The following is a 52139-nucleotide window of genomic DNA, read 5'->3' on the forward strand; positions in this document are numbered from 1 at the left end:
CGTGACCTTCCGGCTGCGGATCGCGCCGCTGTGAGTTTGTTTGCGTCTCCCGGCAAAGCGAACGGCGCGCCCCTGTGGCAGGAGCGCGCCGTTATGGCTTGCGGAGGGTCGTTTCGATGCCGGGGAGCTACTGGTCCGGCCCGATGCCCACGAACTGGGCTGCAAGCTGGACCATCTCCTGGTCCGAAACCTGTGTTACCCGGCCCGATGCGTATTGCTCATCGATGAGTTCCTTGATCTGCTGGACGCCGGGATGATCCTTGGATATACGGGCGTCACCCTCCAGCCGATACCAGACATTGATCCACTGGGCAATCCCGGCGAGGCCGGACTTGTCGGTGACCGCAACCCCCGGCGGACGGTTGAGGATTTTGGCGGTGTCGAAGATGTTGTAGATCTCCTCGTCCTTGTACAGCCCATCGGCGTGGATGCCGGCCTTGGTGACGTTGAAGTTTGCGCCCACGAAGGGTTGGTTATCCGGGATGCACATGCCGATTTCCCGCGCGAAATAGTCGGCGATCTCGGTGATAACCGACAAGTCCATCCCGTCGTTGGTTCCCCGCAGGGCGCAGTACTCGATGGCGAGCGCTTCCACCGGGGTGTTGCCGGTGCGCTCTCCGATGCCCAGACAGGTGCCGTTGGCCACGCCGCATCCGTAGAGCCAGGCAGTGGTAGCGTTGACCAGGCCATTGTAGAAGTCATTGTGCCCGTGCCATTCGAGGCAGTCCGCGGGGACGCCGCCCAGGAAGCGCAGGCCGTAGATGATCCCGCGGACGCTGCGGGGCAATGCGACGCCCGGATAAGTGACGCCAAAGCCCAAGGTGTCGCAGGCGCGCACCTTGATGGGCGTCTTCGCTTCCTCGGACAGCTTCATCAATTCGCGCACGAAGGGGATGACGAAGCCGTAGAAGTCGGCCCGGGTTATGTCCTCGAGATGGCAGCGGGGGATGATGCCCTCCTCCAGAGCCATCTTCACTACCGCCAGGTAGTTGTCCATGGCCTCGGAGCGCTTCATGTTGAGCTTGTGGAAGATGTGGTAGTCGGAGCAGGAGGTGAGCATCCCGGTTTCCTTGATGCCCAACTCGCGCACAAGCTGGAAGTCCTTGCGAGATGCCCGGATCCAGCTCGTGACTTGCGGGAACTCGTAGCCCCGCTCCTGGCAAAGCCGGAGAGCTTCGCGATCGCGCTCAGTGTAAACGAAAAATTCGCAGGCCCGGATGATGCCCTTCGGCCCACTCAGGCGGTTGAGCATGTCATAGATGGCCACGATCTGCGCAGGTGTGAAAGGCGGCCGGGACTGCTGACCGTCGCGGAAGGTGGTGTCGCTGATATAGATCTGCGCCGGCGGGTTCATCGGCACCTGGCGATGGTTGAACACGATGCGCGGCACGTCATGGTAGGGGAACACATCCCTGTATAGCTGTGGCTCGTCCACGTCCTGCAACTCGTAGTGGTAGTATTCCTCCTCCAGGAGATTCGTAGCGGGATTGTAGTGAGGCATGCGCCTTCCTCCAGCCGACGAGATTCGGCCCGGCCAACAGGCGGGCAAAGACGGCAGGTTGCACAAACGACACCGCGCGAGGGACCTGGTGTGCTTGGTGGGGTCGCTGCTGCAAATGGGCGCCAACCGGAAGCGTAAATGTGTTATAGTACTGGCCACGCGATATGTGCCGGATTATAGCACGTATACACAGGAGCCTGCAAAGCACATGTCTTTCCCGACAACGAATATCGGCGGCATCGAGATCTCTCGACTGATGATCGGCAGTAACACTTTCCACGGTTTCTCCCATTTTAGCAGTGCGCGCGATAACTGGCTCCGGCAGCATTTCACACCAGAGCGCATCTACGAGGTCATGCGTTACTGCGCCGAACAGGGCCTGAACGCGACCATCGCTATCCAGCGCAAAGACTACAAAGAGATCATGGAGCAGGTCGAGAAAGACACCGGGGTCCACATCAACTACATCGCCACACCGGCCGGGGCGACGCTGGATGACCTCAAGCGCGGCGTGGATGAGGCCGCCGATCTTGGTTGCGAGTTCTGCTGGCCCCACACAAGCTGGACCGACGTGCGCGTACTCGCCAGCGAGAACCGCATCCACGAGGGCCCTGAGGCGCTGGAGTACATCCGCAAAAAGGGCATGATCCCCGGTTGGAGCACCCACCGTCCGGAGACGGTCATCGTGTCGGATCGCGCCGGCTACGACTGCGCCGGTTATGTGCAGATTTTCAACTCCATCGGGTTCCTGTGCGCCATCGAGACCGACTGGGAGCGCAATATCATCCAGGGAACGCCCAAGCCCGTGGTGAGCATCAAGCCGCTTGGGGCCGGGAGGATCATGCCCCCCACAGGCCTGGCCTTCGTATACGGTAATATCAAACCCATTGATACGGTGGTCATCGGGATGATGAGCGTCCAGGAAGCCGAGGAGGATATCCGCATTGCGCGGCAGTGTATCGAGCAGAGCTGGAGGGGGCCGGAAGTCGAACTGCAGTACACGCGCAGCAAGGCGGCACTGAAGAAGGACTGACTACCGCGCACGGGTGCGAAATGACTGCAAGCGGGGTGTGGGATATGAACGATCGATGGATCTGCAGTGTCTGTGGTTATATCCACAAGGGGCCGGCTCCTCCGGATGCCTGCCCCAGCTGCGGCGCGCCTTTCACGGCCTTCGAGCGCCGTGAGGCGGACCCGAAGCGCCGCTACCGACGCATTCAGATAATCGAAGAGCGCCCCGAGGGCTTCAGGTACCTGATCATCGGCAACAGCGCAGCAGGACGCACCGCGGCCCAGGCGCTTTCGGCGATGGACCCCGATGCCACGATCACGATCCTGTCGGAAGAGCATGTGGGGCTCTACGCCAGGCCCATCCTGCCCGACTTCATCGGCGGTATGGACCGCGAGGATTGCCTGTCAACGGGCGCCCATTTCGACGACGAGGGGCTCGAGATCGTCAAGGGAGTCGTGGCGGAGAGCATCGACCGGGTGGCGAAGACAGTCTCCTGTTCGGACGGCTCGACGTACCCCTACGACGCGCTCCTTCTTGCCACGGGATCAAGCCCGATTCAGATCCCCTGGCCCGGTTCGGACGCGGATGGCATCGCGTACTTCCGCACCTTTGCGGATGCCGAACGCATCGCACAAGCAGCCGGGGATGCGACCCATGCGGTGGTTGTGGGCGGCGGTCTGTTGGGGCTGGAGTTCATTCGGGCCTTCCACATGCGCAAGATACCCACGACGCACCTGGTCAGGGAAGCGCGCATCGGCGCGCCGGCGCTGGATGAGAAAGCCGGGGAGGTCATCGAACGCGCCCTGGCCGGTTGGGGCGTTGAGGTGATCCTGGAGGACGAAGTCGAGAGGTTCGAGTCCAGGGACGGACGAGTTTCGGCGGTCAGAACAAAGGGTGGGAGAACCATTGAGTGCGACCTGGTGGGCGTCGCGGTCGGAGTTAGGCCACGCGTCGATCTTGCGCGCGAAGCCGGACTTGAGGTGGACCGCGGAATCGTCGTGAACCGGCGGTTCCAGACCAGTGACCCATCGATCTACGCCGCTGGCGATGTAGCCCAGGCTTACGACCAGGTCTGGAACGAGAACCGCGTCAACACCTCCTGGCGCAACTCTTCGGAACAGGGTGACTATGCGGGTATCTACATGGCCGGAGGCGAAGGGGAATACCCGGGCGCAGTGGCCGCGAACTTTCAGCTTGCCGCTGGGCTTCCATTCTGCGCCATCGGCATCTCCAATCCCGCCGACGAGAGCGCATTTGAGGTCGAGGTCAGCGTGGATATGGATAAGCGCACGTACCGCAAGCTTGTCCGCCGGGATGGCGTGCTGGTGGGCGCTTGTCTGGTTGGAGACCTGAGCGATTCGAGAAAGATCGAGGACGAGATTCGAGAGAGCACATCACCCATACAGCCCGGCGCGGAGCAGGCTACTCCCGCGCCGAAAGGCCCCAACGAGGGCGAAAACAAGCAAGGCGGCCCCGAACCGCCACAGGAGGAGGCCGGGACCATGCGCAAGATGACGGAAGAGAACGTGAAAGCGGCATTCGCCGGTGAGAGCCAGGCCCATATGAAGTACCTCAACTTCGCGGTGAAGGCCGCAGAGGAGGGCAAGTCCAACGTGGCCCGGCTGTTCCGGGCGGCATCCTTCGCGGAGCAGGTCCATGCGTCCTCGCATCTCGATGTCCTGGGCGGCATCGGCAGTACCGCCGAGAACCTGTCCGAGGCAGCCTATGGGGAAAACTTCGAGGTTGAGGAAATGTACCCGGCTTTCATGATCGTTGCGGAGGACCAGGAAGAGTTCGAGGCTCACCAGAGTTTCGGCAACGCCTATGAGGCAGAAAAGCAGCACCACGAGTTCTATCTGAAGGCCAAGGAAGCTGTGGATGCGGGCCGCGATGTGGACCTGGGCATCATCAACGTCTGCTCGGTATGCGGCTGCACCCTCGAAGGCGAGGCCCCACACAAGTGTCCCGTCTGCGGGGCGAAGAAGGAAAAGTTCGTGCAGTTCTGAGCCCCGTCCAGTACGGCGGTGATACAAGCCCGGCGCGACAGCTGTCGTCGCGCCCGGCTTGGTTTATCGATATTGGACGGATGCTACTCGAACTGGGTCCCCAGCTTGGCTTGGGAGATGACCCACATGTTCTGAACCGCCTCGTCGAGTGTGACCGGGAACTGGGTGCCCTCGCGGATTGCGCTGTAGAGCTCGTCCCATATCGCCCAGGCCTTCGGGTGGCTGGCCTGGATGGTCTCCTCAATCCAAGGGAGCTTCTCCGGGCTGCCGAAACCCTCACCCGGAGTGCCGGGGTCCGCAGTGCGTTCAGGCAGGGCGACGGACGGGTCCAGGTACTTCAGCTGGATTGTGTCGCCGGTGCAGGTGAGGGCGCCGCGGCTGCCCCAGATCAGGTACTCCGGCGCCCCAAGGGCCGCTCCGCCGCTGATTTCCAGGTCCACGATTCGGCCATTCTCGCCCTTGAGAATGATCTTGAGGTGGTCTTCGGCGTCGCCAACGGCCGCGACGCGTTTGAGGTCGCTCCACATGGAGGCGATGGGCGCGCCCAGCAGCTGGCAGGCGTGGTCCACGATGTGCGGACCCCAGTTGAGAAGCTGTCCGCCGCCGAACTCCATGATGGTCTGCCAGTCGTCGCGGCGCTGGTAGCTGACCCGGGCCAGCTTCACCTCATGCACATCGCCCAGTTTGCCCGAAGCGATAATCTCGCGGATCACGAGGAACGCCGGTTCGAAGCGCCGGTTGTGCCGCACGAAGAGCTTCGAGCCGGTGCGCTCGGAGGTGGCCCGCAGGCTCTTAGCCTCCTCGAAAGTCAGGCACATGGGCTTTTCCATGAAGACCATCTTACCGGCTTCGAGGGCCATGATGCCGTGAGCGTAGTGGTCATTTGAGCGGGTGGCGATGTCCACCAGTTCCACTTCGGGATCATTGATGAGGTCGCGCACGCTCTCGTAGCTGCGTCCGCCGTAAGTCTCCTCGAAGCGCTTGCAGCGCTCGGGGATGATGTCGCAGGCGGCCACAAGCGTGAACTTGTCGGTCTTGCCCTCAAGCTCCTTGCAGTGCATCCCCCAACCCGCGCGTCCCAGGCCGACGAGACCAATCCTGATGGGCTCTGACAATGTGCTCACCTTCCGAGCGGACCTTGAGAAGCCCGCGTGATTAGCTGCCCAGCTCTTCGTCTGTCCAATTCGCCGCTACTGCGCTCCGTCCTCCAGCCATTCCAGTGTGAATCGCGCGAAAGTCAGGCTCTCATAGGGGTGGTGCTCGCCGCGTTCATACAGGCAGGCGAAGGTTCCGTCGGCAAGTCGCGCCAGGCACGGGTAGGCGGAATGGCCGGGAAAGAGAACCTTCTCGATGGGCCAGGTCTGCCCTTCGTCACGGCTGGCGCGGATGGTTTCATTGGTGCGCTTGAGACTGGCGCAGTTGGCGAAGAGCCAGAGCGGGCCCTGGGGCGTATCCGTAGCTATCAAACTTGCGTCGCATACCGGCTCTAGCAGCCTTTCATCCAGGACCGGATCGGACCAGGACTGTCCGCCGTCGTCGCTCCAGGCAATAGCGCGCCGGTTTGTCCCGCTATTGGTCCGCATGTTCAGGCACAGTCGACCGCCGGTGGTTTCCACCACCTCGCACTCGTTGCAGTCCTTGAAGAGGGGACGGATGGTCGGGCCCGGGGTCCAGGTGATGCCGCCGTCATCGCTGAAGATCACGCCGGAACGGTATTCCTGGGTCTCTTTGCCCATCTCGCCGCCCATGTACCACATGGGGATGACCAGACGGCCGGAACGGGTCTGAATGCCGTTCCCCGGGCCGGTTGCTACGCGGGTCCAGTCGAAGTCCACCTGCCTGACCTGATTCGTGATCTCCTGCAGCGGCGAGAAGTTTGCGCCCTCATCAGCGCTTCGCATCAAGAATACACGCTGGTTGTTTCGGCACAGGAGCAGGATCACATCGCCCGACTTCCTGTCCTGCACCGGGCAGGGGTTGCCCATGGTGTTGCGCTCGTCGTCGGCGAGCACTTGCATGGGGCCCCAGGTCTCTCCATTGTCAAGGCTGCGTTTGAGCACCATGTCGATGTTGCCGAAGTCCGCAGAGCTCTCGCGCCGGGCCTCGCAGAAAGCCAGGATCGTGCCTTTCGCGGTGACCAGCAGAGACGGGATGCGGAAGGTGTGTGTGTCTTCCGTGCCCGATACGAATAGGGGACGCTCGCGCGGAAGCAAGGCGGTCTTGCGGTCCAGTTCGTCCAGCGTAAAGTGCCACGCGGCAACAGAGTGCTTCTCGCCCTCGGCCAGGACAATGTATGTGGTGGTCACCAGTGTGCCGTCCGACAGGAGTTCCAGGCCGGGGTAGCCGAGGTCGTACTTCACGGGGCTGTTGTAGAACCGCACTCGATACTGGCCTTCACGCAGGTTGACCAGGTCCTCATAGGTGCCCACCCACCCCACGAAGTCGCCCGCGGTAGGGCTGGTCTGGGCGACGTCGCGGAATGTCATCACCAGTCGGCCATCGGCAGCATAGCGGGGCATGTGGCGGTCCCCGGTGAGGCTCGCGGGAAGCTCCACGGGCCTGCTCCACGTCTCGCCCTCGTCATCGGTGACGCAGAGCATGGAATTGTAGCGGCGCGCGTTTTCGCGCATGACCATGGCGATCTGTCGGCCGTCGGGTGACACAACGAGCGCGGGCTCGCACAGGTCGGCGCCTTCGAACTCGGCGATCATTCGCTCGGGGCCCCAGGTGAGGCCGCCGTCCTCGGAGACGCTCTGCCAGATGGTGAGCGGGGAGCGGTCGCAATCATTGGGTCCGCGGTGATAGACGCACAGGTGCCGCCCCCCGGATATAGGGACGATGGTGATGGGCGCCACCACGCAATGCAGGCCGTTGGGCTCCAGCGGCGTCCACGTCTTCCCAAGATCGAGAGACACCGACTGCCTCATGGCCCCGTTGCCTTCCATCATCAGGAGACGCTCCACGCCGTCGGGACCGATGATGCGGTGCAGGCATGGGCAGTTAGTGGCTGTGGCCCAGTTGTCGGGCACCGGAAGTCGTTCGCTCCAGGTGCGGCCGCCGTCATCGCTGCGTTTCAAGACCGCCGAAGGGCCGCCATGACCCAGCGGGTAGGTGCAGTAGATGGTCTTGCCGTCGGCAAGGAGCACAGTGGTAGGGTGGCCCAGATACTGGCCTTCAATGCGCTCCACAACTGTCAGGCGGTGCTTCTCGGTGGACAGATCAATGGTGGGAATGGTGTAGTTGGTGGGCTGGGTGCGCGGCGGGGGGAGCGGCCGGATATCACCCGTCGCCGAGAAATGGGTAACGCGCATGAGGCTGCGCCAGGGCCTGAGCCCGAACTGGCCGAAGGGCCTGTTGCCGCTGAACTGCACCGCTCGCACCAGGGCGCCGTCGATGAGGAACCGCAACCGGTCACCCTCGCGAACGGCTTCGAAGACGAAGGGCACGCCGTTGCGGACAACATTCTGGATACCCTCGGCGAACTGGGTACCCGGGCCGAAAACCGGGCCGCTGAAGAACATCTGTCCGGTAGCGCCCTCAAAGCCAAAATGGCTCTTTCCGTCGATGACGAAGCTGGCAGCGCTCTTGTCAAGGTCGAAGATGGTCAACTCCGCGCGAATGCGGAAGTCGCCGCAGCCCAGGGCATTGCCTGCCCAGAGAACATTGTTCACGCCCTGCAGTTCGAGGTAATCGCCGCCGCGCACCCAGGGGCGGCCTTCCTCCCGCACACAGACTGGCTTGCCGGCATCCACGAACACGGCGCTGCTTGCGGCAGTTCCGCTCACGGTGGAGTTCCCCCTGAGAGGCTGAGGTTGGGCGGCGCAAGTCACTGTCACGGCAAAGAGCGCCGCAACCAGCGCGGCGCTCGGGAGACCGGGGAGATGGCTGTTCATGGCTCCAGTCTCGTTCCCATGGGCTGGCGCACGGAAGCTCCGGGCGCTACTGGCCTTCTCCGGTGAGAGCCTCGAACCCCGATACGATGTCGAGTATCTCCTCGGTGATCGTGGTCTGGCGGATGTGGTGGTACTCCGCTGAGAGTTCGGCCAGGCGTTCTTCGATATTCCGATCTGCCGCCTGCATTGAAGCGAGACGTGCGGCGTTCTCGCTGGCCTGTGATTCTGTGGCAGCACGGTAGAGTGAGACCACCAGATGCTGCTCCACGGTGGCCGCGAAGAGCATGTCCCAGTCCATCGTGAATATGGGCACACACCGCGAGGGCCACTCGTCGGCCTTCAGGAGCCCGAGCCATTCGCTGTCCAGAGGCAGCAGGTTCATGGTTCGCGCGCGGTAGGAGGCCGATGACAGCAGCATATTGTGGCAGAGCACGACCCGATCAATGCCCCGCTCAGTCCGCCAGTCCTGGATGATGTGCAGCAGCCTGCCTACCAGCGGCGCTGTGCCCTGGAGGGATGCGGGGGTCGGCAAGAGCGCCTCGGGCACCAGCCCTTCATCCTCAAGGCGCGATGCGGCCCGCGACCCGACACAGACCAGCGCGGGTTCGGCGTCCGGGCTGAGGCTCCGGGCCTCAAGAACACTGTGGTGGACGATCTCCTCGTTGAACTGTCCGCACATGCCCTGGTCGGAGCCGAAGACCACGATGCCCGGGATTCTACTTCGCGACCGATTCTCTACGTAGGCTCCCGGCGGTCGGTTGCGCAGCAGGGCATGCAGGGCCAGCTTCACCGTGCGGTTGTACTCCGCAAGGGCGCGGACGGACGCGTGCATCTCGTTCATCTTCACAGCCGCCAGGGCCTTCATCGTCTTGACCACGGAATGAAGGTCCTGGGCCGTGCGTATTTTGCGCTTCAGTTCCTGGGCGGTGGCCATCTGCGCTCCCGGCGTCAGTTCGCTTCGATGACGTGATCGTGCCCGCCCAATCCCTCGCGGTCCTGGGGCCGGCAGTCACTCTCCGTTTTCATTCATCGTCTCGTGGCTGTTTCTCGAGCACCTGTCGGGCTGCGCTCACTATGCTTGCCGTGTCTTGATCGGTCAGCCTGTCACCCCGCCGGATACGCTTGCACAGCTCGGGCAGTTGAGTTACCACTGCGCGGCGGATCGCCTGCTCGGCATCCGCGATACCGTCCAGGGGGATTCCGTCCAGCACGCCGCGGGTGACGCAGACCAGCACAGCGATCTGCTCCTCCACGGGGACGGGCGCGTACTGGGGCTGTTTGAGTGCCTCGCGCACCCGCCGGCCGCGTTCCAGTGTGCGGCGGGTGTCCTCATCGAGACGGGTTCCGAAGCGGGCGAAGGTCTCGAGTTCCTCGAACTGCGAGTAGGACAGGCGCAGTTCGCCGGAGATGTCCTTGAAGGCCGCCAGTTGAGCCTTGCCACCAACCCGGGATACGGATGTCCCCACATCCACGGCGGGGAGAAACCCCTTCTGGAACAGGTCGGGGGACAGATAGATCTGCCCGTCGGTGATGGAGATGAGGTTGGTCGGGATGTATGCGGCCACATTCTGCGCTTCCGTCTCGACGATGGGCAGAGCGGTGAGTGAGCCGCCGCCATACTCGGGACGCAAGCGAGTGGAGCGTTCCAGCAGTCGGGAGTGGATGTAGAAGATGTCCCCGGGGAAGGCCTCGCGTCCCGGCGGCCGGCGCAGGAGCAGGGACAGCTCGCGGTAAGCCCTGGAGTGGCGCGTCAGGTCGTCGTAGATCACCAGCACGTCGCGGCCTGTCTCCATGAAATACTCGCCCATGGTGGTCGCCGCATAGGGCGCGACGTACTGCAGGCCGGGGGGGTCTTCGCCGGAGGCCATGACCACCAGGCAGTAGCCCATACCCCCGCGAGCCTGCAGATCGGCCACGAACCGCGCCACCGCCGCGGTGCGTTGGCCGATGGCGCAATAGATGCACAGGACGCCGGTGTCTTTCTGGTTGATGATGGTGTCCAGCGCGATCGCGGACTTCCCGGTCTGGCGGTCGCCCAGGATCAGTTCGCGCTGGCCCCTTCCCACGGGGATCAGCGCGTCAATGGCCTTGATTCCGGTCTGCAGGGGTACGGAGACAGGGGCACGGTGCATGATCGGCGGGGCTTCGCGCTCCACCAGCCGGTGCTCCAGGGCCTGCAGCGGCCTTCCGCCGTCGCGGGGCCTGCCCAGGGGGTCGATGACTCGCCCCAGCAGGCTTTCTCCAACGGGAACATCCAGCAGGCGCCCGGTTCGGCGGACCTCATCGCCCGCGCGGATCTGCTCGCTGTCATCCAGCAGGATGACGCCGACCTCGTCAGGGTCAAGGTTGAACGCCATGCCCATGCGGCGGCCGGGGAAGCGCACCAATTCCTCGGACTCCACGCTTGGAAGTCCGTCCACCCGGGCAACTCCCTGGCCCACCTGGGTCACGATGCCGATCTCCAGCGATTCCAGTTCCGGGCGCGATCGCTCGACGACCTCCCCTATCACGTCGTCGGTGCTCTCGATGACCATGTCGAGGAATCGCTCAGGCCGCGTCTCGCCACCGGTCATTGCTCGCCTCCAGGCTTCTCGGGCGCGCCTTCAGCCGTGGTCTCGCTCGCGACAGGGGTTTCATCCATGAGCCGCAGGATCTCCTCCTCGAGGGTGGTCAGGTAGCTGTCCACGCTCCAGACGACCTTTCGCCCGTCGGTGCGCAGTTCCAGGCCGCAGATGAGGTCCGGGGACGTCTCGAAGGACAGGGTGACATCCTCCCCGAAACGCTCGGCAATGAGTCGCTCGAGCATTTTGCGGTCGCTGTCATTCAGCTCGAAAGCGCTGACAAGGCGTGCATGTCCGCTGCGGACCATACGCTCGGACAGTTCGGCGACGGTGTTCTGCTCAAGTTGGCTTATCCGTTGTGCGAACAGGGCGGTTACCCTGCTTTCCAGTTCAGCGTCGGCCATCTCCTTGAGTGCTCTACGGGCGATCTCCACCACCTGCAGACCAGCGCGGCGACGTATCTCCCGGACGAACGCTGAACGCTCGCGTTCCATGGCCTGCTGCCAGCGCAGAGCGGCGCGGTCGGCCTCCTCACGCGCACGGTCAAGCAGTTCGGCCCTGCGCCTTTCCGCCTGTTCCTCAGCCGCTTCGATTATTCCACGGGTCTGTTCGTCAAGCTCCCGGCGCTTCTGTTCGTACTCTTCCCGGGCGCTGTCAGCCTTCTCGGCTTTCGCGCGGGCCTCGTCCAGTCTGGCGCTGATGAGCGCCTGCCGCTCCTCCATCATCCGCACAATGGGGCCGTAGAGGAAACGCTTGAGGAGCGCCACCAGGATGAGGAAGTTGACGATCTGTGCGATGAAAGTGAACGTGTCTATCTGCATGGCTTAGCCGCCTGTGAAGTGTTTCCAGAACGGGTTGGCAAAGAGCAGGATCATGGCGATGACGAAGGCGTAGATGCCGGTGGACTCCACCATCGCCATGCCCACGAAGAGAGTGCGGGTGATGCGGTCGGCCTCGTCCGGCTGCTGCGCAATTGCCTGCAGGGCAGATGCCAGCGCGCGACCTTCCCCGATGCCGGGGCCAATCGCGCCCAGACCCATGACGATGCCTGCTGACAGGGCGGAAGCAAAGGCGACCATTTCGCTGCCTTCCAACTCAACCATCTCCTTTGGGTTCGTCGTCCCGGCGGCGTTCGTGGGCCCGGGTGGCCGAACCGATGTACACCATTGCGAGAATCGAGAATATATACGCCTGGACAGCGCCGGTCAGCAGTCCGAGGGCGTGTGCGAGGATGGGAACGAAAAGCGGCGCGATCAACAGGAGGATGCCTCCGATCATTGACCCGCTCATCGCGTTGCCGAACAACCTGACCGCCAACGCCAGGGTGCGCGAGAGTTCGCCGAAGATATTGAAGGGCAGCATCACCACGGTTGGCTCGAGGTACTGGCGCAGATAGCCTCGAAGGCCCTGCTTGCTGATCCCGTGGATGGGCACGGCCACAAAGACGCACGCGGCCAAGGCGGCCGTTGTCGTGAGCGACCCGGTCGGGGCCTGGTAGCCCGGGATGACCGAGAGCAAGTTGCAGGTCAGGATGAAGAGGAAAAGCGTTCCGATGAATGGCAGGTAAGGGGCGGGGTCCTGCCGGCTGACCTCGCGGATCTGCGCTTGCATGGCGCCGACAATGACTTCCAGCATGTTCTGGCCGGGGCTCATCTCTGCCTCGGGAGTGAGACGCCGCGTGATCAGCCACGAGCCGACGACCAGCAGGGCCATCACCGCCCAGGTGAAGACGAGAGTGGCGCTGATAGTGATGGCGCCGCTCTGCCAGAAGATGACGTCATCGGGAGTCACCTGCACGCTGCTCACCTCCGCACTAAATGCGATCTCGCGCTTGCGGCGAGAGTCTCTCCGCGAGTAGCCTCACCATCACGACGCGGGCCACCACAAAACCTGCCAGGCAGGCCGCAAGCCCCTGCCACGTTCCGCCGGATGCGAAAACGAACCCGGCCGCAACCGCGACGTTCCTCACCAGGAAGCTGAACAGCACCAGCATGCCCGGCGAATCCTGGGACGTGATCTTGCGCACCGTCCACCACAGGCCGACGAAGTAGGCGGCGCCCAGTGCCAGCCCGGCCACGGCGGCCAGCCCGATCCGCAGGAGATCAATCATCCAGATCATGCCCGTCATCGCCGCGGTCTTCATCTTCCCGCGAGCGTTCGATGATTTCCCGTTCGCGGCTGATCCAGTACCAGGCGTTCATGCAGCCGACCATGAGCCCTCCCGCCAGGAGCATGAGGGTCCAGGAGAACCGACTGGGAAAGCGGCTGTCCAGCCATAGCCCGATGGCGATGCCCATGAGCGTGGGTATGCTCACCGACCAGCCCACTAGTCCGAACATCCCCAGCCCGAACCAAAGGCTCTCCTGCCGGTGTCTGCGGGCCCAGAGCTTCCGCTCTTGCTTGCGGGCAACCACATCGGTGAATGACGCGTCCTCCTTGTGACGTCCGGGTTCATCGTTCATGCCCGGCATCTCCCAGTTCGCGCAGTCCCCGTACGAGACTTGTGGTGAGCTTCGACAGGGCGGCGCGCATGGATGCTTCGCGTTCCTGCATTTCGGCGGCTTCCTTCTGCACCAGGGCGCGAAGGCTTTCGAGATCATCGCCCGGGATCGCCTCCCGGCTGGAGATCGTGACCTCCTCGCCCGCCTTGACCAGCAGGCCTTCATTGACCGCCACGAAATGCTCCTCCCCGTCGCGCGTGTGGTATGACAGTATCCCGGGCGCCAGCGCCGAGACGAAATCGATATGGAGCGGCAGCAGGCAGAAGGATCCGTTGAGGGCCTCGGCGATCACCTTTGTGACCTCTTCCTCCACCAGCACCCGCGTTGGCACCAGGACCCTAAGCAACATCTTTCTCGGCCTCGTCAATATCGCCGATCATGTACAGCACCCTTTCGGGGCGGTCGCTGAACTCGTCGTTGAGTATCCGCTGGCAGCCTTCGAGAGCGTTCTCAAGCGCCACGAAGCGGCCCTCCATGCCGGTGAACTGGGTGGTCGTGAAAAAAGGCTGCGTCAGGAAGCGCTCCAGTCGCCGGGCGCGGTATACCGTGCGCCGGTCACGTTCTGACAGCTCCTCCAGCCCCAGCATGGCGATGATGTCCTTGAGCTCCTCGTACGTCGCCAGAGTTGCGCGGATCGCCTGAGCGGTCTCGTAGTGATGCTTGCCCACCCCGATGGGCGTCAGCATGTTGGAAGTCGAATCGAGCGGGTCGATGGCGGGGTAGAGGCCCTCGCGTGCCCGCTTGCGCGACAGCACGATCGATGCCGACAGGTGCCCGAAGGTGTGAACGGCGGCAGGGTCCGTAAAGTCGTCGGCGGGAACGTAGACTGCCTGGATCGAGGTGATCGCGCCGGCGCGGGTGTTGCAGATGCGCTCCTCAAGTTCTGCCAGATCGGTGGCGAGGGTGGGCTGGTATCCCACGCGCGAGGGCAACTGGCCCATGAGTCCGGAGACTTCCTGGCCCGCCTGGATGAACCGGAAGATATTGTCGATCAGCAGGAGCACATCCTGGCGCTCCCGGTCACGGAAGTGCTCAGCCATGGTGAGTGCGGCATGGCCGACTCGGAACCGGGCGCCCGGTGGCTCATTCATCTGGCCGAAAACCATCACCGTGTTGTCCAGCACTCCCGCGTCCTTCAGTTCGCGGTACAGTTCTTCCGCCTCGCGGCAGCGCTCGCCGATACCGCAGAAGATGCTGACGCCCCGGTGCTGCTCCACGATATTGTGGATGAGTTCGGTGATGAGCACCGTCTTGCCCACACCTGCTCCACCGAAAAGCCCGGCCTTCCCGCCACGTTCCAGTGGCGCGAGGATGTCGATAGCCTTGATCCCGGTCAGGAAAGGTTCGGAGCGCGTAGCCTGGTCCGCCAAGCTCACGGGGGACTGATGTATTGAACGCTGCTCGAAGCCCTCGAGATCGCCGCCACCGTCGATCACGTCTCCGAACACATTGAAGGCCCGGCCCAGCAGTTGCGCTCCTACCGGGACCGTGATCGGTTCGCCGGTATCCACCACTTTGGCCCCGCGCTGCAGCCCCTGGGTGAGCGTCAGAGCGATGCCCCGGATCGTGTCCGAAGAAACATGCGCAGCAACTTCAATCACGATGTGACCACGGTCTCCTGCTATCAGCCTGGTTCTAAGTGGGGGAATTCGGTGGGGAAACCGCACGTCTACAACGCTGCCACGGACGCGCAGGACGCTACCGATGTTTTCCGGGCCGTTTCTCTCATGCGATATCATGGAATCACAGCGCACAGGGCGCGCGCAAATACCTCCGGCTGTGAGTCTGCCCGACGACACAGTTCGCCGCCGTCCGCTCTATCCCCTTCACAGGGAGGAGGTTCGCCTGCGGCAAGGAAACCACAATGCACAAAGACGCACCAAGACGCGGTGCGCCCGGTGCGTTGTAGTGCACATATCCTGAACACCTCGCCGTCCGAAAGAGGTCCGTATTTCGATGCGACGCGTATTGTTGCTGTATTTCGTGGCACTTCTACCGTTGCTTTCGACACTGCCGGGGGCGGCTGATGTCAGGCTCCCGGCCATCCTTGGTGACAACATGGTCCTTCAGCGGGATCTGCCCATCCGCCTGTGGGGTTGGGCCGATCCGGGGGAGGTCATCTCTGTCTCTTTGAACGGCTGCGCTGCCCAGGTCACGACTGCCGCCGATGGCACCTGGAAGACCAGTCTTGCAGCGATGAAGGCCGGAGGTCCGTACACACTGACGTTCGCGGGCAAGAGCACCATCGCCCTGAAGAACATCATGATCGGCGAGGTCTGGGTCTGTTCGGGGCAGTCGAACATGGCTTGGGTCGTGCGCAACAGCACCAATAACGTGGCCGAAGAACTGGAGGCCGACCATCCCAACCTTCGGCTCTTTACCGTGAGCCGGGTCACCTCCGACAAGCCGCTGGATGACGTCAAGGGCCGCTGGGATGTGTGCACTCCCGAGACCGTGCCGGGGTTCTCGGCGGTGGCGTACTTCTTTGGCCGCGACCTGCACAAAGCCCTCGGCGTGCCCGTGGGACTGATCAACACTTCCTGGGGTGGCACTCCTGCGGAAGCGTGGACCAGCCTGCCCGCGCTCCAGGCCGTCCCGGAATTGAAGCCGATTCTCGACCGCTGGGATGCCATGCTCGCGAACTACCCGGCGGCATTGGAGAAGTACAACAAGGAGACCATCCCCGCCTGGGAAAAGGCCGCTGCCGATGCGAAAGCTCAAGGCAAGGCCGCACCTCGCAAGCCCACCCCTCCCATGGGGGCCGACAGCCCCCACCGTCCCGCGAATCTATACAATGCCATGATCGCGCCGCTGCTGAACTACGGTATCCGCGGGGCCATCTGGTACCAGGGCGAGTCCAACGCAGGGCGGGCCTACCAGTACCGCACGCTCTTCGCGGAGATGATCAAGAACTGGCGGGCTGACTGGGGGATCGGAGACTTCCCCTTCGGCTTCGTTCAGCTTGCCAATTACATGGCCGTGGAGCCCCAGCCGGCCAACAGCGCCTGGGCGGAGCTTCGCGAAGCCCAGACTATGGCCTTGAGCTTGCCGAACACCGGCATGGCGGTGACCATCGAGATCGGCGAAGCCAATGATATCCACCCCAAGAATAAGCAGGACGTGGGCAAGCGCCTGAGCATGTGGGCCCTGGGCGCCGTCTATGGGAAGGACGTGGCCTTCTCCAGCCCCCTGTACGACTCCATGAGCGTGGAGGGCGACAAGATCCGCATACGCTTCAAATACGCTTTCAATGGCCTGATGACCCCCGCCTGTGCGCCGGTCAACGGGTTCGCCATTGCCGGAGAGGACCGGAAGTTCTATTGGGCTGACGCAGTTATCGAGGGTGATACGGTGGTTGTCTCCTCGAAGACCGTACCGAAGCCGGTCGCCGTGCGCTACGGTTGGGGGAATAACCCTGTCTGCAACCTGTACAGTGGCGCGGGCCTGCCCGCATCGCCATTCAGGACAGACGACTGGCCCGGTGTGACCATCAACAACAAGTGACGGATAGCGGTGACAAGACGCATTCACGGCGCCCTGCGATCGGCCATTGTCGCCGCGCGTCTGTCATGTGCAATACACCAGGACGGGGCTGGTCGACAAACTCTGGTTTATGTGGATTTTGGCTCAACGAAAGCTCTGGCATGCCGGGCCGGCTAACCGGGATACAGCGAGACCGGCAGGCACACTGGCGCGGAATCGTCTTCCAGGGGCCTCTGGGGGGCAAATTGCGCGATCCTTCGGGCGTGCAACAAATGGCCACCGCGTCTACAATAGTCCGGCAAGACCTATTGCAAAGGACATGGTCAGCCTGTATGATGGTACAGAAATCAAGGCGTGGTTCGGAATACTCCATACTTGGGTGAGCCCGGTGCATTACAGGTTCGCAATTGCAGGCGTCATTCTCCTGGCAGTCTCACTGCCTGCCACCGCTGATATTTTGTGGGATCAGCCTGTCGGAGCGATGCCGGCAATCATCAGCACCCGAAACAACGTCTTTCCCACGCGCAGCGCCTACGGTTTTGACGACTTCGAGGTGAACTCGGGTGGCTGGTGGGAGGTCGACAAGGTCACGCTTTACGGGGCGGGTGGCCTCCTTCCGAACAGCGTGCACTTGGCATTCCCCTCAGCGCCGAATGCGAGCGCCATCACGACAACCTATCCCGGCACAGTTGTAGGGGGGAACCTGGAGTTCAACCTGGGCGGCATGAAGTTTTACAGCGGTCATTACTGGTTGAGCGGGTTCATCGTGCGCGGCGGCCAAGGCTCGTCCAATTGGACCTGGAAAACCAGGCAACAGGCGCTGTTGGACCCGGCATGGTGGCACAATCCCGGCAACTATTACGGCCTGGGCACCAATCCGCTCCCGATAAGCACGCTGCTGGATCTCGAGGAGGAAGAGGGTGACTTCGCCTTTCGCATCGAAGGCAAGGACGTTCCTGAGCCCGGTACTTTCGCACTGCTCGGACTGGGACTCGCCGGCTTGAGCGTCTACCGCCGCCGCAAGACCAGCTAAGCCGGCGCAACTCCTCTCCAAAGCAACGAAGGCCTCCCATAACCGTATGGGAGGCCTTCTCGCATTTGCCCTGACGGTTTCGTGGGAAGCAGGCCGCTTCCCGCACTGGATGAGCTTCAGTACAGGAGCTTGTGGTCCCGCAGGCCGGTGGCGCCGTCGATGAACAGCCAGACGCCTGCCGCCAGGATTGCCCCGACGACCATCCCCAGGAATAAGGGTCTGTAACGGCTGAAGGAGTTGAAGCCCCCGTAGCGCATGAGCAGCGTCTGACAGAGCCAACCGATGAACACTGACAGCCATTCCCGCGGAAGGTAGACAATGTAGCTCATGGCATAGCCTACCGGGTGCAGGGGCCACCACAGGTAGTTCATCCGCAGGAAGCTGAGTGCAATCAGCTTTGCCGCGCCATAGCCCACCAACCCCATGCTCAGCCAGTCGGTGTGTTTCACGAGCCCGGCGGTCAGTTGGTTCATGAACTGGTCGGGTGCCCGGGCCAGGCTGACGAACCGGTAGACGTTGATGGCGACGCCGCCGTGGGTATAGCCGGCCTCCAGAAGCGACCAGTATGACACCGGTATCGTCACCACCGCGGCAATGAGCAGCGCCCACGTGAGTTGCTGTGTTGCGGCGCCGGACTGGTCAGCGATCTTCATGGATTGCATGATCCGGGGCATGGGCGAGACCCGCATGTCATGGGTGAAAGCCATGAGCATGGTCACTGCGCTCCAGGTGGTCTGCGGGAGAGCATTGAAAGGCACCAGCGCCCGGATGATGTCGTGGGCACGCCAGTCCGGTTCGGCCATCCAGGGCATGCCCGCCTCCGAGACGAGTCGCGTCATCGCCAGCGTATAACCAAAGGCGATTACCAGCACAAGCACGGCGACCCAGGCCACCATCCCCGCATAGACACACCAGCCCACCATGAACGCGAAGGAGATCAGCCCGGCCCAGACGGCCCCTCGGTAGGACATCGGCTCACCGGCATCGTCGCCGGGCTGAAAGGTCAGGCCTTTGCGCACGATCTCCCACAGGGGGCGACGGGCCAGCCAGATGCTCACACCGGCCAGCGCGAGGTAAGCGCCGGCGGTCTGGTGGCCAGGGAAGGGGAAACGGTCGCCGCCGGCTGCGATGCTCATGCCGTCCAGACCCAGCGAGTAGCCGAGAACCGCTTCGGCCCGCGCGATCCAGTAGAAGGCCCAGAGGCTGAATGAGACCTCCCGGGTGAGCAGGAAACTCAGGCCGATAATGATCGGGTGGAAAGCGAAGTACACGGTACCGATGGCGTTCCACGGCCGGCCCCAACTGTAGGTGGGCTGGGGCTTGCCCATGAGTGTTGCCACCTCGATCTCGGGAAGCGTCGCGAAGTACGCATGGAGGCCATTGTAAAAGTGGAGCAGGAAAGCCCCGACCAGGCCGATCCACATGATGCGGTTACGGAAGAAGGTATTGAGAAAGCGCCCTGCCCGCGGTTCTTCGATGATCTCGAAGGGCACGGCTGCGAGCGGGAAGAGAAGGCGTTCGTTTTCCACCCACTGACGCCGGAAGATGGCGATGAGGCTTTGCATGAGCACGTAACTCGCCAGCGTGAAGGCGGTCCAGGCGCCAAGGGGAACCAGCCACTCGCGCCAGGGCACGCCGTAGCCCCAACCCTCGAACAGCCCCTTGACCACACGTGAATCCGTGGGAGCCATCCACTCCGGGATTGTGCTGAGGAAGGGTTCGGAGTAGGCCTTCTCGTTGGTGCAATAGTACTGGGGCCCGGCGATCATCGGGATGAGCTTCTGGGCGAGGTCGATCGAGGCGATCCCTGAAGCCAGCACGATCATGGTGAAGACGATGAGCCATTCGGGCTGGCTGAGCGCCCAGGAGCGACGCATCGCCTTGAGGATCACATTGAAGAAAGCATACAGGGCGAGAAAGACGATGAAACCGCCGATTGGGGGGTACGTAAGAGAGATCTGGGTGCCGTGGATGATGAGTTCGGAGTACTGGCTCCAGTCAGCGATGAAGACGCAGGCTGCGACGCCCACGACTACCGCCCGCCAGGTGAAACCGGTCTTCAGATGCATCGGTCCTCTCCGCCAGGCAGGTGAACACGACGGGGCGCATCAGTTGCGCTGCCCGCAGGGGTTTCTACAACTGGGCGGATGTGACCTGCAGCTCTGCGGCCCCGTAATGCCGCATTTTCTTGACACCGGATATGCCATTTGCTATCCTTCACGCGCTGACCCAAAGGGTCCACGGACCTTTGCAGCAGTACACCAAGGGGTGAAAGGACATAGATCCACGGGCTTATCGGGTGAATGAGAGGATACGCGCCAGGCAAGTGCGAGTGATTGATGAAAGTGGCGAGCAGTTGGGAATCATGAGCGTTGAAGACGCCCGGCGCAAGGCGGAGGAGCGCGAGCTCGATCTCATCGAAGTGGCACCCAATGCCAAACCCCCGGTCTGCCGTATCATGGACTACGGCAAGTTCCGGTACGATGCGCGCAAGAAGGCCAAGGAAGCTCAGCGCAAGCAGAAGCAGACTGAAGTCAAGATGGTTCGGGTCCGGCCCAATACCGGCGGCCACGACTTGACCTTTAAAATGCGAAACGCGCGCAAGTTCCTTATCAAGGGAAACAAGGTCAAGTTCAACGTGATCTTCCGGGGGCCCGAACTCCGACACAAGGAAATCGGCCAGCACCAGCTGGAAGTGTTTATAGAGGGCTGCAAGGACATCGCGCAGGTTGACCAGCCACCGAGGATGGAAGGCCGGCGCATGACGATGATCCTCGAGCCCAGACCGGACCTGGAAGCGATCCTGAAGAAGATGGAAGAGGCTGGGCAGCCGGAACCCGCGCTGGATGAGGAAGGCGTCGAGGACCTCGAGGACGATCTGGACGAGGACGACGATGGGGACGACCGGGATGGGAACGCTGACGATGATACCGGCGACGCCCACGAGCCTGACGAACAGCCCACGAACGAAGCCGGGGTTCCTGCCGAAGACGCATAAGCCGCTTGACGCCAAAGCCCTTTGGGCGTAACATTATATACTGCCCGACGTGAGCCCGGGCCAGTCGCCCGGGCTTTGTGCTTCTCCCGTCCCTGCCCAACCCGCGCCATGGGGCGCGTTTCACTGGCGGGAGGTCGACCTCGGGGCACAGCCCCGGGCCCGCGCCATACAAAATGTGCGGAATTGGATGTCCGCGCTGCCTGCCGGTCCCGGTTGTTCACGCTGATCGCGCAGGCCCAAGGAGAGGAAACCAGTGGCAAAGAACAAGATGAAGACCAAGAAAGCGGCGGCAAAGCGCTTCCAGTTCACCGCGACCGGCAAGGTCATGCACAAGCGGTGCAACCAGAGCACGAATGATGCGCTTTCCCGAAGCTCCAGGCGCCTCGCCCGCGCTCAGGCACTGGATGGCGAGCTGACCGAAGGAGATGCGAAGCAGGTCAAAGTCATGGTCCCGTACTGGAAGAAGCGGAAGTAATGGCAGTACCGGGCCACAAGTCGTCATATTTGACCTCGTATCCAACACGCATCTTCCACTGAAAGGAAGGCTTACCCATGCCCAGAGTGAAGAGGGGTTTCGTCGCCCGCCGTCGTCGCAAGAAGATCCTGAAAGCCGCCAAGGGTTTCGTGGGCGGCCGCCGGACGCTGTTCAAGACTGCGAAGGAAACGGTGATGCGTGGCCGCAATTACGCGTACCGTGACCGCCGCGTGCGCAAGCGCCAGATCCGGGGCCTGTGGATCGCCCGCATCAACGCCGCTGTCCGCGCCCACGGGATGAACTACAGCACCTTCGCCAATGGCCTGAAGAAGGCGAACATCGTCCTGAACCGCAAGATGCTGGCACAGCTTGCCTACGATGATCCGCAGGCGTTTGCGGCTGTCGTGGAGCAGGTAAAGGCCGCGCTCGCCTGAGCAATGATCGCCAACGCGCCTAACGCGGCCGCCTGTGAGATCGCAGGCGGCCGCGTCCGTAAGAGCCGATGGCGAACCTTCAAGGGGTGCGAGGGACAGTGAGTCCGACCGTGCGCATTGATAGCCCGCGCAACCCGAGAATCAAGTTGGCCCGGTCACTCCATTCCCCGAAGGGGCGCAGAGAGACCGATCTGTACCTCGTAGAAGGCCCGGGCGCCGTGGCCGAAGCGCTCCTTTATGCCCCAGGCATCGAGTGGGTCGCCTGGTGTCCGGACCTGTGCGATGCGGTCGGCGACGAGCTTGCCGACGCGGCGTTGCAGGCGAAACTGGAAGTGCTGGAATGCACCCGCGAGGCTTTCGAGGCGCTCAGTGACACCCGCAGCCCCCAGGGCATTGCGGCGGTTCTGCGGATCATGCCCCAAGGCCTGGAAGCGATTGACATTTCAGCCGGCGGCGCGGTGCTGGTAGTCCACGATCTGCGCGATCCGGGGAACCTGGGCACAATCATCCGTTCTGCAGATGCCTTCGGAGCCGTGGGCGTGATCCTGACAGGATCGTGTGCCGATCCCTTCGAGCCGAAAGTGGTCCGGGCAACTGCGGGGTCGTTCTTTCACCTGCCGGTGGTGGAGGCAGAGTGGGAACAGGTCGCGGGATGGGCGCGAGACCTGAAGGTGAGCATCTACGCCACGACGCTGGAGGCGTCGCACGCCATCGGCAAGGTGGGTATCCCGAAACGGGTCGCCCTGGTGATCGGCAATGAGGCCCATGGTTTGCCCCAGTCCATCTTGCAGGATGCGACCTACACGGTTACAATACCCATGTCCGGTCGCGCCGAGAGCCTCAATGCGGCGGTGGCGGCCGGCATCGTTTTGTTCGAAGCTCAGCGTCAGAGACTCGCGGGCTGAACGCCCGCGTCCATAGCCAAAGGTACCGACGGAGAAAAGTAGGCGGCAATGCGGGGCCCCAGAGAGGGGAAGCCATGGGCTGGGAGCTTCCCTGGTCAGCGCGCCGCTGAAGTTCACTCCCGAACCGCAAGCTGAAGCGAGTGCCACGGCGCTCGTGCGTAGGCTGAGCCGGCCCGTTCCACCGTTACCCGGAACCCCGCTTGATTGAGAGGGTGGTATCGCGAAGGCCTCCGGCTTTCGTCCCCTGGGACGAGACGGAGGCTTTGCTGGTTTTGCAGGTATTCTATCAGCCTGTTCGGACATTCGCGCAGGCGACCAGGGACCAAGGTGGGCCAACCATGGAAGAGACACTCCGACAGATGCAGGTTGAAGCCGAGGAGGCGATGCGCTCGGCAACAACCCAGCAGGCGCTGGACGAAGTGCGCGCCCTCTACCTGGGCCGCAAGGGCAAGTTGAGGCAGATCCGGCAGTCTATCGGCCAGCTCTCCGAAGAAGAGCGGCCGCGGGTGGGGCAACTGTGCAATGACGTGCAGAAGGCGCTGGAGCGCGTCTTGGCATCCCGGCAGCAGGAACTCGAAGGCGCTGCCTCCGAACTGGCGCAGGCCTCGGAGACGCTGGATGTCACCCTCCCGGGGAGGGCGCCTCGCATCGGTCGCCGCCACCCGTTGCTGGATGTCATCGAGACCACCGTGGATATTTTCCTCGGCCTCGGGTTCCAGGTGGCGGAAGGACCGGAGGTCGAGAATCACTACTACAGCTGGGATGCGCTCAATTATCCGCCGGATCATCCGGCGATGGATGAGCAGATGACCTTCTACATCGCGGACGATGTGATGATGCGCAGCCAGACCAGCACCGTGCAGATCCGCTATATGCAGTCTCATGAGCCTCCGGTTCGCGTAGTGGTTCCGGGCCGGTGCTTCAGGCGCGATACGGTGGACGCCACCCATTGCCATACCTTCCATCAAATCGAGGGGCTGCTGGTGGACGAGGGCGTGACCATGGCCGACCTGCGCGGCACCCTGGAGGCCTTCGCACGAGGGATGTACGGCGAAGGCACCCGGGTGCGATTCCGGCCCGACTTCTTCCCCTTCACTGAACCTAGCGCCGAGTTCGCCCTGAGTTGCGCCATGTGTGGCGGCGACGGTTGCCGAGTGTGTTCGAACACGGGCTGGCTGGAAGTGGGCGGTTGCGGCATGGTCGACCCCAACGTGCTGCGCAATGTGGGTTATGACCCCGAGCGCTACACCGGTTTCGCTTTCGGGTTCGGGCTGGAGCGCATCACTATGCTGCGCCATGCCATCGATGACATTCGCCTGCTTTACAGCGGCGACATGCGGTTCCTGGCCCAGTTCTGATCGGCAGGCGGCATCGCGAGGAAGACACCCGCCCACGCGGCGGTCCACAAAAGGAAGAGCACCCATGCGCGTCCCATATTCATGGCTTCTGAAGTATCTCAAGACTGACACCCCTGCCGAGGAATTGGCCCATGTGCTGACAATGGGTGGTCTGGAAGTCGAGGAAATCCACGACTGGACCTCCGAGGACGGTCAGGCAACGGACCAGGTGCTGGTCACCTCGGTTACATCGAACCGCGGCGATCTGCTGTCGATGGTGGGCGTCGCCAGGCATGCGGCGGCGCTGCTGCGGTGCGACTGGCAGGCGCCCGACCTGAGCCGGCCGGAGATCGCGAGCCCCGCCGTGGGGGCGCCCCTGGTTGAACTGGGCGATGTGAAGATCGAGGTGCTGGACTTCGACGCCTGCCCGCGGTACTCGGCGCTGGTGATCCGGGACCTGAAGATCGGACCGTCCCCGGACTGGATGCGCTACCACCTGGAGGCGGCAGGCGTCCGTCCCATCTGCAATGTGGTGGATGTGACCAACTACATCTGCTGGGAACTGGGCCAGCCGATGCACGCCTTCGACCTGCGGCTTGTGGCGCGCAACCATATCATCGTTCGCAGGGCCAACCCGGGCGAGCGCATCCTGCTCATCGACGATTCGACCCATGAACTGACCGCGAGCGATCTGGCAATCTGCGACGAGATGGGCCCGGCCGCCTTGGCGGGGATCATGGGCGGCCTGGATACCAGTGTGCGAGAGCGCACTGTGTCGATTCTGTTGGAATCGGCGCATTTCGACCCGACCACGATTCGCAGGTCCGCACAGCGGCACGGTCTGGGTAGCGAGTCCTCGTACCGTTTCGAGCGCCACGTGGACCCGAACCTCACACTGCCGGCCATTGCCAGGGCGACGGAGCTGATCCTGGAGACCGCCGGCGGGACGCCGGATGCGACGGCATTTGACGTGCGCGCAAGGGATTTTCAACCCAAGCGCATCTCGCTGCGGCCACAGCGCTGCAATGCCGTGCTGGGCACCGACATCGCCCCGGAGAGCATGGTCGATTACCTGTCGCGCCTTGGGATGAAGGTCGAAACCACGGACGGTGAGATCACCGCAGAAGTTCCCACCGTGCGTCCGGATATTGAGCGGGAGATTGACCTGATTGAGGAAGTTGCGATCATCCACGGGTACAACAACCTGCCGATCACGGTGCCCGGCAAGCTCAAGGAAAGCGGGCTGCTCACCCGACGACAGTCCATGCGGCGGAAGACTTCCCAGCTGCTGCGGCAGTGCGGGCTGAATGAGACCATCGGGTTCTCCTTCATGGACATGGCGGCGCTGGACCGCTGTGAGTTCCAGCCGGATGCGCCCGAACGGGTGGCGTTGCAGCTTCTCCTGCCGGTCTCGCCGGACATGGCGCATCTGCGGACTACCCTGATTCCTGGTCTGCTGGGGGCGTGCGAGGTGAATGTGCGCCAGCGCGTGCTGGATGTGGCCTTGTTTGAGCTGGACCGGGTCTTCATCCCGGCTGGGGAAAATGCCCTGCCGCATGAGCGAGAGATGGTTGGGGGGGTGCTGATGGGCATGCAGTTCACCTCGGCCTGGAATCTGCCCCAGGAAGCCGTGCGCGCCGATTTCTACTGGGCGAAGGGCGTCGTTGAGCAACTGTGCACTGGGCTCAATGTTGAGGGTGTGCGGTTCGAACGGGGGGCGCATCCGACAATGCACCCCGGACGGTGTGCGCAGGTGCTGGTGGGCGATGCCCTGGCCGGCTATGTGGGCGAGGTGAAAGCCTCGGTGCAGGCATCCTTCGACCTTCCGGCGAAAGCGTATGTGTTCGAACTGAACTGGGACCTGCTGATCGCCAACGCTGGCGGGCACCGGCAGTATGAGCCACTGTCGCGATTCCCGGCGGCATCGCGCGACATCGCCTTGCTTGTGGCCGACGATGACGCTCACAGCGCCGCAGCTATCCGCGAGGAGATCAGGGCATCGGGCGGGCCCAATCTGTGGCACGTAGAAGCTTTCGACCTGTTCACCGATGCCGAGCGGCTGGGTCCAGGGCGCAAGTCAATTGCGTTCCGGCTTACTTTCCGCGCAGCGGACCGGACGCTGACCGATGAAGAGCTGGATGCGGCAATGAGTGCGGTTGTGGACCGGCTGAGATCCTCGCTGGGGGCTGAGATAAGGGACCATTGATGACCAGAGACTGGAGATGCCTGCAGGGGCTGCTCGCCATCGTCGCGGTTGGCATGTCGGCGCTGGTTGCCGGGTGCGCCAATATCGCACGCACACCGGAGACCATCCGGAACGTGAAGCATGACCAGTTTGGCGAGCAGCACCCGCTGTGTTTTCAGGACCGCAATTGCAAGGCCCCGAAGGCATTCCTGGTCAAGTCCGAGGCCGCCTGGACCACGCTCTGGGGGCCAGGCGAGACCCCGCCGGTAGTGAATTTCGACAAGGATATGGTCTTCATCGCCTTCACGAGCCTGAGTTCCGAAGGGCCGGGGACCCTGGAAGTGTGGGTGCAGAAGTTCGTGGTGAAGGAAGACGTCATCGAGGTGCGGGTGCGTGAGGTCGTGTCCGGATCATGGCCGCTGAGCGCAGCGTATTCCCGGGCCTACCATATCGTGAAGCTTCCGCAGAGCGACCTGCCGGTGAAAGTGACCTGGCGGTACCTGTGGGGCAACCGTGACGAGACGAAGGAACTAAAGGCCGAGGAGTGGCTGCCTGGCGCACCTGCCACAAGCACGGGTGCCGCCGGCTTCCCCAATCAGGGCAGCCGGCAGCAGCAACTGCCCGGGGGTTACCAGACCTGGGGTCCACAACAGCGCTGAGACCGGGGCCGTTGCGATCAGGTGGCATATTCCGCCGCCAGTTCCTTCGCAAGGTCCGCCCATTCGCGCAGGCGATTGGGGTGCCCGGAGAGAGTTTCCAGTTCCCGCAGTACCACCTGGTAGTAACAGCCCTGCAGTTTCTTCAGGCCGTTTTCGAGATGCCGCCGGATCGGCAATAAGTCGTCATGTCGGACCACCTCTGTGGCCGGTTGGCGCCACATGATGGTGTACCGGTCGCCGCACGCCTCGATCACCCGGTCCAGATCCGTCCACGCCGAGCACACAAAGATGCGCAGGTTCGGGATGCCCAGGACGATATCAATCTTCCGGGTGAGATTCTCGCAGCAACCGTACTGTGTGCGGCCGAACTGCTGGAAGATCACCTTCTGATATGAGAGCAGGAACTCTTCCTGCATCGCCGGGCTGACATGGTCGTATTCCTGGCTGTTGGCGGATGTCCACAGATTATTCAGGCGGATATGCCCCTGCCCGGGATCGCCGTTGACCGGGTCGCTGCAATACATGGGCTCGTGGTGGTTGGTGGTGAGCAGCCCCGTCTCTTCGGCGGCGCGGCAGGCGGCGAGGGTGGCTTCGGTGAGCTTCGCCATGCACCGGTGGACGCGTTCCGGACAGAAGGCCATATCTTCGGTCATCCCCGCCATCCCGCGCAGGTGGTAGTGTATCGTGCCGAATGTTGGCGAAAGAGGCGGCGCACAGGTGATCCGCACCGGCATGGATTCGCCCAAGATGTCCTGCACCTGGCCTGCAGAACGCTGGGTGCGTTGCATGTCAGCCTCAAAGTGGGGTACCTGCACGCGGTCGTAGTCTTCGGGAGACTTGATTGGCGGGTCGTAGCGGAAGCCGCCCTTGTCGGTGGACGCGGACTGGGGCGGGATCGGGATGCCCCAGGTGTGTTCAAGGGAGCACTTCCAGGCGACGGGCACACCCCACCAGGGCTCGAAGATGTGGTCATCGCCCACGTCGTGTTTGTACAGGTGCTGGCGGAAGGCGTACTCCATGGCGCGGCAGGTCGGGTCTTCGCAGTCGAGTGAGGATTGGGGGATGATCTCCTGCCAGCAGCGTGCCGGGCGACACCAGACCGGTGCGCGATCGGGCCTGCGCAGTTCATTGACATCGCGCCACCGCTGGCGCCGGGCCTCATACTCGGGGCTTAGCGCCAACTCCCGGCAGCGCGATGCGAGGGCACGCACGGTCTGGATGTCTTTTCTACTGATTTCCGCCATGGGAACGCCTCCAAGGTGAGAGTGCGGATGAGTTCGCCGGATACTCACAGGATGCCTTCACAGAAGAGGATTGTCGAAAGCTCAAGGGGCGGGCCGAGGGCGTCGTCACGTGCCTTCAGCGGCGAACTCGGGTGAGGGCGAGTGGACGCTGACCTGGGGTCTCTGGACACGGAAGCCTGCTGTCTGCTACAGTTTCCATATGCGTGGAGACAAAATGAGTCCCAGGAAGCCTCTGAAGGTTCCACGCAACCCCGTCGCACGCCGTGCCTAGCTGCGCGGTGATGCCGGATCATCCGAACCGCGCCGCGTAAGAGATAAGCCGCTGACCGACTGTGGGCGTGGGAGGTTGCTCCCTGCCAAGCGGTGCGCCGTCTCCCGGAACACCGCAAGATCCTTCCTAACCGGGCGATGCCTCCATGGCCGCAACTGTCCTGCTCTGGGCGGTGGGGCTGGCGTTGTTGTACCAGTTCGGAGTCTTCGCGTGGAACGCTGTCTACTGGGTGCGCAGACGCCCGGAGTCCGACAGCGGCGAGCCGACCCTTTCGGTGCTTATCCCGGCGCGCAACGAGATCCGCAATTTGCCGGTCCTGTTGGCTGCACTTCAGGCGCAGACGCTGCGCCCGGCCGAGATCATCGTGTGCGACGACCACTCGGACGACGGCATGCGGGAATGGCTTCAGGAGCATGCGGCCGAGTTTGATGTGAGATGGTTTCAGGCCGACCCAAAGCCCGACGAGTGGGTGGGCAAGAATTGGGCCTGCCACCAGCTTGCGCAGCACGCAACCGGCGACTGGTTCCTGTTCCTGGATGCGGATATTCGGCCCAAGCCCGGCTTTCTGGAGTTCATCGTCAACGCTTGCCGCAGGACGTCCGCGGTGCTGGTGACCGCCTTCCCGAGTATTGACCGGGCAGGGGTGGGAGACGGGCTGATCATCGGGATGGTGCCATTCTCCGTCTGCACCATGCTGCCGCTGAACCACGTGGAGCGCACATGTAACCCCGCCTTCGCCTTCGCAAACGGGCAGATCATGGCCTTCCGGCGCGAGGATTACCTGCGCATCGAGCCCCACCGGCAGGTGCGGGGGCTGGTCCTTGAGGATGTGGGCATCGCCCGCCTGATAAAGCGTCTACGTGGGCGGGTACATATCGCAGACGCCCGGCACGTGGTGGCCGCGCGAATGTATGAGAACACGGGGCAGGCCATTGCAGGGTTCTCGAAGAATGCAGTCGCGATCACCGGCGGTCGCCTGGGAGCCGCTGTGTCTTTGGTGAGTCTAACGACCACATACCTGGTTCCCATCTGGTTGGCGGTGGCGGGGTACAAGGCGGCATGGGCGGTGGTGGGCGCCGGAGCGCTCCTGTACGGGATTCCGGCGTATCTGTCCGGGCTGCCTGCGTGGTTCGGACTGCTGTACCCGGCGGCCATTGCGCTGGCCGAACTGGTGATGATTCGCTCCCTGATCTGGAACACAAGGGGCTGCGTCCGGTGGAAAGGGCGCGTCTACCGGCGCTGCTGAAGTCCGCCAGGGCGAACCGCTTGAGCCTTCAGGATTGGCAGGTGCTTGAAATGGCTGAGACGACCGTCACCGAGAAGGACCGGGCCATGGCGCAGAAGTGTTTGGAGTGCCCCGTCTGCAGCCACGCCCGCAAGACTCAACGCGGGCTGGCGTTTCTGTTCGTCAAGTTCATCGAGGGCGGTTTCTGCCCGTACTGCAAGGCATACGAGAAGGTGTACGGCCGGAAGGCTCACGAGCCGCTGCCCGAGAGCGAAAAACAGGCTTGAGCGGTTCGGGCCGTCAGCGCTGAACAGCCACAAGGAACCGCTACCCGTCCAGGCGAACTTCCGAGAGTGTACTGAACGCGCACCTCGGAGGCTTCGTGATGAACCGCCTGCGGCGCATCCTCCCCCTCTGTCTCCTGCTGGTCTCCCTGAACGCGAACGCTGACCCCTTCTGCAGCATCGTCTGCCCGGATGGTTCCCTGCCGCTGGTCAAACAAGCCGCGACGGAGCTTTCTGGATACCTGGAGCGTCTGAGCCGGACACCCGTGCCGGTGGTCTCGCACGCCGCATCCGGGGACCGTGTGGTGCTGGAAATCACGCCGGATGAGGACGGGCTCGGGCCGGAAGGATACCGCATTCGGTCCGTTGACGCGCCTGCCGGTGCGGTCGTGACCATCACCGGTGCCACGGAGCAAGGCGTGCTCTTCGGCGCCTACCGGCTGCTGCAGGAGTACGGCATCGGGTTCTACTTCGACGGAGATGCGTTGCCCGCCTCGCCTCCCTCGGACTTCCTCCGACCGGAAGTTGACGGCTCGCCTGTCTTCGCGATCCGTGGGTCTCTTCCGTGGTACAACTTTCTCAACAGCCCGACCACCTGGGACGATCAGGACTTCCGGTTCTTCGCCGACCAGATCGTGCGCTCCGGGCAGAACTTCATCGGATTTCACAGCTACGACCACGAGCCTTTCGCGGCATACCAATATGACGGACAGGTCATCGGCGGCCAGCCGCTGATGACCACGGCGCGGCGGATCTGGGGCACATCGCCCCTTCGAGTGGACGACTTCGGGTTCGGAACAGGCCGGCTCTTCCCGGGGGAGTACTGGGGCAGCGATGTGGCGAGGCAGCCCGGTAGTCGCGAGGAGCGGATCACGGCGGCGAAGCAACTCCTCGCGAGGGGGTTGGAGTACGCCTCGGCGCGGGGTGTGCGCACGTGCCTGGGATTCGAGGTGGGTGGGGACCCGTCGAACCCGGCTGAGCAGCGGCGGTTCCGTGCCCGGCTGCTGCAACTGCTCAAGGACTACCCGATGCTGGACTACGTCTGGCTCTGGCAGCCCGAGGGGATGTCGATGCAGGGCAGCACGCCGCCTGCGCCGCGATCCCCCGCCGGCCGACTGTACCGGGAGTGGCAAGAGAGCTTCGGTGAAATCGAGGATCCCGCGCGGAAATGGGAGGGCATCCGGGTGGCGACGTACGCCCGGCTGGCCCGGGACCTGATGGATCACGCCGCGCCCCACGTCAAACTGGTCCTTTCGGGCTGGGGTGGGGACCACTGGCTCCATGTCTCCGATTACTTCCCGTGCTGGGACCGGGTCCTGGACAAGCGCATCATCTTCGCGGCCCTGGACGACATACGCGTTGGCCCCACGGTGAGCCGCAACTATGCACTGCCGCAAGATCGCGAGCGGTGGGCGATCCCCTGGTACGAGTACGATGGCGATCAATGGTTCCCGCAGGCCAATGTGCATATCTTCGCCGATACCGTGAGGGATGCGAGGGCGAAGGGTTGCCAGGGACTGCTGGGCATTCACTGGCGCACCAAGGAAGTGGGCGAATCTCAGGCATACGTAGCTCGTGCGGCCTGGCATCCGGAGCAGACGCTCGAGAGCTTCTATGCGGACTACGCTCGCCGACGGTTCGGGGAGGGACTGGCGGAGGAGATGGCGGCGATCCTGATCGAACTGGACGGCCTCGGGTACCGCTGGATCGGTGGGCCGGGACAGTCGGAATGCGGGGAGTTCGCCTGGTGCCATGCTCGGTCGCCCGAGAAGCAGGAGGCGCTGGCGGACCTGCGGGAGAGGCTGGTGGCAGCGCGGGGCCGATTGGATGAGACGGCGCCTTCCGGGGCTGTGGGAAGGCTTGATGACCTCCTGGCTACCCTTGATCGCGGACTGATGTTCAATCGGATCGCGGCACTCATGGTAGCCGACGGGCCGGTGGACCAAGCGCTGGATATGGACCCGCAGAACCCGGAGAGAGCGCAGCGCTGCGCCGCCATGCTTGTGGAACTGCGAGAGATGGACTTCGCGAAGATGCTGGGGATGTGGGCGAGCACGATCACGTCCCGGGGCGAAATGGGCGTGCTGGCCACCATCAACGGCAAGGCATTCGTGGACTACCGGGACAAGGTGGCCCGATTGCGGGAAGCATGCGGGCTGGATGCGGACACGAGCGACTTGTCGGCGGCTCCGGACGAAGGGAGCGGGATCATCAGCGACTATCAGCACAGCAGTATCGCCGCGGGATCGCCGCTGACGGTGCGCTGCGCGGCGTGGGACGGCGCAGGGGCGGCGAAGAGCGTGGCCCTGGAGTTCGCGACAGGTGGGGTCGATGGCTGGCAGTCGATCCCGATGGCGAACACGGAGCGCTGCGTGTTTGAAGCCACAATCCCGGGGGAGCGGGTGCAGGCCGGCTGGCTGCGCTACCGGATCGTTGCGCAGACCGGGTCGGGGGTGCTGCGCTGGCCCGAACTGCGCGGCGAACCCTTCCGGCAGGTGCATATCCATGGCCCCGGCGCGCTGGTGTCCCGACGCAATCAGGTGGATACGGCGATCCCGAGGATAGCCGTCTCGGTGGGGCTGGAGTGCCGGGTGCTGCCCTTCGGCGGAGTGGGCATCCGCTGGTTCGGAGCGCCAGGGATGGCCGAAGCAGTGATCGAACGCAGGACGGGAGCCGATGACTGGGTGCGTGTTTGCGAGAGTCTGGACCGTGCCTGCGATGACTTGGATGTGCCGGGCGATGCGGACCTGGAGTACCGCCTGCTGGACGACGAAGGCGAAGAAAGGGCGCGGTCAACCATCCGGACAGCCCGTGCGGTTGCCCCGGATGCGCCTGAGGACCTGGTGGCTCGGGCGGGAGTGAACAGCGTGCGGCTGCGGTGGGAAGGTGATGACCTGCGGGTCGTGCGGTACTCTGTGGAGCGGCGGGCCGGTCCTGACGGCGACTGGAGAGCGGTGACGGGGGCTGGTGGGGTTACCCCGCAAGGCTTTGGGCAGACGGGCTATACGGACCGGGTCACGGAGCCTGGAGACTACTCTTACCGGGTGCGTGCAGTGGGCGCAGGCGGCGTGGAATCCGGCCCGAGCGGCGTTGTAACGGTGCATCTGTCAGGGGAGATCCCCGCCCCGCTGCTGGACCTGGACTTCGGCGTCGGGAAGGGAATCGAGGACAGTGAAGATTTCGAGTTCACAGGACCCCACGACATTGGACGGGAGTTGGGCAGACAGTTCCTCCGCACCAATGGCGGGCTCACGGTCCCGTACTCCGATTCGATTGCAGTGAATGATGCCTTCACGGTCGCGGTGCGGTTTCGGCAGATTCGCAAGTCACCGATGCCGGTGCTCGTGTGCCAGGGCGCGTGGCAGGCGCCGGGGTACTTCGTGCAGTTGATCGGCCATGACCTGCGGTTCTACGTGAGCGGTGCGGGCTGCCTGGACGCGCGTTTCCAGCCCGAACTTGGGCGCTGGTACACCGTGGTCTGCGTGTATGACGGCGAGAGTCTCGCGTCCTTCGTGGACGGCCGGCTCATCGGGGAGCAGCCCGCTCGCCAGCCCTTCCAGCCCTCGGAGCGCCATTTCACGGTGGCACGGTATGACCAGATCGGTCCCGACTGGACTTTCACCGGTGATATTGACTTTGTGCGGCTGTATGGGGAGGCCATCGAGCCGTGGATGGTCTTGCGCGGTTCCGTGGGCCAGGGCGCGGGACTGGAGTTGGAGTGGTCCGGGGAGTCGGTGACCGTGGATGGCGAGCCCGTGGTATGGCATCAGCAACCGTGGATCGTGGAGACAGGTGAGGGGCGCGCTGTTGACCTGCGCGGGGGACTCACGGTGCCCTTCACCGCTTGGCCGGGGGACCGGTTCGAGATCGAGACGCGCTTTTCATTGCGAAGTCTGGAGGGCATGCCGGTCCTGCTGGTGCAGGGCCTGTGGCCTGATGAAGGCTACATGCTGCAGGTGCTCGATCGCCGGATACGCTGGCACGTGAGCGGCGTGGGGTCGCTGGACTGCGGGCCGGAACTGGACACTGGGCGCTGGTACCGGGTGAGATGCATCTTCGACCGGGGACTGCAACAGGTGTTCCTGGACGGCGAGAAGGTGGGCGAGAGTCGGGGCGCACCGTGGATGGCCCCCTCCCTGCGGCCTTTGCGCGTGGGGCGCTACGAGACCGACGAAGCCGTGTACCGCGTGGACGGCTTCATGGGCCCGGTGAGGATCGCGCCTCTCAGCGAGCATGCACCTGGTTGATGGCCACATCAGACAAGGAGACGCCCTGTACGTGTCGAATCAGATACTGTTCGACCCCGTTTTTTCGCATAGGGGACCACAAGCCGGGGGCATACCCGCCGAGGGAGGACGTAGCCGTGCGCCGGGAGACTCTATCCGCTTTGCTGGCTCTTCTCACTGCCGTCATCTGCCAGGTTCGCGCAGACGCATGGGCGATCAACGCCCACATCTACCAGGCATGCATCATCTATGAAGACATCGCTGACGACGGGAGTGTGTCGATCCAACGGGTTATTCACAATGATGATGGCACGATTGCGACCGAGCCGCTCTGCGACATTGCCGTGCCGGAGCATCTGCGCGAGGCTATCTTGCAGTGCCCGCAGGAGTTCCGGGCTGGAAGCTGCTGCGCCGATATCTACCCGGACATGTACATCGGTCAGAGCATCATCCACCCGTACATTCCAGGGCAGTACTGGCGAGCCATCGACTGGGCGAAGCACGTAGTCAGGGAGGCCCGGGACTACGACGACGATGACTGGGCGCACAAACGCGCCCTGGCTTTCGCGGCGGGCTGGCTGGTGCACGTGGGCGGTGATGCCATCGGCCACACCTGGGTCAACGGGTACTCGGGCGGCGCCTGGGACTGGGGCGACATGGGCATTGTCTCGAAGCACGTCGCCCTGGAGTCCTACGTGAACTCGCGCCTTCCGGGAGCGATGGACGGCAGTATCTCTCCCAATCTCGAGTTGAATGCTGACCCCTGCTTCGTCCGTGACACGCTCATGCTGCACGAGGACATCTATCCTGCGCTGGTCACTGCCGGGTACATGACTTTCCTCATTGACTACCGCAACGCTTTCCGGTCGGCGGAGAACAAGTGCGAAGACTACATGGATGACTGGTGGAACGCCCTCTCGTGGGGTGTGGAGCCGGTGGAAGAGTGGCTGGAATACCAGAGGGAAGGTTCCGAGGAATGCCTCAAGGAGTGGGCGGAGACCAGTACCAATATCGGGCGCGATGTATCCTCGGGCAACTTCCTCCCGGTGCCGGGGAGAGTAACGGACTGGGCCACCAAGTGGACGGCGCGGCTTGTCCTGGGCATCCCGCAGATCATCCTCGATGTTATCGACTGGCTGGGCGCGCCCATCGACTGGGTCATGCAGCCGCTGCAGGATGCGCTCATGGATATGGCCGAGAGCATCTACAACCAGCTCTTGAGGGACACTTTCGAGGAGATCGTGAACCCGGAGCAGTTCATCCTTGCCACGCATGGGGAGGAAGTCCGGCAGAAAGTTGACCTGGAGATGGGCGTCACGGCAGACCACCCCGAGATGAACTGGCCCGAGTTCGTGCCCTTCTACGACTCGGTGACACTGGGCAAGCTATCGCTGCTTGACAAGGCCGGCGTGGACCAGCTCAGCGCCGCGATCGGGTATCCGATTCCCATGGCGGATGACGAGGACAACGTGCTGTGGGAGTGTGTCAACAGCATGGATGCTTCGAACCAGCTTGCGCTGTACCCCAAGTTTCGGCTGCTGGAGACAGACGAGATCACCGATCAGGTGTACCGCCAGCTATTCAAGGGCGACCCATTCCAGGCGCCGCCATCGGCCTTTGACGCGGCCCACATTCTCGCCTATCGGGACATGAACGATCCGGACCTGATGACCTTCATTCTTCCGTTGAAAGACCCGATGAGCGATCAGCACCGAGCCGTGGCTTACGTGTACCAGGCCCATGAGACCGGAGGCGCGCCACATCGTGTCCCGTTCTTCGAGGCAAGCATCGCTACCCATGGAACGGAGAACCGGATGACGGACCCGGTGGTGTGCTCCTTCAGGAACGAGACTGGCGGGACTGTGAAACTCCATTTCGCCACCGCTGCGCCAATGGAGGGAAGCACGGAGTTGGTGGAGGATCGCGGAGTGGATGTGAGTTACGGGCCAGCGGACTGGACGCCAGAGGACTTGCTCCCCGGAAACGCACAGGTCGACACGCAGGCCATGGAGCAGTTCTTGAGCAACCTTCAGCAGAGCATGGCCCAGGCCGCGCAGCAACAGGGCCCGAACACTCAGACGGCGGGAATGATGCAGCAGCAAGCCGAATTGATGGCGCAGGCTGTGCAGAACATACAACAGCTCAACGCCCAGGGTGGCTACCAGGGCGCGATGGCGGCGGCTCAGCAGAACTGGCAATCCGAACCGCTGGTGGTGTCCTCGCAGATCCTTGATCAGACCTTCGCCGAAGCCGGCTTGCCGATGCCCATGCCGCCCGATGACGCGCCGCTGTCTGACGAGGTGCGCGAACTGCTGGCGACCCGGCGCAATGTGCTGGGGACCGTTCTCGACGAGACCGGACAACCGGTGCAGCACGCGGCAGTAACCATGGTGAAGGACGAGACCCTCGCGAGACTGCGCTCCGGGTCAGGGATCCCGCTGGTGCCCCTGAGCGAATGGGCATACCAGGTCTACTACCTCGGGCGGACCAATGAGAAAGGCCAGTTCATTTTGCCCGCCTGCACGTCCGGTCCGCACACGCTGATTGCCAGTGCGCCGGGGCAGGCGAAAGCGCAGAGGCAGGTGGACATCCAGATCACGGACTGCCGCGCAATCGTGCTGGACCCGATCGAGCTTGTTCCTGCGCAGGATGCGAGTGACCAGTCGGGTGGCTACGATACGGGGCAGCACCGCGCGTACCCCGATCTCATGCTCACGCTGGAGCCGCGGGTGATTTCCTACGACCAAGCGGGGAAGGATGGGACCGTCAGGGCCACCCTCACCCTTCGTCCATTGGGAGGGTTCGCCGCCCCTGTGGTCTTGAGTGCCGAAGGCCTGCCTCCGGGAGTGACCGCACGGTTCTCGACCAATCCGGTGGTCGCGGACAGTCTCGCAACCGTCCAGGTGACCTTCAGTGCAGCGAAGAAACTGGCGGGCAGGCCCGTGCAGGCGATGATCCGCGCCGTCGGCGGCGGTCTGGAGCGCGAGGCCAAGGTCATTCTCGCGATGTCAAGCGGTGAACTCGTCACCGAACCTTCGTCGGTAACGCTGCGGGCAGGTGGGAAGACCACTGTTCGCCTCACGTGGAAATCCCCGGCGGAAGGCGGCCAGGCGGTCAGGTTGACCCTGGGTAAAGCACCGGCAAACGTATGGGTCAAGGCCGATACAATCCGCGGCCACCAGCATGTTCCGCCGCTGAAGCTCATCGGACTCACACAGGCAGATGCGGAGAAAGCACGGCTGGCGCTTCTGCCTGAAGTCCCGACGATGGAGCGCCCGATGCCCACGCCGCAGCCGATACCTCAGGCCACTTTGCAGCGTGGACCAGCCGAAGCACCGTTCAAGGGCATTCTGCTCGGCCCGGACGGGTGGGTGGATCTCTTGATTGCTGTGGGGGCGAACGTCCCGGCGGGCACGCTGAAGATTCCCGTGAAGTGCGAACTCGGGAACCGTGTGACCAGCGACACGCTGACGGTTACGGTCCAGTAGCAGAGTTGGCCCTTGTACGTTGCAGGCCGGGCGGCAGTTCAGTGAAGACGCCGCCCGGTGCGCTTTGCGGGAGAGGGACGGCGGCTGCTCAGAGCGAATTGCAGGCCCGTGAAGACGCACGACCACCTAATGTGGGTTTCGCACCGGGAGATGAGTATTCATGCAGTCTGCGTATCCCGCCGCGCTACTGATTGCACTGGCCGTGACGGCTTGCGCGTGTGCGCAGGCCGAATCCGGCGCGAAGCCTTTGACTGCGAGGGAATTGGGCTTTCGTTTACACCCGAAGGCGCGTCATCTGTCACAAGGCATGGCGGCCGGCTCCTTCGTGGACCTGGGAGACGGCCGGCTGCTCAACCTGGGCGCCGAAAACGGCGGTACCGTGCGGGTGAGCGCGGACGACGGGAAGACCTGGGCGCCCTACGCCACTATGGTTCCGGGAGAGGGGCCGGGCAAGCCCACCCGGGAACTCGAGTGCGCCATCGCTCTGCGCACAAAGAGTGGTGTGATAGTGTACATCTACCGGGACTTCGAGAACTGGCATTGGAAGTGGGACGATGCCACCGGCGAGGCGGTGGATCCACTACTCACCGTCTGGTCGATCCGCAGCCTGGATGACGGGAAGACCTGGCAGGACCGCCAGATGATTTTCGACGGCTACTGCGGCTCTCTCAATGACATCATCCAGACGAGAGACGGCAACATCGTGGTGCCGGTGCAGAGGTATGTGCCAAATCCCGGCCGCCATTGCCAGTGTACTTATGTATCGACGGACGACGGCCTCACGTGGAAGCGCAGCAATATCATCGATCTGGGCGGACATGGGCACCACGATGGGGCCATAGAGGGCTCGCTCACGGAACTGGCGGACGGACGCCTTCTCATGTTCATGCGTACCGCGCTGGATCGGCTGTGGAAGGCTTGGTCTTTCGACGGCGGACTGACCTGGCGGCAAGTCGAGCCAAGCGACATCCCGGCCAGCAACGCCCCGGGCTTCGTGACCCGGCTTGCGAGCGGGAGACTGGCGCTGATCTGGAACCCGTTGACCCCGGGGAAGACGATGCGCCCGCTGTTGGAGTTACGGCCCAAAGGCCCGCGCATTGGCTGGGGCACAGAGCTTCCCAGCGACGGCTGGCGTGATTCGCTGCTGATGGCGCTATCGGAGGACGACGGGGAGACTTGGACCGAGTCAGTCACCATCGCGCGAGGGACGCGGCTGTGCTACCCGCAGATCTGGGAGCGCCGCCCGGGAGAATTGTGGACCAGTTGGGTGGCAGGGAAGAACTGGACGCGAAATCTGGTGGCTGTGATGGAAGAAGACCTGCTGAAAGCCGCCGAGCCGCCGGCGGGCGAGCCCTTGACCATCGTGTGCTTCGGGGATTCCACCACCGCGCCCCGGGGCGGGATCATCATCTACCCGATGCTTCTCGAATGGGAACTGGAGGGCTCCGGGCGCGCGATCAAGGTCGTGAACGCCGGGCGTGGATCGGATAGCACAGACTCGGCGCGGGAGCGTTTCGACGCGCAGGTGCTGGCCCACAAGCCTGACCTGGTGATCATCCAGTTCGGCTTGAATGACTCGGCCATTGATGTCTGGCGCGGTCAGACCGAACCTCGCCTGCCAATCGATGAGTATGAGCGGAACCTGGACCGGTTCGTGACGGAACTGAAGGCCGCCGGGTCGCGAGTGATCCTGATGACACCGAACCCGGTGCGATGGACCGACAAGCTCAAGGAACTCTACGGGAAGCCTCCGTACAACCCGGACGACCCCGACGGCTTCAACGGCTTGGTCCGGGAGTATGCAGAACGCTGCCGGCAGGTGGCTGCAAGGCAGCAGGTTCCCCTGGTGGACACCTTCACCATGTTCCAGGACTACGGCAAACAGGAGGGGCAGACGGTGGATGCCCTCCTGAGCGACGGCATGCACCCGAATGACGCCGGGCATGCTATGGAAGCGGATGCGCTGCTGCCCATCATCCGGGAGATGTTCGGCCTGCCGGGCGCATAGTGCATCGGTGTGATTGGCTGAGAGAGAACGGAACTGAGCATAACAGCGCGCCCCCTTCTGCTCTTGGTGGCTCTCGCGATTACCGGTCCCGGCGCTCACCCAGGAGACGCTGTGTGACTCCTTTGAGCAAGGGGTACCGGGCTATTGGCAGGCGTCGCGCCCGGGTTCGCAGGGCAAACATTCCGAGAAGAGGATCTAGGCACGGGCGCGGCTGTCAGCACAACGGAGAGTTCCCCCCGTAGTCGATCTCGCGCGACAGCAGCATGGGCTTGATCTTGGCCCACGGCTCGTCGTCTATCAGCACATGGCGCTTACGCCTCGCGGCCATGAGTGGTCACCCCCGTCGCCTCCTGGTGTATGCAGCACCCTTGGATTTCTGGATGCCGGCAGACGTGGCGCCCCGGGGTGTCGGACAGGGGCTCCCGTCTCTTCTCCGCGGGTTGTCGCTCATCGGTTGTCAAACCGTCTCCCAGAGACCCAAATGGGGCAAAAGTCCTGCAGCGCCTGGCTCTCCGTCTCGTCCGGATTTTTCGTTGCAGGTGTCCTGCGCAACGATCGCGAAGTAGTGAGAAAAGCATGCTGCGAGAAAGGGCGTCTATCATGTTTGGTCTGGGCCCGCAAGAGCTTGTCATTATTCTGCTCATCATCGTAGTGCTCTTCGGGGGGCGCAAGATTCCGGAGATTCTGCGCGGGCTCGGGCAGGGCCTGAGGGAGTTCAAGTCGGCGTCGCGCGAGCCGGTCGAGAAGCCGACCGCACCGGTGCCTGCCGACAAGCAGCCGAATGATGACGATGAGGCCGGCGAGGCCTGACAGCCCGGCCTGCCTTTACTTCTGCCGCATCACAACCGGAATGCAAGTACTGCCGCGTCTGCCGCCGACGTAACCGTGTTGGCTCGATCCTGTCGTTCTCGGGGCTGCGCTCTCTGCGCCCACCTGGAGGCCCTGGTATGACTACCGCGCGGCTGAACCTCGACTTGCTTCGCTCCTGCCGGTCTCCCCGAAGTTCCCCGCCCGTGAGTGCTCTGGATTACCTGGAAGACAATGCCGAGAATCTGAGGCTGAGCCGGCGGGAGATGCTGGGCCTGGCGGGAATGGCCGCCGCCATGACTCCTCCAGGCGCCAGAGCGCTCCGTGCGGGTATGCTGGGCCCCTTCACCGTGCGCGCCGACCGGGACCGCGTCGCCTTCAGCATTGGAGGACGTGAAGCCTTCGTAGTGGACCGCAGGCAGTTCGGCGGCGACCCGAAGCTCGACTTCACGCGCTCTGACCAGCGGATCTCACTGGCATTGACGGATGCGCTGTGGCCCGGTACGCGGATCCCGGCAGACTTCCAGTGCGAGATTCTCCCGGCGATTTTCGGCTGGCGCATGCGGCTGCGGATGAAGACCGGCGGCCTCAGGGCAGAGGTTAGCTTCGAGCGCTGGCTGGCCGGTGAGGAGCCGGCGCGCGGGCCCGTGAGTCTGAGTGCTACGGCCTGCACGCCCGAGCCTGGTGTCGCGCTGCGTCTTGCCGGGCGCGCGGAGGCGGAGTTCCGGCCCGACTGGACGCTCCAGCTGACAGGCGAGAGCGTCGGGCAGCTCTCCGGGCTGGCCGGGGTGCTGAAGTCGGATGATGTGCGTCTGTGGCTTCAAGGCGGGGACGCGCCCAGCCTCCTGCGCGAGCCTCCTGCAAGGCGCACCGAAATCAGCCTCGAGCGCGGCGAGCAGTCCTGGAAGCTGGAAGACCTCGCGCCGGTTGCCGATCCGAAGTCGGTGCGCTGGGAGCGCGAGCCCTTCGATGAGATGCGCATCGAGACCGGGCTCGGCGCTGGGAACCGGGTCTCGTGCGCCCTGGCGGCCTTCGGGCGGAAGCCGGAGTCAGTGCTGTGGTACTCTCCCGGCAACGAGAGCGGGAACGGCCACGAGCCGGTCTGGCTCTCCCTTGCGCGTCCGCGGTACGCGATGGCATTCGACCGTACAGGCCGTCATGAGGCGCTGGTCTCCGACTTTGGTGAAGAGAGCACCTGGGTACATACGGAGCTCTGCAGCCTGAAGGTGGGTGGAGGCTCCGACGGTGGGTTCGAGATGCTGCGGGAACCGGGCCGGCCGGTGATGGCTCGCTGTGAGCCCCCACTGCTGGAACTGGCGGCACCCCTGGCGGGTGCCCTGGTGCAGCCCACCCCCCCGAAAGGGCAGGCCACTGTGAGTTTCGCATCCACCGGTACCCAGGTTGCGCAGGTACGAGCGCCCGGTGGACAGCCGCCGGTGGTAAGGCCGCAGCAACCTCCGAAGCCTGCTGAGCCGCCGGTTGCCCAGCCTGTGCCGGCGAGGCCGCCGGCGGTGCGCCCCCAGGAGCCGGTGGTGGTCGCTCCGCCGCTCGCAGTTCCGCTGGACATGTTCATTGTGCCCGTGATTCGCCCGAGCGACCTTCTCTCCCTGGCGTTTCAGTTCACGAATTTGAAGCTTGAGACGACCGATAGTGGACAGCCGCGGCTGGTGCGGAGGGACGCGAGCAAGCCCGCCTACATCACCGTGCATTTCCCGCCGCAGCACATCGCGGAGGAGGCGTTCCTGGAGACGGCGCCCGAGGTGGATCAGCTGCCGGGCGCCGCGCAGGATGAGCAGACGGACCCGCCGCCTGTGGGTGCACGTCTGGCAGACAGCAGCCGGCTTGTGTTTGCTGTGCCGAAGGATGTTGAGGAGATCCCATATACGCTGGAGAGCCTCCTGGACTGGAGCAAGCTGGAGCCGTCGCTCTCGCCACTTGCGCAGCCGCCTCCCGATCCCCCAAGAAAAGTCGTGCCCCCAAAGGGCGCAGGGATCATCGTCGTGCCCGAGGTGAAGGCGTTGCAGCCCGGTGCGGTGGCGCGCCGGGATGATCCGACGCGTCCATCCGGGAAGCTGGTCTTCACCCCTTCGGCGACGGGTGCGGCAAGAGGCCTGTCGATGGACCCCGTCTCGGGGTTGCGTCTGGCTCCCACAGCCGAGGTGGTTATGCCTCGGATCCCGCTGAAGCCTTCGGAACCGACGGAGCTCCAGACGGCCATCGAAGCTCCATACAGACTGGTGATGTCGCCGAACCAGACTGCGGGCTGGGTGCACGCGCTGCGTGAAGTGGTGCGGGACGGCAGGACCGAGCTTTGGCACACGCGCCTGGGGGTGCGAGGCGAGGACGGGACGGTCTACGATAATCAGTACGTCTACGGCCTGCAGGACGGTAGCCTGCGGGTGCTGCGAGTGGATGTGTCCGGGAGCAGGAACGACTACTACCGGACGCTGCGGGCCATCTGGTCGCCGGATTACTCCGACCCCATGCCCACACACAACAACCTGCCCTTCCGCATGTCGCTGGACAGGCGCGACCGGTGCGAACTGGTGTGGCTCACAGGTGACCCGACCATCGACGGCTATCGAAGCCGGATCGTGCGAGCCGATCGCTTCATGCTCAGCTCCCTGGGCGTGTGGATGAATGTGCGCTACGCGGCTGACATCCCCCTGGGGACAGGGCTGTCGGTGGAAGAATGGCGGCATCACGCGAATATGGGCCGCGACCAGAAAGTGCGCGTGGTCTACAAGGGCTTCCTGTTCCCCTTCGGACACCCGGCCTCGCTGGTGAAGGTCACCGAGCGGAAGATCGAGCGCAAGGGTTCAGTGTTCGTGGCATACCTGCGACAGCGCTACTTCATCGTGGTGCGCGAGCCTGAGCAGACCTACCCGGCGTATGGCCAGGATAAGAACGCCCGGGGGATGCCCTTCCGGAAAATCACCCTGACCACGCTGATCACCCCGACTCTTGATGAACCCCAGGGCGTACTCGGCGCGGGATTCTCCGCCCAGGCCGCTTTCTGGCCGCGCACCGGTAATAAGGACTTCCTGTTCCACATCAAGGCGGAGGACTGGGACGGACAGGAAGCCGAGTTCACCGCCCCGATGCTCTTCGTGGGCGCGGAGGACCGGGTTTCGTATCGGCATGACACGATGCAGACCATCCGCAACCACTACAACCAGGCCTCGAACAAGGAGCGCCGGCAGCGGGAGACCTTCGGGCAGAACGTGGCTTTCGCCGAAAGCAGCGCCGCCAGCCCCGGTGACACAACCCTCGAGACGCAAGCGGTGACCTTCCAGGCTGATCTTCCGGCCAGTGGCACGAGTCCGGATGAGTTCGAGAAACGCAATTCGGTGCGGGGGTTCCCGTCCCTCGCGGAAGCGCGCGTCCGGGTGCCGGCGATCACCCAGATGATGGGAACTGATCAGGAAGTAACAGTTGGAATCGCCGACAGCTACAAGGACAACGGGATGGATGGCGGCCAGAACAAGGGCGAGGTCTTCCTGAAGCTCAAGGAGACAGCGGACCTGCTTTTCCCCGGAGACATGTCAGGCGGCCTGGTCAGTCCCGATCTGGCGATCAGCGGGCTGTCACGCAAGTTCGGTCCGGTGGCCGGGGATATTGCAAACCTGGCCAAAGGCGTCTTCAACCCGCAGGACTTTTTCGGGCAATTGGAAGCGAAGATCCTCGGCGGCGTGAAGCTCGCGGATATTCTGCAAGCCGTCTTTGGCGATGCCACCGTCCCGAGCCTCACTGTGCGGCCGATCTATCCCGAAAACAGCATCCTGAACCTGCCCGAGGCGGTGGAGGCGCGGATCAACTGGCAGCCGCAGGTTCAGGAGGCCGGACCGTTCAAGCCTCACTCGAACTGCAAGCTCCAACTGGATGGCCGGCTGCGGACCGAGCTTGCAGGTGGCGCATCTTCCTTCGAGATGAACGTCTCGCTCACCCGCTTCAAGGTGGACGTGGTGTTCATCATCGTGGACTTCAATAGTCTGGTGTTCAAGGTTGCCAACGGCAAGAAACCAGATGTGGACGTAGATATCGAACGGGTTGATTTCGGGGGCCCGCTGGAGTTCGTCAACGAGCTTCGCAAGTTGCTGTCGGATCTTGGCGGGTTGTCGCTGGACATCCAGCCCAGCGGCGTGTCGGTGGGCTTCTCCATGGCGATCCCCAATGTTGGTGTGGGGATCATGAGCCTGGAGAATATGGCGATGAGCGTCAATGCGAAGCTGCCCTTCACCGGCGACCCCTTCCGTCTTCGCTTTGCCTTCAACTCGCGCGAGAACCCCTTCCTGCTCACGGTCTCGCTCTTCGGTGGTGGCGGGTTCTTCGCCCTTGAGACCACCACCGAGGGCGTGCAGTTGATGGAGGCGTCCTTCGAGTTCGGCGGCAACTTCTCGATGAACGTGGGTGTGGCCAGCGGCGGCGTCTATCTGATGGCCGGCATCTACTTCAAGATCGAGAAGAATACGCAGGGCGGCAATGACGTGCAATTGACGGGCTATGTGCGGTGCGGTGGGCATCTCAGCGTCCTCGGGCTCATCACCATCTCGGCCGAGTTCTACCTGGGCCTGACGTATGATGTGAAGAGCGGCAGGAGCCGGGTCTGGGGCCAGGCCAGCCTGAAGGTGAACATCGAGATATTGTTCTTCAGCTTCTCGGTCACAGTAACCGTGGAGCGTGAGTTCGCGGGTTCGTCCTCGGGCACTGCGCAGTCGCTGGACGGCGCGAAGATCGCCGCCCTGCTGGATGAGCCCGGCGCTTTGGCGCAGTTGCGTGGCCGTGGCCGGGCGGTGGAGCCCTTGGCCCCGGCGCCGGTGCTGGCGACCCGGCCCGCGAAGATCAAAGAAGTGATCACGCAGCAGGACTGGAAAGCGTACTGCGATGCCTTCGCATAGCCCGGGCATGAAGAGAAGCGAGTCCGTCGACAGGAAAACGCAAAGTACCCCGACGTCCCGGCTCTTGCCCGGAGGAGGTCGGCCATGAAGAAGCAGACCATTGTGTGGACCGCATGCCCGAACGGTATGGTGGTCGACCCCGCGGCGGGGCCGGCGAGGCTGCGGCTGTCGGTGCACGTGTCCCCGCGGCTGGAGACCGACGAGGGCCTTCCCACTCCACGCCTGAGCCAGTTCCCGGATATGCTGGACTGGCCCGCGCGGCTTGCTGATGCCACGTTTCAGGTGCAGTTCGGAAGCCAGCCCGCCGTCGATGCTCAGCGGGTCATACCGGAGAATGCCGACGCCGCCTCTGAGTTGTGGGGGAGCATTTTCAGCGCGAACACGTACATCACCCCCCACAAGTTCCCCGAGGTCGACAGGACCGTCATCCATTCGTACCCGGTGAAGAACGTGGTGGCCCACATCAAGGCCGCGTATCTGGGGCTTGCGGTGAACCCAACAGAGACACCGCCGGAGATTACACCTGCGCCGGGTGAATTGGAGGCCGCTCCGGCTCGGCCCATGCTGAATCTGTTCCAGCAGGTTGCGCCGCCTGCCCCGCAGCAGACCGAGCTGAACCAGCGTCTTGGCGCACCTGCGCTACGGAATTCGGTGAAAGCTGTAGCCAACCCGGCACTCCAGGCGGTGGCCCCGGAGCAGACCCAGGTCCGCAAGCAGGCCCCACAGGTGGGTGCGGTCAGCGTTGGAGCCGGTGTGACACAGACGATGATGGATTTCTATCAGGTCAAGACCTTCCACGGCCTGGTCCGGGTACAGGACCGGGTGCGGCCGGAGCTGAAAGTACGGGCACCGGTGCTCATCCCCCAACTGGACTTCCACGGCATCGTCTCATCTCTCGGGGAGTTTCCGGCGGTCATGCGGCTGCTGGGGCTGGTCATCGATCTGGAAATACCCTTCCCGTCGGTGCCCGCGAACCCGCAGTGGGTGAAGGTGTTGCCGTCGTGGACATCGTCGATGGCCACGACGGCCGATGTTACCCCGAGAACGCGTTGCCAGGTGACGGGCAACAGCTTCGTGGCCCTGTCCGGCCCGAACGGGGGAGACCTGCAGAACGGGTTCCTGAAACTGGGCGACGAAGACCGTTTCGAGGTGGGGCAGATAGACGTGGACGGCGCCGCGATGAAAACCATCGATGCCGCGCAAGCTGTGAGAAGCGGCAACACCGCAAGCAGTACGGAACTGGCGGTGTCCACCGTGAGGTCGGCGGGACTCTGGGTGGCCCGCGTCAATGAGGCGCACCATCTGGCGACGGTTGTCTTCCCGCGTGCCGTTGCCCTGGACGCCGCGGCCCGGCAGGTTCAGTCTGCTCAGCTCCTGCGCGGGAGACCTGCCGCTGTCGGCGGTCGTCAGGCAATTCGCCTTCCTGGGCAGCAGACGGAGCCTGAAATCGACCTGTATGCCGAAGACCTGGTGCGCGGATACCGCGTGGATGTGCTGGACGAGGCCGACGGCAAGTGGCGTTCCCTCTGCGAGCGGATAGGGAAGTACAGCTTCGTCAATGCTGCAAGGGAGTTTGAGTTCGCAGACGAGGGTTGGGTGTCCGCAGCGGCGACGGCATCCACCGAAGAGGGCGACGATGACCTATACGTCCACGAGATCCTGTTCCGGTGGGAGGGCTGGAGCCTGTGCGCATCCAGGCCGGGCAAGCCACTGCCGCAGGAAGGCGTGCCCGAGGTTGGGCCGCAGGGATATGGCCTTGACACGAAGTTCGCGCCCAAGCCAGGGTCGCTGCCCAGGCTCCGCTACGGTCACAGCTATCGCCTGCGCGCGCGGACTGTGGATCTGGCGGGGAACGGTTTACCGCTGAGCGCGATCGACGGCCAGGTGGACAGCGATCCCTTCCGATACCTGCGTCACGAACCTGTGCCCGCGCCGATGGTGCTGCCGAGGACCGCACTCGACGGGTCGCCCGGGGAATCTTTGGAGCGCGTAGTCATCCGCAGCTTCAACGACACTCCTGCCAAGGATAATGTGGCAACGGATGCAACCAGCGAGCGGCATGTGATCGCGCCACGAACCAGCGAGCAGATGGCAGAGACCCATGGGATGTTCGACGGACCATCGGGAATGCGCGGCGACGCCCAGACGTATGACCTGATCGCCAATCGTGACGCTGCATTGCCACAGTTCGCGGAGATGGACACGGTGCCGCTGCCATATCTTCCCGATCCCATCGCCGCAGGTGTTCTGGTCCGCTTCACGAGGCTCCGGGCGAGCGGCGACGAAGCCCGAGCAGTGCGCGTTCCATTTGCCGGTAACTGGCCGGATCTCATGAGCTTTCGCATCATCGCTGTCGAACGGACTGCCTCCACATCAGAGCCGCAGTTCGATGCGGCCCGGCGTATGCTCATCGTGCCGTTGGAGAAAGCCGAGGTCGCGGAGGTCTGGCTCAGCTCTTACCTGCCGCCGGAGCGTGTCGAAGATATGGCCGGGTGGAGTTGGGCGGTTGAGGCCACCGTGCGACCTGTCCAGCGCGCAGGCCTGCAGGGAACCCAACTGCGGGTACTGCAGCGGGACATGGTGAATCTGGACAAGCTTCGCGTCGCAGCACCGCAGATCAGTCTCACAGCCACCGATCTGCAGCGGATCGAGAAACTGAACCTGCGCACGGTGCAGGGGCGCAACTGGATGGTGACGCCCTCGCGGAAACTGACACTGGTGCACGCGGTGCAGCAACCGCTGGTGACCCCATCTTTCGACAGGCTTACGGCCAGTCGGGGCTTCGGCGACACCTTCGCGCGCCTGAGTGGCCGGGTCCCGGTGGACGGGTACAGTACAGTGAAGGTCGATATCGAGGCTGCCTGGGACGAACCGCTGGACAAGATCGGGGAACCGGAGCCCAAGGTTATCCAGGGCAGCGCCCACGTTTTCGAAGTGCCCGTGGAGCCGGAAGACACCACCGCAAACCTCGCGGAGCCCCTCAAACTCGCGCAGTTGCAGGCGCAGCCGAACCCGCGACTCCGGGCACCGCGCGTTGTGGAGCCGGCCGTGGTTGTCGGGCCGCAGGTGGCTCTTGCGACTCAGGGGCGGCGGCACGAGTTCGGCGATACGAAGTACCGGCGTGTGCGGTACACGGCGGTGTCAACGTCGAGGTTCCGGGAGTATCTGCCCTTCAGCGACGAGGACATCGCGTCCGGAGCCACGCCGATCACGCGCCGGTCGGATCCGTTGGAGCTGGACATCCTGAGCTCCGCGCGGCCGGCGTCGCCCAAAGTGCTCTATGTAGTCCCCACCTTCGGGTGGGAGCGATACGAGCGCGCGGACCAGAAGGTGAGCACGCGCAAAGGTGGCGGACTGCGCGTTTACCTCGAACGCCCCTGGTTTAGCTCAGGGGACGGCGAGCTGCTGGGCGTGGTGTTGGAACAGCCGCGGCCGGACAACCTCCTCGCAGTTGCGGTTCCGGCGTGGTCGATGGGTGTCGGCCCGTATGTCAGCCAGTGGGGCCAGGACCCGATCTTCGAAACCCAGGGACCGACGCAAATGCTGAGGACCGCGGACTTCCCGGCCGCAGTGGCAACCGAGGAGAACCTGACGCTGGACGAACTGCCAAATGCGAGGGTGGCCGTGGCCGGGCATAAAGTCGGGTACGACCCGGCACGTCAGCTCTGGTACTGCGACATCGAAATCAGCCAGGGACCAATGTACTTCCCCTTCGTGCGGCTGGCCCTGGCGCGCTACCAGCCGAAGTCGGTGCAGACGGCAGGTGCGGACGTGAAACTCTCCAGGGTTGTGCGAGCGGACTTCGCTCAGATCCTGCCGGACCGGGCCACGACGCTTTCCGCCTCGACAGACCGCAAGTCACTCACCGTCACGGTGAGCGGTTCGAGCCGCAACAGGTCGGAGGCCGGCGGCAATCAAGTTGAGGTCAGCCTCGAGTCGCGCAGACCCGGGACGCAAGGCGATCTTGGCTGGGTGCCGGTCAATCAGGGCACGGTGGCACTCACTGCCTTGCGCGCGGCGAACGGAAGCGCGTGGCGGGGCGAGGTGAGACTGCCCGAAGAGGAGGGTACTTACCGCCTGGTGGTCCGTGAGTACGAGGTCTTCAGAGCCGACGAGGGCTTGAGGATCCGCAGGCTTGCGCTGGAGGGCCGTGTGACTGAGCCGGAGAAAGTCGGACCACCGGTGGATCGGCGTTTGGTGTACGCGGATGTCATCGAACTGTAGACTCACCAGAAAGAGGGCCTCGGGCGGCCCGAAGCCAACTGCCCGGTAAGAGGTGATCGGCAATGCTCAGGATCGACAGCCCCTTCCACGGGGCAGTGCTCAACACAAACCACGGAAGGATCGAGCATGGCGCGCTGCGCATCAGTGTCACCGGGGAGTGTCCCCCCTACGGGAAGGTGACGGTGAATGGTCAGCCGGCACGCATTGCGGGTTCCAGATTCGAGGCCGACGTGTCTCTGACGGAGCGCGAGACGGACATCACTGCCGCGTACGAGGGGAGTCTCGGCAAGCAGAAGCACACGGTGCGTGTGGTGTGGGATAAGCATTCCTTCCCGCGCTACCGCTTCTCCATCGACGATAACAGCTTTTGGCTGCGGGACGTGGCACAGAAGCAGTATGACTCACTGTTCGATTGCTTCTACCTGGGTATCCTGCGCGACCTGAATCGAGAGTATGGCGCGAAGTTCACGGTCAACATCTACTTCGAGACTCAGGAGGAGTTCGGGGAGGACCAGTTCTTCATCAGCGACTTCCCCGACCGCTACCGGGGCGAATTCGAGGCGAGTGCGGACTGGCTGGGCCTTGCCTTTCACGCCTATGCAAACAGGCCCGACCGGCCCTATCAGTACGCTCCCCCCGAAAAGCTCATGGGAGACATGGCGATGGTGGAAGAGCAGATTGTGCGCTTCGCTGGGCCCCAGTCGCTCATCCCACCGACTGTCATCCATTGGGGGATGGTGCTTCCAGAAGCGATCAAACCGCTATACGACCACGGGGTGCGGGTACTGTCCGGATTCGCTCAGCCGGGAAGCACCGGGTTCGATGTGCATTACTGGCTGGATGACGCCCGGGCTGAGTATCTGTGGCGGAATGATGCGCTGAAGGATTTCGACACAGGGATGGTATACTCGCGGGTGGACATTGTCTGCAACAACTGCCCGGTGGAGCAGGTGGACGCCACATTGCAGCCGCTCACCGAAACCCCGGGCAACCGGGAAATCATGGACCTGTTCACGCATGAGCAGTACTTCTGGCCCTTCTACGTCCGATATGTCCCGGACCACGCGCAGCGGCTGGACACGGCGATCCGATGGGTCACGGAGCGCGGCTACAAGCCGGTGTGGTTCCACGAAGGGTTCATGGGTGCGCCGGAGTGAGAAACGGCCTGTAGTCAGGCAGACGCGAAAGGGCCCGTCCGGAAGGCGTGCGCCTTCGCCGGACGGGCCCTGCCGTTCCCGCTATTTGCCGAGACTTCAACGGCCCGAACGGCGGCTCGCGGAGGACTTCCGTGAGCTGTACTGCATGCGCCGGTCGTTGCGGGAGCTGTACGATGTCGGCGTGGGCTGCGTTCGCCCAGCACCCGATGACTTGCCCGCGCGGAGGGTTGGGTTCCCGTAGTCGAACCCCTCCACCTTGCGGACCTCGATGGGTTCTCCCAGAGCGCGCTCGATGTCACGGATCGTCGATCGGTCGTCTGCGGTGACCAGCGTCAGGGCATCGCCGCTGCGTTCGGCACGTCCCGTGCGGCCAACCCGGTGAATGTAAGCGTCGGGCGTATCCGGCACGTCGTAGTTAATCACGTGCGAGACGCGCTCGATGTCCAGCCCCCGGGCGGCCATGTCGGTGGCAGCGAGAAGCTGGAACTTGCCCGACCGGAAGCCATCCAGGGTGCGCTGGCGCTGGTTCTGTGACTTATTGGAGTGCAGGGCTTCGGCGCGGAACCCTGCGCGGCCAAGTTGCGCGGCGACACGGTCGGCGCGGTGCTTCGTCCGGGTGAAGATCAGAACCGACTCGATGTCGCTGTGTCGCAGCAGCTGGATAAGAAGGTCAGTCTTGCACTCATTCGCAACCGGGCAGAGAGTATGGGTGATGGTGCAGGCCGGCGCGGCAATCCCGATCTCCACGCGTGCGGGGTTGTGCAATACCTCTGATGCCAGCTGGTTGAGTTCGGGCGCGAAGGTCGCGGAAAAGAAGAGAGTCTGCCGGTCGCGCGGAATGCGTTCCACGATCTGGCGGACCTGGGGCATGAAGCCCATGTCCAGCATGCGGTCGGCCTCATCCAGCACGAGCGTTTCCACCTCGCGCAGGTCGGCATTGCCGCGCTGCAGGTGGTCGATGAGCCTGCCGGGGCAGGCGACGATGATGTCCACGCCCTTGCGGAGTGCGCGCTCTTGCGGGGCCATTGCGACGCCCCCGTACACCGTTGCTGAACGGATCCAGGTGAACTGACCCAGTTGCCGAATTGCCGCGTGTATCTGCTCCGCCAGCTCCCGCGTGGGGGTGATAATGATCGCGCGTACGCGGCCGCGTTTGCTCTTGCTCTGCAGGAGCGACTGGAGGATCGGGAGCACGAAGGCGGCGGTCTTGCCGGTGCCTGTCTGTGCGGTGCAGACGAGATCGCGCCCCTCGAGACCCGCCGGAATTGCGGCCTCCTGAACGGGTGTTGTCTCGGTGTAACCTGCCGCGTCAACTGCCCGCAGC

At 63.6% G+C, this 52139-nt stretch carries 36 protein-coding genes (1 of these 36 only partly in view); 21 read left to right on the forward strand and 15 right to left on the reverse strand.

From position 1 onward, the window contains the following. On the forward strand, positions 1–34 hold the 3' end of the coding sequence (locus HPY44_07410) for a hypothetical protein (GenBank protein ID NSW55821.1). It extends 833 nt beyond the left edge of the window; the window shows 34 of its 867 coding nt (coding positions 834–867); its start codon lies beyond the left edge, outside the window; its stop codon occupies positions 32–34. A gap of 93 nt (positions 35–127) precedes the next feature. Here HPY44_07410 and HPY44_07415 read toward each other — a convergent pair whose 3' ends face one another. Then, positions 128–1501 (reverse strand): 2-isopropylmalate synthase, encoded by a 1374-nt coding sequence (locus HPY44_07415; protein NSW55822.1) that lies wholly within the window; start codon positions 1499–1501, stop codon positions 128–130. A gap of 208 nt (positions 1502–1709) precedes the next feature. Here HPY44_07415 and HPY44_07420 point away from each other — a divergent pair, with 208 nt between their 5' ends. Both HPY44_07420 and HPY44_07425 read left to right on the forward strand, forming a co-directional pair. Then, a complete protein-coding gene (locus tag HPY44_07420) occupies positions 1710–2534 on the forward strand; it encodes a hypothetical protein (GenBank protein ID NSW55823.1) in 825 nt (274 codons plus the stop codon). 44 nt (positions 2535–2578) lie between these two features. Then, positions 2579–4519, forward strand: a complete 1941-nt coding sequence (locus tag HPY44_07425) for an FAD-dependent oxidoreductase (protein ID NSW55824.1) — start codon at positions 2579–2581, stop codon at positions 4517–4519. A gap of 83 nt (positions 4520–4602) precedes the next feature. Here the strand turns inward: HPY44_07425 and HPY44_07430 are convergent, their stop codons facing one another. The 11 genes from HPY44_07430 to HPY44_07480 all read right to left on the reverse strand — a co-directional run bounded on the left by HPY44_07430 (position 4603) and on the right by HPY44_07480 (position 15213). After that, positions 4603–5634, reverse strand: coding sequence for a Gfo/Idh/MocA family oxidoreductase (locus tag HPY44_07430; protein NSW55825.1), 1032 nt, complete (start codon positions 5632–5634; stop codon positions 4603–4605). Positions 5635–5709: 75 nt separating this feature from the next. Next, on the reverse strand, positions 5710–8412 hold the full coding sequence (locus HPY44_07435) for an exo-alpha-sialidase (protein ID NSW55826.1): 2703 nt from the start codon (positions 8410–8412) through the stop codon (positions 5710–5712). Positions 8413–8458: 46 nt separating this feature from the next. Further along, a complete protein-coding gene (locus HPY44_07440; protein ID NSW55827.1) occupies positions 8459–9346 on the reverse strand; it encodes a F0F1 ATP synthase subunit gamma in 888 nt (295 codons plus the stop codon). A gap of 88 nt (positions 9347–9434) precedes the next feature. Next, entirely contained in the window at positions 9435–10946 is a 1512-nt protein-coding gene (locus HPY44_07445) for an alternate F1F0 ATPase, F1 subunit alpha (protein ID NSW55828.1), read from the reverse strand. Positions 10947–10981: 35 nt separating this feature from the next. Then, positions 10982–11794 carry a F0F1 ATP synthase subunit delta gene (locus HPY44_07450; GenBank protein ID NSW55829.1) on the reverse strand — a complete coding sequence of 271 codons (813 nt, stop codon included), beginning with the start codon at positions 11792–11794 and terminating at the stop codon, positions 10982–10984. A 3-nt stretch (positions 11795–11797) separates the two neighbouring features. Then, complete coding sequence (locus tag HPY44_07455; GenBank protein ID NSW55830.1) at positions 11798–12076, reverse strand: F0F1 ATP synthase subunit C; 279 nt, start codon at positions 12074–12076, stop codon at positions 11798–11800. Next, positions 12069–12770 carry a F0F1 ATP synthase subunit A gene (locus HPY44_07460; GenBank protein NSW55831.1) on the reverse strand — a complete coding sequence of 234 codons (702 nt, stop codon included), beginning with the start codon at positions 12768–12770 and terminating at the stop codon, positions 12069–12071. The genes HPY44_07455 and HPY44_07460 overlap by 8 nt, the downstream gene beginning before the upstream one ends. A gap of 16 nt (positions 12771–12786) precedes the next feature. Further along, positions 12787–13083 carry an ATP synthase subunit I gene (locus HPY44_07465; GenBank protein ID NSW55832.1) on the reverse strand — a complete coding sequence of 99 codons (297 nt, stop codon included), beginning with the start codon at positions 13081–13083 and terminating at the stop codon, positions 12787–12789. Continuing rightward, positions 13076–13435 (reverse strand): AtpZ/AtpI family protein, encoded by a 360-nt coding sequence (locus HPY44_07470; protein NSW55833.1) that lies wholly within the window; start codon positions 13433–13435, stop codon positions 13076–13078. The genes HPY44_07465 and HPY44_07470 overlap by 8 nt, the downstream gene beginning before the upstream one ends. Next, on the reverse strand, positions 13425–13823 hold the full coding sequence (locus HPY44_07475) for a F0F1 ATP synthase subunit epsilon (protein NSW55834.1): 399 nt from the start codon (positions 13821–13823) through the stop codon (positions 13425–13427). Before HPY44_07475 ends, HPY44_07470 begins: the two co-directional genes overlap by 11 nt. Further along, positions 13813–15213 carry a F0F1 ATP synthase subunit beta gene (locus HPY44_07480; GenBank protein ID NSW55835.1) on the reverse strand — a complete coding sequence of 467 codons (1401 nt, stop codon included), beginning with the start codon at positions 15211–15213 and terminating at the stop codon, positions 13813–13815. Before HPY44_07480 ends, HPY44_07475 begins: the two co-directional genes overlap by 11 nt. A gap of 217 nt (positions 15214–15430) precedes the next feature. Here HPY44_07480 and HPY44_07485 point away from each other — a divergent pair, with 217 nt between their 5' ends. Together HPY44_07485 and HPY44_07490 are read left to right on the forward strand one after the other, a co-directional pair. Beyond that, positions 15431–16978, forward strand: coding sequence for a sialate O-acetylesterase (locus HPY44_07485; GenBank protein NSW55836.1), 1548 nt, complete (start codon positions 15431–15433; stop codon positions 16976–16978). 298 nt (positions 16979–17276) lie between these two features. Further along, positions 17277–17990: a PEP-CTERM sorting domain-containing protein gene (locus HPY44_07490; GenBank protein NSW55837.1), complete on the forward strand. Its 714-nt coding sequence runs from the start codon at positions 17277–17279 to the stop codon at positions 17988–17990. 116 nt (positions 17991–18106) lie between these two features. Here the strand turns inward: HPY44_07490 and HPY44_07495 are convergent, their stop codons facing one another. After that, on the reverse strand, positions 18107–20059 hold the full coding sequence (locus tag HPY44_07495) for a hypothetical protein (protein ID NSW55838.1): 1953 nt from the start codon (positions 20057–20059) through the stop codon (positions 18107–18109). A gap of 209 nt (positions 20060–20268) precedes the next feature. Between HPY44_07495 and HPY44_07500 the strand changes: the two genes are divergently transcribed. From HPY44_07500 to HPY44_07530, 7 genes are all read left to right on the forward strand, one after another. Beyond that, positions 20269–20988: a translation initiation factor IF-3 gene (locus HPY44_07500; GenBank protein NSW55839.1), complete on the forward strand. Its 720-nt coding sequence runs from the start codon at positions 20269–20271 to the stop codon at positions 20986–20988. 253 nt (positions 20989–21241) lie between these two features. After that, a complete protein-coding gene (locus tag HPY44_07505) occupies positions 21242–21463 on the forward strand; it encodes a 50S ribosomal protein L35 (GenBank protein NSW55840.1) in 222 nt (73 codons plus the stop codon). A 77-nt stretch (positions 21464–21540) separates the two neighbouring features. Continuing rightward, positions 21541–21897, forward strand: coding sequence for a 50S ribosomal protein L20 (gene rplT, locus HPY44_07510; GenBank protein ID NSW55841.1), 357 nt, complete (start codon positions 21541–21543; stop codon positions 21895–21897). Between the two features lie 98 nt (positions 21898–21995). Next, positions 21996–22802 (forward strand): RNA methyltransferase, encoded by an 807-nt coding sequence (locus HPY44_07515; GenBank protein ID NSW55842.1) that lies wholly within the window; start codon positions 21996–21998, stop codon positions 22800–22802. 338 nt (positions 22803–23140) lie between these two features. Beyond that, positions 23141–24160 carry a phenylalanine--tRNA ligase subunit alpha gene (gene pheS, locus HPY44_07520; protein ID NSW55843.1) on the forward strand — a complete coding sequence of 340 codons (1020 nt, stop codon included), beginning with the start codon at positions 23141–23143 and terminating at the stop codon, positions 24158–24160. Between the two features lie 64 nt (positions 24161–24224). Next, complete coding sequence (locus tag HPY44_07525) at positions 24225–26345, forward strand: phenylalanine--tRNA ligase subunit beta (GenBank protein ID NSW55844.1); 2121 nt, start codon at positions 24225–24227, stop codon at positions 26343–26345. Then, positions 26345–26983, forward strand: coding sequence for a hypothetical protein (locus HPY44_07530; protein ID NSW55845.1), 639 nt, complete (start codon positions 26345–26347; stop codon positions 26981–26983). Before HPY44_07525 ends, HPY44_07530 begins: the two co-directional genes overlap by 1 nt. Positions 26984–27000: 17 nt before the next feature. On the opposite strand, the gene HPY44_07535 is transcribed toward HPY44_07530, so the two are convergent. Beyond that, the gene (locus tag HPY44_07535) at positions 27001–28227 is read right to left on the reverse strand and encodes a hypothetical protein (GenBank protein NSW55846.1); all 1227 of its coding nucleotides are present in this window, start codon (positions 28225–28227) and stop codon (positions 27001–27003) included. A 416-nt stretch (positions 28228–28643) separates the two neighbouring features. Here HPY44_07535 and HPY44_07540 point away from each other — a divergent pair, with 416 nt between their 5' ends. The 9 genes from HPY44_07540 to HPY44_07580 all read left to right on the forward strand — a co-directional run bounded on the left by HPY44_07540 (position 28644) and on the right by HPY44_07580 (position 50815). Next, positions 28644–29744 carry a glycosyltransferase gene (locus HPY44_07540; GenBank protein ID NSW55847.1) on the forward strand — a complete coding sequence of 367 codons (1101 nt, stop codon included), beginning with the start codon at positions 28644–28646 and terminating at the stop codon, positions 29742–29744. Between the two features lie 50 nt (positions 29745–29794). Then, positions 29795–30010 carry a hypothetical protein gene (locus tag HPY44_07545; GenBank protein NSW55848.1) on the forward strand — a complete coding sequence of 72 codons (216 nt, stop codon included), beginning with the start codon at positions 29795–29797 and terminating at the stop codon, positions 30008–30010. Between the two features lie 98 nt (positions 30011–30108). Further along, complete coding sequence (locus HPY44_07550; protein NSW55849.1) at positions 30109–34254, forward strand: hypothetical protein; 4146 nt, start codon at positions 30109–30111, stop codon at positions 34252–34254. 116 nt (positions 34255–34370) lie between these two features. Next, complete coding sequence (locus HPY44_07555; GenBank protein ID NSW55850.1) at positions 34371–37721, forward strand: carboxypeptidase regulatory-like domain-containing protein; 3351 nt, start codon at positions 34371–34373, stop codon at positions 37719–37721. Between the two features lie 160 nt (positions 37722–37881). Then, positions 37882–39729 carry an exo-alpha-sialidase gene (locus HPY44_07560; GenBank protein NSW55851.1) on the forward strand — a complete coding sequence of 616 codons (1848 nt, stop codon included), beginning with the start codon at positions 37882–37884 and terminating at the stop codon, positions 39727–39729. Between the two features lie 600 nt (positions 39730–40329). Then, a complete protein-coding gene (gene tatA, locus HPY44_07565) occupies positions 40330–40539 on the forward strand; it encodes a twin-arginine translocase TatA/TatE family subunit (GenBank protein ID NSW55852.1) in 210 nt (69 codons plus the stop codon). 137 nt (positions 40540–40676) lie between these two features. Beyond that, positions 40677–45434: a hypothetical protein gene (locus HPY44_07570; protein NSW55853.1), complete on the forward strand. Its 4758-nt coding sequence runs from the start codon at positions 40677–40679 to the stop codon at positions 45432–45434. Positions 45435–45518: 84 nt separating this feature from the next. After that, the gene (locus HPY44_07575) at positions 45519–49658 is read left to right on the forward strand and encodes a hypothetical protein (GenBank protein ID NSW55854.1); all 4140 of its coding nucleotides are present in this window, start codon (positions 45519–45521) and stop codon (positions 49656–49658) included. Between the two features lie 62 nt (positions 49659–49720). Then, entirely contained in the window at positions 49721–50815 is a 1095-nt protein-coding gene (locus tag HPY44_07580; protein ID NSW55855.1) for a hypothetical protein, read from the forward strand. 96 nt (positions 50816–50911) lie between these two features. Here the strand turns inward: HPY44_07580 and HPY44_07585 are convergent, their stop codons facing one another. Next, a complete protein-coding gene (locus HPY44_07585) occupies positions 50912–52138 on the reverse strand; it encodes a DEAD/DEAH box helicase (protein ID NSW55856.1) in 1227 nt (408 codons plus the stop codon). Position 52139: the final 1 nt, after the last annotated feature.

The organism is Armatimonadota bacterium, from assembly GCA_013314775.1.
Classification (GTDB): domain Bacteria; phylum Armatimonadota; class Zipacnadia; order Zipacnadales; family JABUFB01; genus JABUFB01.

Bases quoted from the DNA above. Each gene is read 5' to 3' on its own strand.
- HPY44_07415 (NSW55822.1), bottom strand. From the start codon at position 1,501: ATGCCTCACTACAATCCCGCTACGAATCTCCTGGAGGAGGAATACTAC.
- HPY44_07420 (NSW55823.1), top strand. From the start codon at position 1,710: ATGTCTTTCCCGACAACGAATATCGGCGGCATCGAGATCTCTCGACTG.
- HPY44_07425 (NSW55824.1), top strand. From the start codon at position 2,579: ATGAACGATCGATGGATCTGCAGTGTCTGTGGTTATATCCACAAGGGG.
- HPY44_07435 (NSW55826.1), bottom strand. From the start codon at position 8,412: ATGAACAGCCATCTCCCCGGTCTCCCGAGCGCCGCGCTGGTTGCGGCG.
- HPY44_07440 (NSW55827.1), bottom strand. From the start codon at position 9,346: ATGGCCACCGCCCAGGAACTGAAGCGCAAAATACGCACGGCCCAGGAC.
- HPY44_07445 (NSW55828.1), bottom strand. From the start codon at position 10,946: ATGGTCATCGAGAGCACCGACGACGTGATAGGGGAGGTCGTCGAGCGA.
- HPY44_07450 (NSW55829.1), bottom strand. From the start codon at position 11,794: ATGCAGATAGACACGTTCACTTTCATCGCACAGATCGTCAACTTCCTC.
- HPY44_07455 (NSW55830.1), bottom strand. From the start codon at position 12,076: ATGGTTGAGTTGGAAGGCAGCGAAATGGTCGCCTTTGCTTCCGCCCTG.
- HPY44_07465 (NSW55832.1), bottom strand. From the start codon at position 13,083: ATGATTGATCTCCTGCGGATCGGGCTGGCCGCCGTGGCCGGGCTGGCA.
- HPY44_07470 (NSW55833.1), bottom strand. From the start codon at position 13,435: ATGAACGATGAACCCGGACGTCACAAGGAGGACGCGTCATTCACCGAT.
- HPY44_07475 (NSW55834.1), bottom strand. From the start codon at position 13,823: ATGTTGCTTAGGGTCCTGGTGCCAACGCGGGTGCTGGTGGAGGAAGAG.
- HPY44_07480 (NSW55835.1), bottom strand. From the start codon at position 15,213: ATGATATCGCATGAGAGAAACGGCCCGGAAAACATCGGTAGCGTCCTG.
- HPY44_07485 (NSW55836.1), top strand. From the start codon at position 15,431: ATGCGACGCGTATTGTTGCTGTATTTCGTGGCACTTCTACCGTTGCTT.
- HPY44_07490 (NSW55837.1), top strand. From the start codon at position 17,277: ATGGTCAGCCTGTATGATGGTACAGAAATCAAGGCGTGGTTCGGAATA.
- HPY44_07495 (NSW55838.1), bottom strand. From the start codon at position 20,059: ATGCATCTGAAGACCGGTTTCACCTGGCGGGCGGTAGTCGTGGGCGTC.
- rplT (NSW55841.1), top strand. From the start codon at position 21,541: ATGCCCAGAGTGAAGAGGGGTTTCGTCGCCCGCCGTCGTCGCAAGAAG.
- pheS (NSW55843.1), top strand. From the start codon at position 23,141: ATGGAAGAGACACTCCGACAGATGCAGGTTGAAGCCGAGGAGGCGATG.
- HPY44_07525 (NSW55844.1), top strand. From the start codon at position 24,225: ATGCGCGTCCCATATTCATGGCTTCTGAAGTATCTCAAGACTGACACC.
- HPY44_07530 (NSW55845.1), top strand. From the start codon at position 26,345: ATGACCAGAGACTGGAGATGCCTGCAGGGGCTGCTCGCCATCGTCGCG.
- HPY44_07535 (NSW55846.1), bottom strand. From the start codon at position 28,227: ATGGCGGAAATCAGTAGAAAAGACATCCAGACCGTGCGTGCCCTCGCA.
- HPY44_07540 (NSW55847.1), top strand. From the start codon at position 28,644: ATGGCCGCAACTGTCCTGCTCTGGGCGGTGGGGCTGGCGTTGTTGTAC.
- HPY44_07545 (NSW55848.1), top strand. From the start codon at position 29,795: ATGGCTGAGACGACCGTCACCGAGAAGGACCGGGCCATGGCGCAGAAG.
- HPY44_07550 (NSW55849.1), top strand. From the start codon at position 30,109: ATGAACCGCCTGCGGCGCATCCTCCCCCTCTGTCTCCTGCTGGTCTCC.
- HPY44_07560 (NSW55851.1), top strand. From the start codon at position 37,882: ATGCAGTCTGCGTATCCCGCCGCGCTACTGATTGCACTGGCCGTGACG.
- tatA (NSW55852.1), top strand. From the start codon at position 40,330: ATGTTTGGTCTGGGCCCGCAAGAGCTTGTCATTATTCTGCTCATCATC.
- HPY44_07570 (NSW55853.1), top strand. From the start codon at position 40,677: ATGACTACCGCGCGGCTGAACCTCGACTTGCTTCGCTCCTGCCGGTCT.
- HPY44_07575 (NSW55854.1), top strand. From the start codon at position 45,519: ATGAAGAAGCAGACCATTGTGTGGACCGCATGCCCGAACGGTATGGTG.
- HPY44_07580 (NSW55855.1), top strand. From the start codon at position 49,721: ATGCTCAGGATCGACAGCCCCTTCCACGGGGCAGTGCTCAACACAAAC.